Here is a 57671-nt window from a genome sequence, read left to right as displayed (position 1 = left end):
AGTGGAGCGATTCGACCAGCAGCCGATAAACCAATGATTTTTCGCGGCAAATACACGAATGTCGATCAGGGTATGTGCGGAGGTAGATGGGGGGCCACGTAGTTGCTAGTACATATTCCCTAGACTAATATCCTCCTCGCATCGGTCGGTTTAGTCAGTTTAAATCGGACGACCGTGATGCAACGCGTGCCAATCCGTTGTTTTGGTTTTGTAAGGAAATGAATCGCCCATGGCCGAGAAGAGCCTCGGAGGCGCCGTCGACGGTTTGATGCATCGTGCCGACGTGGCAGGCGATCTGCTGCATCTGCGGCCTGCGCAGGAAAGCGACCGTGCATTCCTGCGCACCGTATTCGAAAGCACGCGGATCGACGAGTTCGTGCAGGCCGGGTTGAGCGCGGATCGCATCGCGGCATTGCTGGTCGAGCAGTTTTCGATGCAGGACAGGTATTACCGAGCGCACTATCCGCATTGCCGGTTCGATGTGGTCATGCTCGGAGAGCATGCGATCGGTCGCCTCTATCACGATTGGCGGGGCGGTGAAGTGCGCGTGATCGATATCGCGCTGCTGCCCGCGCATCGCGGGGCCGGGGTCGGCACGCGGCTCGTGCACGCGATCGTATCGCTGGCAGCCGCCTGCGCAATGCCGGTCGTGCTCTATGTGGAAATGAACAACCCGGTGCGGGCTCTGTATCGGCGGTGCGGATTCGAGCAGACCGGCGAGAACGGGATCTACCTGCAGATGACGCGCCCCGCCGTGCCGTTCGACCGGGCGAACGTGAGGCCCCTGCCAGGCCTCGCGATCGAAGGCGCGCAGGCCGCGAGCAGTACGGACATCAGGCAGTAGCAACGAAAGACCGCGACCGGCCGTGCCGGCTACCGGTACAACGAACAAACAACGATCGGGGGCGTGCGTGCTGTCCATCCCTACCCATGCCGAATTGCTCGATGCGATCGGGCAACGGTTCACGTTTGGCGCCAGCGGCGGCGAGCCGGTCGACGCTGTACTCCTCGATGCACCGCCCGGCCTCCCGATGAACGACCAGTTCGTCTGCTACTCGGCAACGTTCGCGTTGCCCAGCGGTGTGCATCGTCCGCAGGACGTTTATCGCATCGTATCTCCGGCCGGCCATGCGTGGGCGCTGCTCGCGACACCGACGCGGCCCACCGAGAACGGATGCTCGACACTCACCGTCGTCGTGCACTGTCGTACCGATCAACTTGCCGGGGCCGCCGGCCCGCGCAGCGACGCGTAGGGTTTTTCTTCTTTTCCCGCAAGAGAGGAGGCGTGTGATGAGTGATCCGTATCTGGGTGAAATCCGCATGGTGGGGTTCAACTTTGCTCCCTACGGATGGGCATTGTGCCAGGGCGAGGTGTTGGCGATTTCCCAAAACCAGGCGCTGTTCTCGTTGCTTGGCACGTACTACGGCGGTAACGGCACGACGACGTTTCAGTTGCCGGATTTGCGCAGCCGCACGCCAGTTGGTGTTGGACAGGGACTGGGATTGTCCGCGGTCGAGATAGGCCAGATCGGCGGCACCGAAGGCGCATCGCTGACGACGCAGAACATGCCGCTCCATACGCACGTCGCGACGGTGTCGACCCCCGGCGCCGCGCAGGGATCGATCTCGATCCCCGCGTCGACTTCGACGGACACGAGCACGCAAAGCGCGGTGCCCGGCAATACGTCGGTGCTGGGAACGGTCAGCGTGTCGAATCGCCAGGGCGACCTCTACAGCACGGTGGCCGCCGATACGACGCTGAAGCCGTTCGACGTGACCTTGCCGGTTACGGCGCCGACGATCCAGAACGGCCCGGCTGGCGGCAGTACGCCGTTCTCGCTGCGTAACCCGTACGTCGGCATCAATTTCATCATTGCACTGACCGGTGTATTCCCGTCGCGGGGGTAATCGGTAAAGTGCGCGTGCCGCATGAGCGGCACGCAATCAAGGACATCGAGCGATGAAATTCGCCGGCAGCCTCCTGAAGCTTTTCGCCGCGATGCGTGCGTCCGATCCGCGCCCGCGTAATCGGACTGCCGCGCTGCCGGCGCCACTCATCGTCGCGCTCGAGCCGCGCATCGTCTACGACGGGTCGGTTGCCGCGATGGGCGCCGTTGCCGTTGCGGCCGCGCATCCGGCCGGCGCCGACGCGCACGCCGCCAATGCGTCGCCCGACGCGGCATCGGCGGCCGGTGCACAAGGCGGCGCTCGCGCCGCCGACAGCGCGGCTCCATCGCACGCGGCGCACGGCGACACGCCGGCCGCGGCGGCCGGCACGGGCGCCATCCACACGACCGAGTCGGCCGCGATGCGCGCGGTGCACGGGCTTGCGGAAGTCGGGGGGCAGCCGACGGACCATCAGGTGGTGTTCGTCAACTCGAACGTCACCGACTATCAAACGCTCGTCGCGGGGCTGCCGCCGGGCACGCAAGTCGTCGTGCTCGATGCGACGAAGGACGGGCTCGCGCAAATCGAGCAGTATCTGCAGGCGCACCCCGGCATGAGCGCGATCCATCTCGTCTCGCACGGGTCGGATGGCGAAGTGCAGATCGGCAGCACCTGGCTCGACCAGGCCGATCTGTCGGCCTACGGTGCGCAGTTCGCGCAAATCGGCGCGGCGATGAAGCCGGGCGGCGACTTTCTGATTTACGGATGCGACGTGGCGCAGAATGCGGACGGCAAGGCATTCGTGCAGCAGATCGCCACGTTGACCGGATTGAACGTGGCGGCGTCGACCGACGTTACGGGTGCGGCGTCGCTTGGTGGCAACTGGACACTCGAGTACGACGTCGGCGAGGTGCATACCGGTGTGGTCTTCTCGACATCGGCGGAGCAGAACTTCGATCACGTGTTATCCGTCTTTGACGAGACGTATGACAGTCAGGTCGGATTCGACACCGGCGCGACGGCTGTCGCGTCCACCACGCTCGATGGTCTCGTCTATACGGGCGACCAGTCGGTCGAGTATTCCGTCGTCAATGGGTCGCTTCCCGCTAGCGGCTCTGGCGGCGAGTTCATCGTGAACGTGCAGGGCACGCAGATGTCGTCGCTGACGATCCAGCGGCAAGACGGCGCATTGATGGCGGTACAGAGCTTCGACATCGATGTCTTCCTGAGCTCGAAAGTGACGGTCCAAGCACTCGACTCGTCCGGCAACATTCTCGGCAGCGTCGTGCTCGATATTGGCAACAATGGCAACAACTCCGTGTTTCACGTCGACTTGTCCGGAAATGCGGCGTTCTCCCAGGTCAAGAGCATCAAGCTGGTGGAGTCGAGCAACGACGGCGGTTTCCTGTCGCCGACGCTCGACAACTTCGCTTACCTCGCGCCGTCGTCACCGCCGACGCTTTCCGCCACGGGCGGCGCCACGTCGTTCGTGGCCGGCGACAACACGGCGTCGACGCCGGTGGCCGTCGACACGGGGATCACGCTGACCGACGGTAATTCGACTACGGCGGTGAGCGCTACCGTGGCGATCACGGGGAACCTGCACACCACCGAAGACACACTTGGCTTCACGAATACGAGCGCTGCCACGTACGGCAACATTTCGTCGACGTACAACGCGCTCACCGGCGTGCTGACGCTGACTTCGTCGGGCGGCACGGCGAGCATTGCGCAATGGCAGGCCGCGCTGCGCGCGGTCACGTACACCGATACGGCCGTGACGCCCAATGCCGCCACGCGAACCGTCAGCTTCGAGATCACGAGCGACGGCCATACGTCGGGCAACACCGTGACGAAGGCGATTTCGGTGACCGACACCGACCAGACACCAATCGTTGCATCGACCGGCGGCACGGCGACCTATCGCTCGGGCACCGCGGCCGTGACGATCGATGGCGGTATTTCGGTGAGCGACCGCGACAACACGACGCAAGCGTCGGGCACGGTATCGGTATCGGGTGGCTTCCACAGTGGCGACACGCTCGGCTTCACGAACACCGACTCGGCACTGTTCGGCAATATCGTTGCATCGTACAACGCAGCGACGGGCGTCATGACGCTCACGTCGGCAGGTGCTACCGCCACCGATACGCAGTGGGCCAACGCGTTGTCGGCGGTCACGTTCTCGAGTACGAGCACGACGCTCGGCAATCGCACGATCTCGTTCGCGACAAGCGACGGCTCGAAAACGGGCGTCGCCGCGACTGACACGGTCAGCGTCGTGAGTTCGGCGCAAGTCACGACAGATTCTGGATCGGCGGCATTCGTCGCTGGGGACAACGTGCTGTCGACGCCGGTGCCGATCGATTCGGGCCTGACGGTGACCGACGCCGCTACCGGCACGCTCGCGTCCGCGACGGTGGCCATCACGGGAGGATTCCACAGCGGCGAGGACGTTCTGTCTTTCGTCAATGACGGTGCGACGATGGGCAACATCACCGCGTCGTATAACGCGGCTACGGGTGTACTGACGCTGACATCCGCGAGTGCGTCGGCGACGCTCGCCCAATGGCAGGCCGCGCTGCGGTCGGTCACGTATACCGACACGCTGGTGACGCCGGACGCGACGACACGCACGGTCAGCTTTACCGTGGTCGACAGCGCGAGCAACACGAGCAATACGGCCACGCGCACCGTGACGGTGACGGACACGGACCAGACGCCGATCGTCACGACGACGGGCGGTACGACGAGCTACGTGGGCAACGCGCCGGCCGTAACGATCGACGGCGGCATTTCGGTCAGCGATCTCGACAACACGACGCAATCGTTCGGAACCGTGTCGGTGACGGCCGGATTCCACAGCGGGGACGTGCTGAGCTTCGTGAACACGAGCTCGGCGCTGTTCGGCAATATCGGTGCGTCGTACAACTCGGCGACGGGCGTGATGACGCTCGTTTCCTCGGGCGCGACGGCCACCGACGTGCAGTGGGAGAACGCACTGTCGGCGGTGGCGTTTTCGAGCACGAGCACGACGTATGGCAACCGGACGATTTCATTCTCGACGAACGACGGCGTGAAGACGAGCACCGTGGCGACCGATACGATCACGATGACCGCGCCGCCGACGATCACGACTGATGCGGGCTCGGCTTCGTTCGTGGCCGGAGACAACACGGCATCGATACCGGTGGCGGTCGATTCGGGCCTGTCGGTGACCGACGGCAGTGCTACCACGCTGGCGTCGGCAACGGTTGCGATCACCGGCAACTTCCACAGCGGCGAAGACGTGCTGGCGTTCGCCAACGATGGCTCGACGATGGGCAACATCACCGCGTCGTACAACGCATCGACGGGTGTGTTGACGCTATCCTCGGCCGGCGCGACGGCGACGCTCGCCCAGTGGCAGGCCGCGCTGCAATCGGTAACGTACACCGATACTGCCGTCACGCCGAACCCCGCAACGCGCACGGTCAGCTTCACGGCGCTCGACGGTGCAGGCAATGCGAGCGCCACGGCCGCGCGCACGATCACGGTCACGGACACCGACCAGACGCCAATCGTTACGTCGACGAGCGGCACGACGAACTACGTCGGCGGGACGTTGGCCGTGACGATCAACGGCGGCATGTCGGTCAGCGATCTCGACAACACGACGCAATCGTTCGGAACCGTGTCGGTGACGGCTGGCTTCCACAGCGGCGACACGCTGACGTTCATTAACTCGAACTCGACGACCTACGGCAACATCGTCGGTTCGTACAACGCCGCGACCGGCGTGCTGACCCTCTCGTCGTCCGGCGACACCGCCTCTGATGCGCAATGGGCCAATGCACTGAGTGCGGTGACGTTCTCGGCGAGCTCGAGCGCGCCGCCGGGCAACCGCACGATTGCGTTCACGACCAACGACGGCATCAAGACGAGCGCGGCGGCGCTGGATACCGTAAGCGTGCTCGGCCCGCCGACGATTACCGCCGATTCCGGCTCGGCATCGTTCGTGGAGGCCGACAACACGGTGTCGACGCCGGTGGCGGTCGACCCGGGCATCGGGCTGAGCGACGGGGTCTCGGCGACACTGGCATCGGCCACGGTCGCGATCACGGGCAGCTTCCACAGCGCGGAGGACGTGCTCGCGTTCGTCAATACGAACTCGACGACGTACGGGAACATCACCGCGTCCTACAACGCGGCAACCGGCGTGCTGACGCTGAGTTCGGCCGGCGCAACGGCCACGCTCGCACAATGGCAGAGCGCGCTTCAGTCCGTGACATACACGGATACCGCGGTCACGCCGAACACGGCGACGCGCACGATCAGCTTCACGGCAGTCGACACGGGCAGCTATACGAGCAATACGGCGGTGCGTACGGTCACGGTCACCGCAACGGATCAATCGCCGGTGCTGGCGACCACGGGCGGGACCAGCTACGTGGGCGGGACGTCTGCCGTGACGATCGACGGCGGGATGTCGGTGAGCGACCTCGACAATTCGACGCAGTCGGCGGGGACGGTATCGATCTCCGGAGGCTTCCACAGCGGCGACACGCTCGGTTTCACGAACACGAGCGCGACGCTGTTCGGCAACATCGTCGCATCGTATGACGCGGCGACGGGCGTGCTGACGATGACGTCCGCCGGGGCAGTCGCTTCGAACGCGCAGTGGTCGCGTGCGCTATCTGCCGTGACTTACTCGAGTACGAGCACGGTGTACGGCAATCGCACGATTGCGATTGCGGTGAGCGACGGTACCAAGACCAGCGCCGCGGCAACCGATACGGTGGCCATGACGGCGCCGCCGCAGATCACGACCGATGCGGGCTCGGCCGCGTTCGTTGAAGGGGACAATACGGCGTCCACGCCGGTGGCGATCGATCCGGGCCTGACGCTGAGCGACGGGAGCAGCGCCACGCTGGCGTCGGCAACGGTTGCGATCACCGGCAGCTTCCACAGTGGCGAAGACGTGCTGGCGTTCGTCAACGACGGTTCGACGATGGGCAACATCGTGGGCGCGTACAACGCGACGACGGGCGTACTGACGCTGAGTTCGGCCGGCGCGACAGCCACGCTCGCACAATGGCAGAGCGCGCTGCAGGCGGTCGCGTACACCGACACGGCTGTCATCCCGAACACGGCGACGCGTACCGTCGGCTTCACCGTTATCGACGGCGGCGGCAATACCAGCGCCACGGCGACGCGCACGGTGACGGTGACGGCGACCGACCAGACGCCGATCGTGACGTCGACAGGCGGCACGACGAATTACGTCGGCGGGACGTCTGCCGTGACGATCGACGGCGGCATGTCGGTCAGCGACCTCGACAACACGACGCAATCGTTCGGAACCGTGTCCGTGACGGCAGGTTTCCACAGCGGCGATACGCTGACGTTCGTCAATACGAATTCGTCCACCTACGGCAACATCGTCGGTTCTTATAACTCGGCGACGGGCGTGCTCACACTCACATCGTCGGGCGCGACTGCAACCGATGCGCAATGGGCGAGTGCCTTGAGTGCCGTGACGTTTTCGACGAGCGCCAGCGCCGTACCGGGTAACCGCACGATCGCCTTCACCACCAGCGACGGCACGAAGACGAGCGTCGCCGCGACCGATACCGTCGCCGTGATCGGGCCGCCGCACATCACGACCGATCCCGGCTCGGCCTCGTTCGTCGCGGGAGACAACACGGCATCGACGCCCGTGACGATCGATCCGGGGCTGGTCCTGACGGACTCCGGGGCACCGACGCTGGCGTCGGCCACCGTCGCGATCACCGGCAACTTCCATGCCGGTGAAGACGTGCTGTCGTTCACGAACGACAGCACGACGATGGGTAACATCAGTGCATCCTACGATGCGGCGACGGGCGTGCTGACGCTGACGTCGGCGGGATCGACGGCGACGCTCGCGCAGTGGCAGAGTGCATTGGCCTCGGTGACGTACACCGACACCGTGGTCACGCCGAACGCCGCGACGCGCACGATTGCCTTCACGGCCGTCGATACTGGCGCCATCGCGAGCAATACGGCAACGCGCACGGTGACCGTGACCGATACCGATCAGACGCCGATCGTGACGATGCCCGGCGGCACTGCGTCGTACGTGGCCGGTGCGTCGGCGACGATCGTGAATTCGGGCGTGAGCGTGACCGATCTCGACAATTCGACGCAGTCGTCCGCCACGGTCGCGATTACGGGTGGTTTCCGTTCGGGCGAGGACGTGCTGGCGTTGACGAACGGCGACGCAGGCGTGTTCGGCAACATTTCCGCGTCGTACGACGCGGCCACTGGTGTGTTGACTCTTTCCTCCGCAGGCGCGACGGCGACCGACGCGCAGTGGGCACGCGCATTGTCGAACGTGACGTTCGCGACCAGCGGCACGCACTTCGGAGATCGTACGATCGCGTTCCAGACGAACGACGGTACGAAGACGAGTGCATCGGCAAGTACCACCGTTACCGTGATGGACCGGCCACACGTCGACACCGGCGCGGGTTCCGCTTCCTTCGTCGCCGGCGACAATGCTCCGTCGGTGCCCGTCGCGGTGTCTCCCGGCCTTGCGTTGAGCGACGGCAGCAGCGCGGTGCTGAGCTCGGCGACGGTAGCGCTCACGGGCGGCTTTCATCCGGGCGAAGACGTGCTCGCATTCCGCAACGACGGTGCGACGATGGGCAACATTACGGCCAGCTATGACGCGGGCACGGGCGTACTGACGCTGACGTCCGCCGGCAGTACGGCGACGCTCGCGCAGTGGCAGGCGGCGCTCGCATCGGTCACCTATACCGACACGGCGGTTACGCCGGACGCCACGACACGCGTCGTCAGCTTCACGGTGACCGACGGCAACGGCACGGCCAGCGATGTACAAACGCGCAGCGTGACGGTGGCCGATACCGATCAGACACCGCGCCTGAGCGTCGACGGCAATGCGACCTATGTCGCGCAGGCATTCAATCCGGTGCCGGTGGCGGTCGCGCCACAGGTCGCGCTGAGCGATCGCGACGACACCACGCTGGCGTCGGCCCAGGTATCGATTGGCAGTGGTTTCGATGCGGCGCACGATACGCTGTCGTTTACCGCCAGCGCGGCGACGGGAGATATCGGCGCGCGCTACGACGCGGCCACCGGGGTGCTGACGCTCACCTCCGCCAGCGGCAAGGCGACGCTCGCGCAATGGACCACCGCGCTGCAATCGGTCAAGTATGCGGATTCCGCGCTCAACGCGGCGGGCAGCCGCACGGTCACGTTCACTGTGAGTGACGGCATGAAGACCAGCGCCCCCGCTTCGACCACGGTGACGATCGTCACGGGGCCGTCGGGCGGTGTACCAAACGTGCGCGAGCAGCCGACGATCATCGCGTCGCCCGGCCCGGCATCGCCTGCCGCGTTCGCGGGTTCGGACAACACCGCGCCGCCGGACGTGCTGCAGGAGCTTGAAGAGCCGCCCCGGATCGGATCGGTGCCGGTGGTACCGACCATCACGTTCCAGGATCCGGCGGCGCCGCGAGACGCGTACCTGATCAATCGCACCACGGTGTCGCGCTTCGATTTCGCAGCGCTCGACGCGGCCCTTGCCGCGACGCCGCTTGACGCACCGCTGCCGTTGCCCGACATGTCGTTCTCGATCGCGACGGACGAACCGTTCTCGATCGACGTGGCGACGCTGCTGCCGCTGTCGGAGGCGATGCACGGCGGCGCGCAAGTCACGGTACGGCTCGCAGACGGTCGTTCGCTGCCGGGCTGGATCCGCTACGACGCAGCCAATGGCGTGTTGCGCGGCAAGTTGCCGCCCGGCACGCAGGAGGTGCACGTTTTTATCCAGACGCGCGACGCGTCCGGCCATGCGACCCGCCGCGAGATCGTGCTGGCTCCCCATGCGCACAGTGACGCGCATCGCGCCGCTCACCCGGCCGGGCCCGGACATGCTGCCGGGGAGATGGCCGGGCCGACGACCGCTGTGGCACGGCCGGCCGGCAAGCTGTCGCTCGATCAGCAGTTTGCGCAGGCGCGTGCCGCGTTGCATGTGCCGCATCCCGGCGACGCGGTGCGTCGCCTATGAATTCCCGTCATGCGCCGATAACCATGAGATCACAAACGTCCGTTGCCGAAGCGATGCCGTTGTCCGTCCTTGCTTCGCGTGCCGTGCCCGGCCGCCGTTCGACGCGCCTGCCGCGCTTGTCGCTGATCGCCGTCTCGGCAGCCGTGGCCTGGCTGTCGGGCTGCGCGGTTCACCCGACACCGTTTACGGACGCGGAGCGCGTGCAGACCGTGCGTGAGGACCGCGCCGCGATGTTCGCGAATCAGCCGCCGCTGGCCGGCCCCGTCACGCTGCAGGAGGCCTTGGCGCGCGCGATCCGCTACAACCTCGACCATCGGCTGAAAATGATGGAAGAGGCGCTCGCGGAAAAGCAGCTCGATCTCGCGAACTTCGAGATGTTGCCGCGCCTGACCGCCCAGGCCGGCTACACGACGCGCAATCATCCGCTCGCATCGTCGTCGCAGGGGCTCTTCACGAACACGCAGGTCGTGCCGCCGTCGTACTCGACGGACAAGAACGATCGCACGGCCGATCTGTCGTTCTCGTGGAACCTGCTCGATTTCGGCGTCAGCTACTTCGAGGCGAAAGAGCAGGCCGATCGCGTACTCGTCGTCGAGCAACGCCGGCGCAAGGTGGTGCAACTGATGATGCAGCAGGTGCGCGAGGCGTACTGGCAGGCCGTTGGCGCGCAGCGTATGGCGTCGCGCGTCGGCCCGCTGCTTGCACAGGCCGGACAGGCGCTCGACGCGTCGCGCCAGTCGCAGCTCGAAGGCTTGCGCTCGCCGCTCGATACGCTCGCCTATCAGCATGCGCTGCTCGACATCATGCGCCAGCTCGAAGCCGTGCGCGACCAGCTCGACGAAGCCAAGCCGCGCCTCGCGTCGCTGATGAACATCGCGCCCGGTACCGATTTCCTGCTCGCGCCGCCCGGAAGTTTCACGGTGCCGAGCTTTGACATGCCGATGGCGCGCATGGAAGAGACGGCGCTCGAACGGCGTCCGGAACTCGTCGAGGCAAGCTACAACGAACGCATCAGCGTCAACGAGACGCACAAGGCGATCGCCAAGCTGCTGCCGGGCATCGAGCTGCAACTGGGTGCGCATTACGACAGCAACAGCTTCCTCGTCTATCACGCGTGGCGCGCGGCCGGCATCAACGTGAGCTGGAACCTGCTGAACGTGCTCAATGCGAAGAACATTCGCGGTGCGGCCAAGGCGCAGCTCGACGTCGCACATGCGCAGCGCCTCGCACTGTCGATGGCCGTGCTGACGCAAGTGCACGTCGCGCGCGCGGAGCTGAGCGCGAGACAGCGCCAGTTCGATCTGTTCAAGCAGATCAACGACGTGGACGACCAGATTCTGCAGCACACGCACAATGCGACGATCGCGAACGCGCAAGGCAGGCTCGAGGAGATTCGCGCCGCGACCTCCGCGATGATGTCGGAACTGCGGCTGTATCAGAGCTACGGCGAACTCGAAAGCGCATACGGCCAGCTGCTTGCGACGCTCGGGCTCGATCCCGTGCCGTCCTTTGCGCGCGATGCGGATTTGAAATCGATCGAGCAATCGATCGATACCGAGCAAGCGCGTTGGGCGCAATTCGGCCACGCGGACGGAGTAACGACGCAATGAATCGATGGTGCAGGGCAGGGCTATGCAGTGCCATCCTGATGGTGGCCGCTCATGGCGCTTGGGCGGCCGGGGCGCCGGGCGGTGCGGGTGCGCAGCGTGCCGTGGCAGCACCGGGCGCACTCCACGGTGTGCCGGCGGTGGTGCCATCCGTGGCGCACGCCGACGACGACGGCCGGATTCGCGTTCAGCTCGTCGCACGCGATCAGGTCGATATCTCGAGCGAGATCAGTGCGAAGATCGCATCGCTGCCGTTTCGCGACGGCGATGCATTCCGCGCGGGGCAGACGCTCGTCTCGCTCGATTGCGCTCTCTACGCGGCGCAACTGCGCAAGGCGCAAGCAGAGGCGGAAGCAGCGGGGCAACTGAAGCGCGTCAACGACCGGCTGCTGGAGCTGCATTCGATCGGGGCGGTCGACGTCGAGCAGGCCAACGCGAAGGCGAAAGCCGGGGCGGCCGAGGTCGCGTACATGCGGGCAACGGTGGGCAAGTGCAGGATCACCGCGCCGTTCGACGGACGGGTGGTCAAGCGCAGCGCGTCGGCTCAGCAGTTCGCCGAGCCCGGCAAGCCGATTCTCACCATCGTCGACACCGGCCATCTGGAACTCAAGATGATCGTGCCGTCGAGATGGCTCGCGTGGCTCAAGCCGGACCATCCGTTGAGTGTCTCCGTCGACGAGGTCGGCAAGACGTATCCGGCCACGGTCGCCCGAATCGGCGCGCGCGTCGATCCCGTCACGCAGACGGTCGATGTAACGGCCGCGCTGTCCGGCCGCCCGCCCGAGCTGCTGCCGGGCATGAGTGGCTGGGCGCGGTTCGCCGGCGCTGCCCGCTAGTCGCACGATGAACGCCCCGCTGCAGGTCGATGCGAATGCGATCGCCGTTCTCTGGCAGTTGTCCGCCCGCGCGCGCGAGGCGCCGAGCGAGGAGACGCTCGGCTTCGTCATGGTCAATGAATCGCTGTCGCTGGTGCCGTATCGCCAGGCGGCCTGGTGGCGGGCGCCGGGGCCCGTGCCGGGTGCGGTCGCGGCGGTGTCGGGCTTGCCGCAAAGCGATCCAGGCACGCCGTACGTGCAATGGCTCGGTGAAGTCTGTCGCGTGCTTGAACGCCAGTCGCGGCAAGCGGGGGCGCCGGCGCACCCTCCGAGCTCGGCTGTCATCGGCGGAGAGGCCGGTGCGTCTGCGTTGCCGCATGCATTCGACGCAAGCAGCCTGCCGGCGACGCTCGCGGCCGACTGGGCCGCCTGGTGGCCGTCGCACGCACTGTGGGTGCCGCTCGTCGATCGGGCCGGCCGTTCGTTGGGCGGTGTCGTGCTTGCGCGCGAGCAGCCATGGACGCCGATCGAGCAAGCGCTGCTCGCGGAACTTGCCCGTGTCTGGGTCCATGCGCTTGCTGCGTTTTCGCCGAGCGCATCATGGCTCGAACGCGCGCAACTCGCGCTGCGCGCCGGCAAGCATCGGCGCCGCGCGCTCGCGGCTGTCGCCGTCGCGCTGGTCGTGCCGGTTCCGTTGACGGTCCTTGCACCTGCCGAAGTCACGCCGAAGGATCCGTTCGTCGTGCGTGCCCCGCTGGACGGCGTCATCGATCATCTGTTTGCGCAGCCGAATCAACGGGTCGCCGCAGGGGCGCCATTGTTCGCGCTCGATTCGACGGCGCTCGCATCGCGTTATGCGCTCGCGAACAAGAACTACGCGACGGCGCAGGAGGAGTACCGCCAGACCGCCCAGCTCGCGGTGACCGATGACAAGGACCGGCTCGACATGGCATTGCGCAAGGGCAAACTGGACCAGAGCGCGGTCGAGCTCGACTACACGGCGCGCGAACTCGCGCGCGTGAGCGTGACTGCGGCGCGCGCCGGCGTGGCAGTGTTCTCGGATCCGAACGACTGGAACGGGAAGGCGGTGTCGATCGGCGAAAAAGTGATGTTGCTCGCCGATCCCGCGCACGTCGAACTCACTGCGTATGTGCCCGTCGCCGACAACGTCGATGTTGTGCCGGGCGCGACCGTGACCCTTTATCCGAAGAGTTCGCCGCTCGATGCGTACGATGCGCGCATCGATACCGTGGCCTACCGCGCCGAGCCGACGCCGGATGGCGTCGTCGCCTACCGTGTGAAGGCGACGTTCGCGGGTACGGCGAAGCCGCCGCTCGGCATGATGGGCACTGCGCGCATTCATGGTCGCTGGGTGCCGCTTGCCTATTACCTGCTGCGCCGGCCGCTCGCGACGGCGCGGCAGTGGCTCGGCTGGTAGTCCGCGCATGGCCGCCGCTTTCACCGGACCTGGCGCATCGACGTCACGTCTCCCGCCTCTTCGCCAGGAGCTGACCCTGACGCACGGCGCCCCCACGCCGGGCGGCGCGCCGACCTGGATGCTGCACGACCCGGCGGCCAACCGGTTCTTTCAGATCGGCTGGCCGGCGTTCGAAATGCTCTCACGTTGGCCGCTGGGCGACCCGATGGCGATCGTCGCGTCGGTCAACGCGGAAACGACGCTGCGCGTGACGATGGACGATTTCGAATCGCTCGTGCGCACGCTGCATCATCAGCACCTGTTCGTCGCCACGAGCGCGGCCGATACGGGCCGGCTTGCGGGCGCGGCGGCCGCGAGCCGGCTGTCGCATGCGATGTGGCTGCTCAAGCATTACCTGATGATCCGTGTACCGCTGTGGCGGCCGATGCCGTTCCTGCGGCGCTTCGCCCGCCATGCGGACATCGCGTACCGGCCGGCGTTCTGGGGCGTGGTCGCGCTCGTGGCGCTCACTGGCCTGTTGCTGGTGTCGCGCCGCTGGGACGAGTTCGTTCATACGTTCCACGGCTACGCCGACCTGCGCGGACTCGTCGCGATCGGAATCACGATCGGCTGTGCCAAGGTTCTGCACGAGTTCGGGCATGCGTTTACCGCCTATCGCTACGGCTGCCGCGTGCCGACGATGGGGATCGCGTTGCTCGTGATGGTGCCGGTGCTCTACACCGATACGACCGAAGCGTGGAAAGTACCGGGCCGCGCCGAGCGATTGCGAATCGGCGCGGCCGGCATGCTGACCGAACTGGTGCTCGCCGCGTTCGCGACGCTGGCCTGGAGCGTGCTGCCCGACGGGCCGCTGCGCGCAGGCGCGTTTCTGCTGGCGACGACGACCTGGATCGGCACGCTGACGATCAACGCCAGCCCGTTCATGCGCTTCGATGGCTATTTCCTGCTCTCGGACTGGCTCGACATGCCGAACCTGCACGATCGCGCGTTCGCGTTCGGTCGCTGGTGGATGCGCGAGCGGCTGTTCGGTTTCGGCGATCCGCAGCCCGAGCCGTGTGCGCCGCGCCGCCGCCGGTTCCTGATCGCGTTCGCGTTTGCGACGTGGCTTTACCGGCTCGTCGTGTTTTTCTCGATCGCGCTCGTCGTCTATCACACGTTCTTCAAAGCGCTCGGGTTGGTCCTGTTCGGTGTCGAGTTTGGCTGGTTCATCGCGCGGCCGATCGTACGCGAAGGCGTTGCTTGCTGGCGCCGTCGTTCGGCGCTCCGGTGGTGCCGAGCGACCCGGCGCGCCGCCGCCGTCGGTGCGGCGGTGCTCGGGCTGCTGGTGCTGCCGTGGTACGGCGGGATCGGCGCCCCCGCCGTGGTCGGCCCGCTGCGCGCGCAGGGACTCTACGTACCCGAGGCCGCCTATGTGACGGCCGATGCGCCGATTGCCCGCGATGGCCAGCACGTGCGCGCGGGCGACGTACTGGCCGTGTTTGCGTCGCCCGACCTTGTGCATCGGCTGCAGGCGGCACGGGTTGCCGATGCACTGCTGCGCTGGCAGCTCGAGCAGCAGCCGTTCGACTCGCGGCTGCTCGAACAGGGCGTCGCGTTAAAGCGCCGCTCGGACGCGGCGCATGAAACCGTTGCCGGGCTCGCGGCACAAGTTGCGCAATTGACGCTGCGCGCGCCGTTCGACGGCGTCGTGCAAACCGACGACACACTTGCGCCGGGCACCTGGCTGCCGCGCGGCGAGCATGCGTTCGACGTCGTCGGACCGGCCGGCGTGAAGGGCGAAGCATTCGTCAGCGAAGAGGATGCGGCGCGGATCTCGGCCGGCGATCGCGTCAGCTTCGTCGCATCGTTACCCGAGTTCGGCGCGCTGGACTGCCGGGTCAGTGCGATCGATCGCGTCAATGTCGCCACGCTCGACGCGCCGGCACTTGCGAGCGTCTACGGTGGTCCGCTGCCCGTGCAGCTTCAGCCGGGCACGCATCAGCTCGTGCCGCTCGCGGCGACCTATCGCGTGCGGATTGGCGATTGTCCGGCAAACGTAGCGTGGCCGCGCGAGATCGTCGGCACAGCGACGATCGGCGGCGCGCGGCAAAGCTTCGCATGGCGCATGCTCGCGTGGCTGACGTCGGTGTTTGTGCGCGAGAGCGGCGCATAGGCATTGCGACGCCGGGAGTCGCGCGGTACCCCGGGGCGGCAGAGACTACCGGCATCGCGTCGGCTGTCGCAGTCGATCGATGTGCTCCATTCGCTCTTCGTACTCCCAATCCTTCCTTGCCTTCCTTGCGGCCGGTCGACGGTTCAGCCTGTCATGTGTTCCCCCACCCCACGCCCCCGGCGTGCCGATTCGCGACATTGGCGCCGGAACGATCTTTTCCTGCCCGCGCAATGCTCCGGTGACCGTGCAGGGCATCGAAATGAAAACGTAATATTTTAGAATAAGTGCCGTGACCGGATACCGAATGAATAACAATCGACCGAATTGTTGCCAAAGTTGCCGAGATTGCCTTGTTATATTGTTGATGTTCAAGGATGGATGCATTGTATTGGTTGTATAAGTTATTGATTTTTATAAGATAACTGCGTTTTTGTGCGGCTGCTTAATATTAATGTAAATGCAAGAAAATCACCTGCTGCCAATTGCCTTGAGCGATTGGAGAATTATCTTGTCGATCTCGCAAACGTATCCTATTGTCTTCAATGCAGAGAAAATAACGGCGTTTATTTCATAAACAAACGAAACGGAGCGAAGAGACCATGTCGACCAACAAGGCCACCCCCAGTCAGGCACTTCTCACCCTCGCGAAGAGTTTCAAGCTGGATGTCGAGAGACTTTCGCGTGGAGAAACCGTTGCGGCGACGATCGTCGTTTCCACGCCGCAGGAAATGAAAAAACTTCTCGCAATTCCGACGACGCCGGACACGTACGATCTGGTCGCAAAGACAATGGCGTTAAATGGAGAGGCACCCGATTCGTACGAAGCGGGACTGAAGCATTTCTCTGCCTATGCGTGTGGCGTGTCGAATCTCGATACGTCGATCGGGAGTGCCTTTTTCAAGAAAAGATTCCCGATGGAAATCCGGATGGTGGCGTCGTCGCAAATCGAACTGACGAGCGACTACGTCGTGAACCCAGGCTCGCCGCCGGTCTACATCGCGTGCGACGAATTGATTTTCAACGGCGGATCGTACGTGATACAGAGCACGAACTTTACGCTCTGGGTCACTTCACAGTTGACGATCGAGTCGTCGGGCTCAAGGCCGTATCACATTGGTATCCTCGGCTCGCCCGGCGGCCCGGGTTCGAACGGGGCGAACGGTGGCACGCAATCGCAGGCGCCTAACGGTCAGAATTCGTCGCCGGCGTCGCCGGGGGTCTGCACCGGATCGGGCAGCGGCGGCAACGGTACGGTCGGCAACACCGGGTACAACGGCGGCGCGGGCGGAAACGGAATGAATGGTGTCGCGAGCGTCGTCGCAAACATCAACATTGCGAACTTCGCTTCGCCGCAGGCGCCGCTGGTCGTGTTCGGCATGTCCGGCACCGGTGGCAATGGCGGGAGTGGCGGCAATGGCGGCACGGGCCAGCAGGGCGGCAACGGTGGAAACGGCTGCAATGCCGGATGCGAGGGCACCAACGGTGGCAATGGCGCCAACGGCGGAGCAGGCGGCAATGGCGGAAATGGCGCTAATGGCGGAAACGGCGTCAACGGCGGAGCGATCTATCTGAACCTGAATCCGTCGCAACAGTCCGCGAATTTCTATACGTACATGAGCCAGCAAGCGGCACCCGGACAAGGCGGCGCGGGCGGCGCGGCGGGGCAGGGCGGCGCGGGTGGAACGGGCGGCAGCGGCGGTCACAGCAGTTCCGATGGCACCAACGGCAATACCGGTGCATCGGGCAATACAGGCGCGAACGGTGCGTCCGGCGCCGCATATGGCACGCCGCCGCAACTCATGGTCGCCAGCTACAAGGCCCCGTCGAACAGCGAGCTGCAGATCGAGGTTCGTTCATGACCCCGGAGATCCACGCACAGGAGTTGAGGTATTCGCTGAACGGGAACGGTTATGTTTGCCTCAAGGTCTTCGTCGTCAAGCGGATCTCGACCATCAATCTGAAAACGCAGCCGGTCTATCTGATCAAGACCGTGCTCAAGGTGTCCATCTACAACACTCAGGATTTCAACATCAATCCCGGGCCGGTGACGTCGTACATGAATTACCCGGCCATGTTCAGCTTTACCAAGTCGTTGACGTGCAGCGTATCGTCGCAGTCGGCCAACTTCAAGCTGCTGAACTATTCGCCGATCACCGTGAATTCGTCGATCACGACGTCCCGCAGCGATGTGACGGACAGTACACAGACGAACTCATCGCAACAGTCGGTCGGCTCGAGTGCGTCGCAGACCAACTCGTTCGGCGTCGACGTGCAGGCGGGCTGGATGATGGAGTCGCCGCTGCTGTCGATCGGCTTGAGCTACGACCACGCGTACACGTCGGCGAACAGTCAGGAGCGCACCACTGCGTCGGGCAACAGTGCTTCGCAGCAGAACGGTGTCGCGGATTCGTACAGCATCAAGGACTGGGGAATCTACGCGAATGTCAATCGCGAAAACCTCCAGACGACCTGGGTATGCGCGCAGGAATACCCGTGGGACATCCTCCAGTATCGCAGCGCCGACGGCACCGGCAACATCGGTCTGCCGCAGCCGATCGTCGACCGGATGCTGGTCGGCGAATGCGTGCTGCCGCCGTCGCAGCTTTCGCAGTTCGGCACCGACTTCACGTTCACCGCCGACTGGAGCTTCATGCCATCGGAGTTCAACGTCGACGTCACCACACCTCTGCTGTCGTTCGATATCGATACGGCTTACGTGCTCGGTTCGCATCAACGCACCGGGGATGCACCGCCATACTCGCTCGCGGCATCGCTCGGGCAATCGACCACGAACTCCAATTCGCTGGCGCTTACCTGGTGGCAACTCGAATGTCTCGCGCTGGATGCGATCGTGCCGGGCCGTAACGACGCGAGCGCGAATTTCGACAAACTGCCGGCATCGCGCTTTCCCGCGGACGGTTCGGTGCCGCTGGTCGTGATGTCGCCGACCAATACGCTGCTGTGTGTCGCGCCCAGTTTCAGCCCCGGAATGATCGTCGACGTCGCGAAGAACGACGCGACGTACACGCTGGCGTTCAAGGTCGTCGAAACGGTCGGTGAAATCACCCTCTATCTGAAACACTGGAAGCTGGACTCGACCGGCCTGGTGGTGAATATTGCCGTCAACGGTGCCGTGCTGCCGGTGCAGTACGTCGACGCGGTGCAGGGCGCGGGCGGGATGGCAAACCGTACGGACATCACGCTGCGGTCGACCGATTACATGGCGGAGGATTTCAGCGACTATCTGGTGGTCGGGCTGAATACCGTGGTGGTGACCGTATCGGCGAGCGACGCGGGACCGCCGGCGGACACGGCGCGTTATTGCCTCGCGGCCGTCGTCGTGTCCTGAACGTGCCGCACTCCTATGGAAAATCGCTGAAGCGGTATTCCGCCAAGGAGCGCGTCGCAAAGACGGCTCTGGCGATTCGTACCGTTCGTTCGGCAATCAAGAAACCGGGCAGCGGCAGCATCCTGTCAAAGACACGTGTGCTGAAGGCGCACGATCCGAAGCGCAAGATCGCCAAGCTCGAGGACTATATGAAGGCGGGAATGAAAAAGACCTTTCCCGTCGTCTACCGAGGCATCTGGGACGCGCAGGATGAAATCGTTCGCACGTCGTTGATTACAGACCTGCTGGTCGGACTCGAAAAGGCGGGACTGAGCAAAGGGGAAATGGCGCGGCTCAAAACGGCAATCGACGGGTTTTCCAGCATCCGGCTTCCGACGCGCTGGTCCGGCTTCAGGCTGAAGGGCGGTGATACGGTGCTGGGATTCAGTGAAATGCAGCATCCGACGTCTGCCGGCAAGGGCATATGGATACCGTCGAAGTCCAGCTTCTCGAAGGCGCATACCGCGCTTGACGAAGCGCGTGTGAAGGCGGCACTCGACGCGATCAACACCTTCGTCGTGAAGGATAAGAACGGTGCCGTCACGCTGGCGTCGGGGGTCGCGATCGAGGACATCGTGAAGGCCGCGCTCATCGCGGCCGGCACATTTACGTTGAACTACTTTACAGCGCCCGCGCTCGCGAGCAACGTCGACGCCACCGCTTCCGGGAAAGTGAAGAAAGCGCAGACTCAAGCCCGTGAATTCATGAAGGATCAACTCGAGAGCATCGGTGCGAAGCGCGCTACCGGGTCGACCAGTATCGTGATTCCGAAGCTGAACCTTCCGACACGCGAGTGGAAGCCAGATGCACTGAACCCCGGAGAGGTCAGTCCGCGACGAGGATCTCCGATCAGTCTGTCGGTGGCAGAGCTCAGTTGGGCGGTCGAATAGTAACCGCGCCGAGGCACACGTGCACGGTACTTCCCGACCGGCTTGAACAACCTATGTATGCACCCGGATCTGGATGCGAACCATGGAACGCGTAGTCATCACCGGCATTGGACTCGTCTCTTGCCTCGGGCAAGACCTGGATACCGTCGCCACGGCATTGCGCGAAGGGCGCAGTGGCGTGGTGCGCGACCCGGAGCGCGAGGCGCTCGGTTTTCAGTGCGCGCTCACGGGGGCAATCACGGGGTTCGATCCGGCAGAGAGGCTGAGCCGCAAGGATCGACGGGGGATGGCAGAGCCCGCGCTGTACGGTGCGGTAGCCGCGCTGCGGGCGCTCGACGATGCGGCACTATCGCGCGACGCGCTGCGTCGACCGGAAGCCGGTGTAATCGTCGGAAACGACTCCAGTGCGGATGCGGTGCGCCGCGCGTGCGATGACACGCGCAGCGTGGGCACGACACGTCTGCTCGGCTCGTCGGCGGTGGTCGAGGCGATGAACTCGTCCGCGAGCATGTGTCTGTCGGTTCTGCTCGGTACCGGGGGCGCGTGCTGGACCGTGTCCGGTGCGTGCGCATCCGGTGCTCATGCAATCGGCCAGGCCAGCATGTTGATCGAAAGCGGCCGACAGGACATCGTCGTGGTCGGTGGCGTGCAGGAACTGAACTGGGCCGGGATGTGCGCATTCGACGGACTGGGTGCATTTTCAACATGGAGCGGCGAGCCGGCACAGGCATCGCGGCCGTTTTCCGCGAATCGCGACGGGCTCGTGCCGAGCGGCGGCGGTGCGATGTTGGTGCTGGAGTCGTTGCGACATGCGCAGGCACGCTCGGCCCGCGTGCGCGCGATGCTGCGTTCGTACGCGTTCTCGTCCGATGGCCGGCATCTGACGCTGCCGGACGGAGAGGGCGCGCGGCGCTGCATGCGCGACGCGCTGAGATACGCGAACTTCGCACCGGCAGACATCGACTACGTGAATGCGCATGCAACTTCGACGCCGTCCGGAGACGTTGCCGAAGCCGCGGCGATTCTCGACGTGTTCGGCGACGCGCGGCCGCCGGTATCGTCGACGAAGGGAATGACCGGGCATGAGTGCTGGATGGCCGGTGCATCGGAGGTCGCATATAGCCTGCTGATGGCTGAGCACGGATTCATCGCCGCGAACGCGAATCTCGGCGAACCGGATCCTGCGTGCGCGGAACTCGATCTCGTACGGCACGCACGCGATGCACGCGTGCGGACGATCATGTCGAACTCGTTCGGATTCGGCGGGACGAATGCAAGTCTTATTCTGGAGACCAAATCATGGTGACGAATCCCGTCGAAATTCAGGCCATCATTCAACGCGTCCTGGTCGATGTGTTCGAGTTGAACGTGGACGTGATCGTGCCGGAAGCTCGCCTGAAAGAAGATCTCGATCTCGACAGCCTGGATGCCATCGATCTCGGCGTGGCAATCGAGGAAGGGCTGGGCGTTAAACTCAATCAGTCCGCTTTGGCGCCATTGCGCACGGTCGGAGAAATTCAGGCGTATTTGATTCGTTCATTGACCTGACGCTTGCCGTGGCGCGCGGTGATCGAACGTGAGGCGCCGCACGCGTCGCCGAGCGAGTGGGCCACGCGCAAACGAGACCGTTACGGGATGTTGCATGAAGTTCGCTGTCAGCTTTATGTCTGAGGCGAGGTCATGTTCGCCAAGGCCTACCGATTCGATCGGGATTTTTGATGATGTTGTCCATCGGCCGCCTTGATCGACCTCGACATACGCGCTGCCCGTCCGGAGCAGCAGCGCGTCGGCGAGCGCAGCGACACGAGGGCGATTGAATTCGCGTCGTGCCGCCCGATAAGGCGGCATTCTTTGCGCGCGAGGACCTGCACATTTTCGAAACGCATGACCCGGCGAGAATCGGGGCATTGTTCGCTGCCCCTTACTCCGGGCTCTGAACGCTCCACACCAATAACGCCCGCTCTCCGCTACCGAGGATCCGTGGCATACGAGCAGGCTGCTGCTCAATTTTACGACCACCGCGGGCGTGTTCACACTCGCCGTAACGGGTCAGACGCAGGAGGGCGGCTCCGACTCGCCGCGCATCCTGACCGATGAGCAGATTGATATCTGCCACGAGAATCTCGAGGGCATCGCGATGTACGTTGCCGTGCGACGCTCGAGGCTCGGCCTCAACCTGAAGTTGCAAAGCGCGTATGTGTCCGGTCAAGTATTACGCTTACTGCATGGGACCGGCCGGGCGAGGTAACCCTTTCCGGTTACAAGCCGGTGGGTTAACCATACCGAACGTCATGCGCGGGCGTGCTCCATCGCTCAGAACGTGTCGCGTCTGCTTTTTAGTGTTCGGACTGCGGTAGGGGAAGTTTCGTTTTAGGGGCCGCATCGGAAAGCCTTGCGGGCATTGGCTCAGGTCACAGGCACAATTCAAAGTTAAATGAAATGTGACCCCTGCCCGCCGCAAAATTTTGCACAATGGCGACAACGCGGCGTTGCTGCCGCCATTCGCCTCCCCGGCAACCCGGCCTTCCGGCCCGCAGGGGCGGCCAGATCGAACCTTCGAAACCGACCCGAGCCCCTACCGACGTGCCGCCGCCGACCGCCATGGACCACCCGAAACGCATCCTGATCGTCGAAGACGACGCCGACATCGCCGACGTGTTGAGCCTGCACCTGCGCGACGAGCGTTACGAAGTCGTGCACAGCGCCGACGGCACGGAAGGACTGCGCCTGCTCGAACAGGGCAACTGGGACGCGCTGATCCTCGACCTGATGCTGCCCGGCGTCGACGGCCTGGAAATCTGCCGGCGCGCACGCGCGATGGCGCGCTACACGCCGATCATCATCACGAGCGCGCGTTCGAGCGAGGTGCACCGGATCCTCGGCCTCGAACTCGGCGCCGACGACTACCTGGCGAAACCGTTCTCGGTGCTCGAACTTGTCGCGCGGGTCAAGGCGCTGCTGCGGCGCGTCGACGCGCTCGCGCGCGATTCGCGGATCGACGCGGGCACGCTCGACGTCGCCGGGCTGTCGATCGACCCGATCGCGCGGGAAGCTACCGTCGACGGCACGCGCATCGACCTCACGCCGCGCGAGTTCGACCTGCTGTATTTCTTCGCGCGGCATCCGGGCAAGGTGTTCTCGCGGATGGACCTGCTGAACGCCGTGTGGGGCTACCGCCACGAAGGCTACGAGCACACGGTGAACACCCACATCAACCGGCTGCGCGCGAAGATCGAGGCCGATCCGGCCGAGCCCGTGCGGATTCTCACCGTGTGGGGACGCGGCTACAAGCTCGCCGCGCCAGACCAGCGGGCCACCTGATGAAACTGACCCTCACCCAGCGGCTGTCGTGCGTGTTCGCGGTGCTGCTGCTCGCGTGCTCGGGCGCGTCGGCGTGGCTGCAGATCCGTGCGAACGATATGCGCGAGAAGGAAGTCGTGCAGGGGCTGTCGCGCGATCTCGCCGCGCACATCGCGAGCAGCGCGCCGCTGATGGACGCGAACGGGTTGCGTCCGGATGCCGTGCGCACGCTGTTCGGCCAGCTGATGGGCGTGAACCCGAGCGTCGAGGTATATCTGCTCGACAACGCGGGGCGGATCAAGGGCGACGACGCGCCGCCCGGCCACGTGAAGCGCGACCGCGTCGACCTTGCGCCGGTGCAGCGCTTCATCGCGGGCGAGCCGCTGCCGATCCTCGGCGACGATCCGCGCAGCCCCGACGCGCGCAAGGTGTTCAGCGCGGCGCCGCTGCAGCTCGCCGGGCAGCCGCCGTCGGGCTACATCTACGTGGTGCTGCTCGGCGAAGCGCACGACCGGCTCGCCGCGCGCGTCGACGCCGGCAACGTGCTGCGCACGACGCTGTGGTCGATGGCGGTGGTCGCGCTGCTGGGCCTGCTCGCGGGCCTGACCGCGTTCAGCTTCATCACGCGCCCGCTGCGCCGGCTGACCGACGCGATGCGCCGCTTCGACGCGAACGGCGCGCCGGACACGCAGCCGCCGGTGCCGCGCTCGCCGCCCGGGCGGCGCGGCGACGACATCGCGGTGCTCGAATCCGCGTTCGCGCAGATGGCCGACCGGATCGGCGACCAGTGGCGCGCGCTGACGCGCCAGGACCAGCAGCGGCGCGAACTGATCACGAACATCTCGCACGACCTGCGCACGCCGCTGACGTCGCTGCACGGCTATCTGGAAACGCTGTCGCTGAAGTCCGATACGCTCGCCGAGACCGAGCGCCGCCGCTACCTGTCGATCGCACTCGCGCAGAGCACGAAGGTCGGCCGGCTCGCGCAGGCGCTGTTCGAACTCGCGCGGCTCGAATCGGGCGGCGTGCAGGCCGAGCGCGAGCCGTTCTCGCTCGTCGATCTCGTGCAGGACATCTTCCAGAAGTTCGAGCTGGCCGCGCAGTCGCGCGGCATCGCGCTGCATGCGCGGATCCCGCCGCGCGTGCCGGTCGTGTCGGCCGATCTCGGGATGATCGAGCGCGTGCTGACCAATCTCCTCGACAACGCATTGCGGCACACGCCGCAGCACGGCGAAGTCGAAGTGGCGCTGACGCCGCAGGACGATCGCGTGGTGGTGACCGTGTCGGATACCGGCGAAGGGATTCCGCCAGCGCGGCGCGAAGGGCTGTTCCAGCGGCCGCAGCGGCCGATGAGCGGCGGCGCGGCGACGAGCGGCGGGCTCGGGCTGCTGATCGTGCACCGGATGCTGGCGCTCAACGGCAGCGCAATCCGGCTCGTCGATCGGGACGGGCGCGGTGCGGTGTTCGAGTTTGCGCTGCCGGTCGCGCATCCGGCGCCCGGCGAAACGCGCTGAAACCGGCGACGAAGCGCTGGCGCGCGCTTACCCGCCGCGCTTGCGCCGCACGTCGCTCGGTGTCGTGCCGGTCCAGCGCTTGAACGCGTGGCGGAACCCGACCGCATCGCTGAAGCCGAGCGTCAGCGCGATGTCCTCGGTGCTGAGCGTCGTGGTGCTCAGGTAATCGATCGCGAGCGCCTTGCGCACGCTCGTCAGCAACTCGCTGTACGACGTGCCTTCGGCGTCGAGCTTGCGGCGCAGCGTACGCGACGTCATGCACAGCGTGTCGGCGATCGCGTCGATGTCCGGAAACTGCCCGGGCGTGCGCGTGAGTTCCTGGTATACGCGCCGCGTGACGCCGGCCTGGCTGCGCAATTCGTCGAGCAGGCGCGCGCAGTGCGACGACACCTGCGCGGCGGTGATCGGGTTCGCGAGTTGCGGCGCGCGCGTGAGCCACGCGGCCGGGTAGCTCAGCATATGGTGCGGCTGGTCGAACGCGATCGGGCATTCGAGCGCGTCGGCGAGCTGCGCCGCGTGCGCCGGCTGAGGCTGCGCGAACTGCGCGCGGGCCGGCACGCACCATGCACCCATCACGTCCTTGATGATCGTCACGTGCAGCGCGAACTGCATGTCGATCAGGAAGCGATACAGCGGCAGGTCCGGCTCGGGCAGCGCGGCTTCGTGCGGATCCGGGAACAGCCACGACGCGGTGTCGCCCTGTTCGACCCAGCGGATCGCGAGCATGCCGTTCGCGAGCTGATGATATTTGACGGCCGAATCGAACGCACGCGCGAGCGATTCCGAGCACAGCATCGCGTAGCCGTACATCCCGTAGCTCGACGCGTGCAGCCGACGGCCGACGCGCACGCCGAGATCGGTGCCGTCGTAGCGGTCGATCGCATTGCGCGCGGCGGTCAGGAACTGCAGCGACGACGTGAGCGTGAACGGATCGGCGACGGCGTCCGGCGACAGGCCGGTGCCGTCGAGCACGGCGGCCGGGTCGAGGCCGAGTTCCTGGGTGACGCTGACGAGCACGGCCAGCTTGGCCGGCGAGAAGCGCTTCTCGCGCGACGCGTGGGCGGGCAGGGCGTCCGGCAGCGAGGCGGTGCCGGTGGCCGTCGGTTTCAAGAGCGCACTGCGCGGCATGGCGGGTTCTGCGTCCGATTCGATATCGTTCCGGTGCGCGATTCTGCGCCGGAACGCGCTGCGGCGCCATAGGGTTCACCCTGATGAGCATGAGTATGCACGGCCCGACACGGCGGGACCGATGCATGGACGGAAGCGGCGTCAGGCGGCCCGCTGCGCGCCGGCGTGTCCGTTTCGATCATCTTTTCGACCGTCCGGATCATTTTCAAAGCCTGTCCGGCGGGCGATAGTCGTCGGTCAGGCGGCGGCCTGCGCCCATCCGGTGCGCGGGCCGCCGTGCGAACGGCGCTGCCCGGCGCCGTCCCCCGAGGAGCAGGACATGACGAAGAGACACTGGATCGGGTCGTACGGCTCGATCCCCGCCGAGATCGATGCCGATCGCCATCCTTCCGTAACCGCGCTGCTGGACGACACGATGCGCCGCTTCGCCGAGCGTCCCGCGTTCCGCGCGTTCGGCCGCACGCTCACCTACGCCGACGTCGACCGCCTGTCGAGCGCGCTGGCCGCCTACCTGCAGCAGGTCGTGGGCGTGCGCAAGGGCGACCGCGTGGCCGTGATGCTGCCCAACGTGCTCGCGTTTCCGGTGGTGTTCGTCGCGCTCGCGCGGATCGGTGCGATCCAGGTCAACGTGAACCCGTTCTACACCGCGCACGAGCTCGAGCATCAGCTCAACGACGCGGGCGTCGAAGTGGCCGTGGTGTGCGGCGGCTCGATGGGCACGTTCGCCGACGTGGTCGGCAAGACGCGCATGCGGACCGTGCTGAGCGTGGGCCGCGGCGATCTCGGTATCGTCGATGCGCCGGCCGGCGCGTGCGACGCGCTGCCGCCCGGCTCGATCGCGCTCGCGGATGCGCTTGCCGCGGGCGAAGCGCTCGCCTTCGAGCCGGTCGCGCTCCGCGGCGACGATCTGTTGCTGCTGCAGTACACGGGCGGCACGACGGGGCTGTCGAAGGGCGCTGCGCTGTCGCACCGCAACCTGGTCGCGAACATCGAGCAGTTCGGCGCAATCGTGCCGGCCGCGCGGCGGCCGGGCGAGGAGGTCGTCGTCACGGCGATCCCGCTGTATCACATCTTCGCGCTGACGGTGAACTTCCTGTCCTACTTCGCGATCGGCGCGGAGAACTGGCTGGTCGCGAATCCGCGCGACATGGACGGCTTCATCGACGTGCTGAAGGACGCGCGGCCGTCGGTGTTCGTCGGCGTCAATACGCTGTATGCGGGGCTCGCCGGCCATCCGCGGCTGAAGGAGGTCGACTGGTCGCGGCTCAAGCTGTCGGCCGGCGGCGGCGCGGCGGTGATCGACGTGATCTCAGCGCGCTGGAAGGCGGTGACGGGCAACTTCATTCGCGAAGGGTACGGGCTGTCGGAAACGTCGCCGGTGGTCACGTTCAATCCGCAGTCGATCGACGCGTTCACGGGCACGACGGGCCTGCCGCTGCCGTCGACCGACGTGAAGCTGCTGGACGACCAGGATCGCGAGGTGGCGATCGGCGAAGCGGGCGAGATCTGCGTGCAGGGGCCGCAAGTGATGGGCGGCTACTGGCAGAAGCCGGAGGCGAATGCGACCGCCTTCACCGCGGACGGCTACTTCCGCACCGGCGACATCGGCGTGTTCGACGCGGCCGGCTTCCTGAAGATCGTCGACCGCAAGAAGGACATGATCATCGTGTCGGGCTTCAACGTCTATCCGAACGAGGTGGAAGCGGTCGCGACCGCACTGCCGGGCGTCGCCGAATGCGCATGCATCGGCGTGCCCGACGGGCGCACCGGCGAGGCCGTCAAGCTGTTCGTGGTGCTCGCTGCGGATGCGGCCGTGACCGAAGCGGAGATCGTCGCGCATTGCCGTGCCAACCTCGCGGCCTACAAGGTGCCGAAGCTGATCCGCCTGGTCGACCGGCTGCCGAAGTCGACGGTCGGCAAGATCCTGCGCCGGGAACTCAGCCGCGCCGACTGATGGTGCCGAAGCGCCGCGCGCCCGGCGGCGCGCGGGCCGGTGCGCCGCATGCCGCGCATGTCCCGAAAGCCCGGTCCGGGCCGCTCCAGTACAATGCGAGCGGTTCGACCGATGGGGACGCGATGACCGGTTCAGACTCACCTTCCGCCCGGCCCGGGCGTGCGCTGCCGTCGCCGAGCGCGACGGTGCCGATCTCGCTCGTCAACGGTTTTCTGGCCAGCGCGGGCGCGCAGCGCGACGTGGTCGAGCGCTACCTGCGCGGCGCCGGCATTCCGCTCGAGCTGCTTGGCGAGCCGCATGCGCGCGTGACGGAAGAGCAGTTCTCGACGCTGTACCGCACGCTCGCGATCGACCTCGACGACGAGATGCCGGGCATCTTCTCGCGCCCGCTGCGCGGCGGCACGCTGAAGTACCTGTGCCTGAGCCTGCTCGATGCGCGCAACCTCGAAACGGCGCTGCATCGCTTCGGCCAGTTCTTCCATATCCTGCTCGACGACTTCTTCGTCGAATCGAAGCGCGACGGCCTGGTCGCGCAGGTGCTGCTGCGGCCGAACCCGGCCGTCGGCCCGATCGGCGCGCTCGGCCAGGAGCTGATGCTCAAGCTCGTGCACGGCGTGTGTTCCTGGCTGATCGGGCAGAAGATCCCGCTGCTGAAGATCGAGTTCGCGTGCCCGCGGCCGCGCCATGCGGTCGAGCATCTTTATTTCTTCTCCGGCTCCGTGCAGTTCGATTGCGAACGCACGCTGATGCGCTTCAGCGCCGACTACCTCGATGCGCCGATCCGGCAAAGCAAGCGCAACCTGCGCAAGTTCCTCGCGCGCGCGCCCGGCGACTGGATCTTCGAATCGTTCAGCGAACAGCTCGTGTGCCATCGCGTGCGGCAATACCTGTCGGCGGCGCTGCCCGACCTGCCGGTGATCGATCAGGCAGCCGAGCATCTGCATTGCTCGGTGCGCACGCTGAGCCGCCATCTGGCCGCCGAAGGCACGACGTTCCAGGCGCTCAAGGATGAACTGCGGCGCGACATCGCGATCCAGCGGCTCACCGACACGCTCGACACGATCGCGGCGATCGGCGCCGATATCGGCTTCGACGATCCGAGCGCGTTTCATCGCGCATTCCGCCACTGGACGGGGAGTACGCCGGGGACTTACCGGCGGCGCGCATAGCACGGGTTTTTCAAGCGCGCTCCCATAACCGGCATCCTTCGTGCGATCCCATGGATGGCTCCCCGTCGTTCCGGTACCGCGGATGTGCGTCGGCCCGTCACGCACTGCCGATGCGTGACGGGCCGACGGGTCATTGGGTCCACGCGCTGCTGAAACGGGCCGGTTGCCCGCTCCGCGCGCGTGGCCGCACTCAGGCTTTCAGTGCGCCGAAGATTTCATTGAGCATCGACTTCGCATCGCCGAACAACATGCGGTTGTTGTCCTTGTAGAACAGCGGATTGTCGACGCCCGCATAGCCGGACGCCATGCTGCGCTTCATCACGATCGACGTCTTCGCCTTCCACACTTCCAGCACCGGCATGCCGGCGATCGGGCTCGCCGGGTCGTCCTGCGCGGCCGGGTTCACGATGTCGTTCGCGCCGATCACCATCGACACGTCGGCCTCGGGGAAGTCGCCGTTGATCTCGTCCATTTCGAGCACGATGTCATACGGCACCTTCGCCTCGGCCAGCAGCACGTTCATGTGGCCCGGCATGCGGCCCGCGACCGGGTGAATCGCGAAACGCACGTCGACGCCCTTCTCGCGCAGCAGCTTCGTCAGTTCGAACACCGTGTGCTGGGCTTGCGCCACGGCCATCCCGTAGCCCGGCACGATGATCACGCGCTTCGCCTCGCGCAGCAGCTCGGCCGTTTCCGCCGCGCTCACCGCGACCGCTTCGCCGGCCGGCTGCGCAGCGCCGCCGGCTGCCGCCGGTGCGCCCGCGCCGCTGCCGAAGCCGCCCGCGATCACGCTGATGAAGTTGCGGTTCATCGCGCGGCACATGATGTACGACAGGATCGCACCGGACGAGCCGACCAGCGCGCCGATCACGATCAGCAGGTCGTTGCCGAGCATGAAGCCGGTGGCCGCCGCCGCCCACCCCGAGTAGCTGTTGAGCATCGACACCACGACGGGCATGTCCGCGCCGCCGATCGCCATCACCATGTGCACGCCGAACAGCAGCGAGATCACGGTCATCACGGCGAGCGGCAGCATGCCGTCCTGGATGCTTTCCGCATGCAGGAACGCGCGGCCGTAGTAGATCACGATCAGCAGCGCGGCCAGGTTCAGCCAGTGCCGCGCCGGGAGCAGCAGTGGCTTGCCGCCGATCTTGCCCGACAGCTTGCCGAACGCGATCACCGAGCCCGCGAAGGTGATCGCGCCGATCAGGATGCCGACGTAGATTTCCACTTCATGGATGGCCTTCTCGGCGCCGGTGAGCTGCAGCGACGTGTCGATATAGCTCGCGAAGCCCACCAGGCAGGCCGCGAAACCGACCAGGCTGTGCATCAGCGCGACCAGTTCCGGCATCTGCGTCATCTGCACCTTCTTCGCGGCGTACAGGCCGACCGCACCGCCGACGACCAGCGCGGCGATCACGTACGGAATGCCCGCGGCCGACACGCGCGGACCGGCCACGGTGGCCAGCACGGCGATCAGCATGCCGATCATGCCGAGCAGGTTGCCGCGGCGCGCGGTCTCGGGATTGGCCAGCCCGCCGAGGCTGAGAATGAACAGGATCGCGGCGCCGATATAGGAGACGGTAGTCAGGTTGGAAGTCATTATTGTTGTCCCCTTATTTACGGAACATCGCCAGCATGCGCCGCGTGACCGCGAAGCCGCCGAACATGTTGACGGCCGTGAGCGTGAGCGCGCCCACCGCGAGACCGAGGATCAGCCCGGACGGACGATCGCCGGCGTTGGCCAGCTCGCCCAGCGGCGGTGCGACCTGCACGAGCGCGCCGATCGCGATGATCGACGAGATCGCGTTGGTCACGCTCATCAGCGGCGTGTGCAGCGACGGCGTGACGTTCCAGATCACCATGTAGCCGACGAAGCACGCGAGCACGAACACCGTGAAGTGCGACAGGAAGCTGGCCGGCGCGAACTGGCCGACCAGCAGGAACGCCAGCGCGCCGATCGCGAACACGATCGCGAGCGCCTTGGCCGACATCGGCTCGCCGCTGTGACCGTGGCCCTTGGACTTCGCCGGCGCGGCCGCGGCGGGGGCCGCCGCCGGGGGCTTGGGTGCGACGGCCGCCTGCTTGATCGGCGGCGGTGGCCACGTGACGTTGCCTTCCTTGATGACCGTGAGGCCGCGGATCGCGTCGTCGTCGAAGTCGACGTTGATCGTGCCGTCCTTGGTCTTGCACAGCTCCTCGACCACGCGCAGCAGGTTGGTCCCGTACAGCGTGGACGACTGCCGCGACAGGCGCGACGCGAGATCGGTATAGCCGACGATGGTCACGCCGTGGCGCACGACCGCCTCGCCGGGCACCGTGAGTTCGCAGTTGCCGCCTTGTTCGGCGGCCATGTCGACGATCACGCTGCCGGGCTTCATCGACCGCACCATCTCGGCGGTGATCAGCTTCGGCGCCGGCTTGCCGGGGATCAGCGCGGTGGTGATGATGATGTCGGCATCCTTGGCCTGCTGCGCATACATCGCGCGCTGGGCCTGCTGGAAGCCTTCGCTCATCACCTTCGCGTAACCGCCGCCGCCCGAGCCTTCCTCTTCGTAGTCGACCTTGACGAACTCGCCGCCCAGTGACTTGACCTGATCGGCCACCTCGGCGCGCGTGTCGTTCGCGCGCACGATCGCACCGAGGCTCGCGGCCGTGCCGATCGCGGCGAGGCCCGCGACGCCGGCACCGGCGATGAAGACCTTGGCCGGCGGAATCTTGCCGGCCGCCGTGACCTGGCCGTTCAGGAAGCGGCCGAACGCGTGGGCGGCCTCGATCACCGCGCGGTAGCCGCTGATGCCGGCCATCGACGTGAGCGCGTCCATCTTCTGCGCGCGCGACAGCGTGCGCGGCAGCGAATCGATCGCCAGCACCGTGGCGCGCTTCGCGGCCAGCTGCTGCATCAGTTCGGGGTTCTGTGCCGGCCACACGAAGCCGATCAGCGTGCCGCCTTCGCGCATCAGCGCGACTTCGTCGGCACTCGGCGGGCGCACCTTGAACACGATGTCGCTGCCGGACCAGAGCTCGGCCGCCGTGGCGGCGATGCTCGCACCGGCTGCGCGGTACGTATCGTCGTCAAAATTCGCGCCGGCACCGGCGCCGCTTTGGACGGCCACCGAAAACCCCAGCTTGATCAGTTTCTCGACCACTTCCGGTACGGTCGCAACGCGCCGTTCGCCGGTGGCTGTCTCCAGAGGAATCCCAATCTGTAATGTCATAGTATGAAAGATGGGTGATGGCCGTCGCGATGCGCTCGGGCCGGTGCGTCAAGGTACCAGAATCGTGTGTGTGTTTAGTGGATCACGCGAGAGTTTGCGTCAAGAAATGAAACGATCGTTCGCTGGGTGCGAACAGAGTATGCCTTATAACGACGGCACTATCGAGGATGCGAGCGCATCGAGTGCGTCGGGCGCCTCTGCAGTTGTACTGTTGCGTTTTATCCACGCGCGGGCCGTATCGCATCGGCCGAACGGATGTCGACGAGGTGCGCAGACTGCCGCTGTCGTGGTGCGACGTCGTTGCGTGACCCGGCAGGCGCGTGGCGGCACCGCACGAGTTTCCCATAGCCGGCTTCCTTTGAGGGTTCCCATGGCCGGCTTCCGTCGGCGGTCCTGGCGTTGAATCGGATCACGCACACCGGGCACGATCCGGCTGATCTCGACACGCAGGCGCGTCATTCGTCAGCGGCCTGAAGCCATCCCGACCGACCGGTAGGCCAATGCCCGGCTGCTGACGACGGACCGCTGACCACCGACCGCAGGCGGCCTGCCAGCCTGTCGCGTCGATTACCCGATCAATTGAGCAGACACCAGATCGCGAGGAACGGCGCGTCGCCCGAACGCATCGCATGCAGTGCACCACGCGCGTTGTGGATGCCGCCGCCGATCCCGGGATCGAACCATGCGCCGTTTTGCTGCCGGAATTCACCGGCGGTCATGAGCACGTACGCTTCCTCCGGTGCGTGGCCATGATCCGGATATCGGACGTTGGGCATCATCAGCGAGAAGCCGAGCTGGATGTCGTCGCGGCTTTCCGCGCCGCCGGGCCCGCAGATCATCCCGTTCACGTGCCCGTCGATGTAGTTCGGACTGCCGTCCTTTCCCGACGTGCGACGCGACCAACCCACCTCGGGCTCGAGCGACTTGATCAGTTGCGCGACGGTGGCGAACGTCGGGTCGACGCGCGCGACCGACTCGAGCGCGCGGTCGAGCCAGTCGCATGCGGGGTAGCGCACCGCGAGCCGTGTTCCGTTGTCCGACGGCGTCTGCAGCCGGGCGAATACTTGCGGCGCGAACGTGCGCGCGGCGGGTGGCAGCTTGTCCGACTGGAACAGCTCGCCGGCGATCCGGACGAAATCCGCGATGTTCTTCGGGCGTTCACTCATGCTGGTCTCTGCTCCTGCGGCCACTTGGCTTGATGAAACGAAAGTCTACGCAGAAACGCGCGGGTCCTGAAAGCGAAAAAGGGCGTCCGATTTGGCACCGGCCGCCATGCATGCGCCGCTGTTGACGTCCGGCCCGCGGCCCGCATCGCCTTCTTTACAGCCAGTCGGTTTCGAATGCGCAGTCGGTCAGCGACACGCAGCCGTGCTCGGTCAGCACGACCTGCTGTTCGAGCTTGACGCCCTGGCTGCCGCCTTGCGCGCCGATATAGCTTTCGACGCAGACCGTCATACCGATCTCGAACCGGCCGTCGTAACCCGCGCTGTCCCAGTCGACCTGGTGCGCGATCGACGGATACTCGTCGACCATCCCGATGCCGTGCGCCAGGCAGCAGTAGCGGTTCTCCACGAACGGGTCGGGGATCTTCCACGCCTTTTCCGAGAACTCGCGGAACGTCATGCCGGGCCGCAGCAGATCCATGTTGAAATGCACCTGTGCATACGCGTATTCGTACAGCTTGCGTTGCTCGTCCGACGGGCGGCCGTCGCCGACGAGCCAGGTACGGGAGATGTCGGAGCAATAACCGTTCGGCCCGACCATGTCGGTATCGAACGCGAGCAGGTCGCCCGCCTCGAGCACCCGCGACGAACACTCGTGCATCCACGGATTCGTCCGGTCGCCGGACGCGAGCAGGCGCGTTTCGATCCATTCGCCGCCATGGCGGATGTTCTCGTAATGCAGGTTCGCCCAGATGTCGTTCTCGGTCAGGCCCGGGCGCAGTTCGCGCCGCATCCGCTCGATCCCTTTCTCGGCGGTGCGCAGCGATTCGCCGATCAACACGAGCTCGCCCGACGACTTGATGAGCCGGGCGGTTTCCATCAGCGCCTGGCCGTCCGTCAGCGTGAGTCCGTGCTTCTCCAGATACGCGGTGCCGAACGGGTCGAGGCGATCGACGGCCAGGAAGCGCTCGCCCGGCGCGTGCTTGCGGAACACGTCGACGATTTCGGCACCCCACGTCTCGGCGCGCTGCTCCGCATCGGGGCCGGCATTGAAGTAGGTCCAGCTGACCGCACCGCGCAGTTCCACATCGAGATTCAGGCCGTCCCACACGTGCTCGCTGCTGTGGAATTCCCACGCGACGATGCGCCCGGTGGCGAACACCATCACGTAGCGTGCGGGGTTGCGCCCGGCCCACACCTGCATGTTCGACGTATCGGTCGCGTAGCGAATGTTGACCGGGTCGTACAGCAGGATCGCCGGGATCTTGTGCGCGAGCAGTTGCTCCTGAACCCGGGCCAACCGGTATGCGCGTACGTCGCGCAAGACGGCATCCTTGTCATGCGAATTAATAGCACTGCTTACATCTAGGAGCTGATCGCCCGCCATACTGTGCCTCCTGGGGTTGTTCTGATGGTGCGTTTGCAGGGAATGCGGCGTGAGCGCGTCGGCGTGATCCGGGCTCTTGTGGAAGGGCCCGTGTCCGTGCCGCGCGCGGTTGCCGACGGACTAGAGTTCCAGCACGAGGTCCGACGTCGGGCGGCTGCAGCAGAGCAGCCGGAAGCCTTTCTGGACTTCCCGGTCGCGAATCCCGCCGTTGTGCTGCATGTCCACCGTGCCTTCGAGCACCTTGGTCTTGCACGTGCCGCAGATGCCCTGGCTGCAGGACGACGGAATCGCAAGGCCCGCCTTTCTCGCCGCCGACAGCACGGTGTCGGTGGCGTGCATCGTAAACGTCTTCGACGAACGCGACAGCTTGACCGTGAAGGTTTCCGACGACGCTTCGGATGCCGGTTCGACAGGTGCCGACGCGACGCCGGCGCTGATGTCGAAGCTCTCCTGGTGATAGCGCGCGGGATCGTGACCGCCGCCGCGCAGCAGGTCGCGTACCGCATTCATGTAGCCGGCCGGGCCGCAGGTAAATGCTTCGCGCTCGGCGTAGTCGGGCACCTGTTCGGCAAGCAGCGGCAGGCTGAGCCGGCCGATCGGTCCCGGCCAGTGCGCTTCGTCGCCGGCGCCTTCACAGACGAAGAACGTGCGCAGGCGCGGCGAAAGCGCCTCGAGCCGCCGCAGCTCGTTGCGGAACACGATATCGGCAGGCGTTCTCGCGCTGTGGACGAACACGATGTCCAGGTCGAGCCCGAGGTCGATGCTCGCGCGCGTCATCGACATCAGCGGCGTCACGCCCGAGCCGGCCGACAGGTACAGCAGCTTGGCGGCGGGTGCCGCGGTCGGCGTGAAGCTGCCCGACGGACCGTAGGCCAGCAATCGGTTGCCAGGCTCCATGTTGTCGTGCAGCCAGTTCGACACGACGCCGCCGGGAACCCGCTTCACCGTGATGGACAGCAGATAGGGGCGGGTCGGCGGAGACGAGATCGTGTAGCAGCGCTCGACCGACTGGCCGTGGACGTCCGCCGACACGGTCATGAACTGGCCGGGTTCGAAGCGAACGGGCGAGCCGTCGCCCACGCGGAACTCGAAGCTTTTGACGTCGTGCGTCTCGTCGACGACGCGGCAGCACGTCAGCACCTGCTGTTCGCCGCTCGCCCAGGTTCTTCCAGTGCTGTCCCACGTGCCGGGATGGGAGAGTCGGTCGTGTGCTTCGAGGGCGGGATCGAACATTCTGTCTACGGAGTTCATGGCATTGCTTCCTTGGGGCGCGCGGCACGCTCGACGTGCACGCTGTCATTCGCGAAGGCCGGGCTTCGATGACGGGCCTCTGTCGTGCCGCGTTCCGATGTCTCGCTCCATGCCCGGAGTACCTTCGCTGTGGCCCGAGTATTGGCATGCACTAAAACAGCGTCAATGCGCTTTATTTTCCGGCCGCCATTACATTAGGTTATGCGTGGCGCGCGTCCGCGCGGCCAGTGCCGCGGCGGCAACGATCGGGCGCTTGCCGACGCGGATTTCGTTCGTGATGACGCGATGCGAGCCCGTGGGGGCGGATGATGCTTCGCGCTTGCCGCAGGCAGCGCGCGCCGCAGTCGATATGTCGATGCGTTGCGGTTGGGGACGGATCGCGATGGTCGGTCGCCCGACTTTCCCACCCGGCCATGCCATGCCGGCCGAATCGCGTGTCCCAGCAGCTTGTTCCTCTAACATCCGGGCTGGGAGCGCCTGGATCATCCTCCGGGCGGCCTCGGGAGGGGGAAGTCGCCTGCCGATCGCGGCCCGTCGAGCCGGTCTCGAGGCCGGTACCGATCCTCGCGGGGTAAGCAGTTTCCCGCATTAGACACATTGAAGTCTTGACGAATACAATTTGTATACAGACGATGCATGCAACAGGAGAGCACATGAAGGCGAATCTCGTGGACACCGAACGTGACGATGCGCAGTCGCCGTCGCTGGATCGCAAGGCGGTTCTGGCGCAGACGCTTCGACACCGGATCCTCAGCATGGAGCTCCAGCCCGGGGCGACGCTGGACGAGGTGGCACTCGGCGAGGAGTTCGGGCTGTCCCGTCCGCCGGTGCGCGAATTGATGCGGCAGATGGCGGCCGAGGGCTATATCGAGCTCGAAGCCAATCGCGCCGCGCGCGTCGCGTCGATGAACTACGACTCGTTGCGCAACTATTTCCTGGCCGCGCCGCTGATTTACGTGGCGACGACCAAGCTGGCCGCGATGCATGCGACCCAGGGGGAAATCGACGGGCTGAAGCGTATCCAGGAGCGGTTTCGCGCGGCGGTGGAAAGCGGCGGGGTGGACGAGCGGGTGCTGCAGAACGACGAGTTTCACCTCGCGATCGGCAAGATGGCCCACAACCCGTACCTGCTGCCGAGCCTGTGTCGCCTGCTGATCGATCATGCGCGGCTCGCGAAGACGTTTTATCAACCGCGCGACGAGAAGATGGAAGCGGAGCTCGTCGAAGCGGTTCAGCAGCACGACGCGATCATCGACGCCATCGAGCGCCGCGACGCGCAGGCCGCCGGAGAGATCGTGAGCGCGCACGTCTACCTGGCGCGCAGGAACATGGCGTCGTACGTGGCGCCCGAAGGTGTCGACGTATCGATTGATTTTTAGTACCACGAACCGAGCCGCTGATTCGGTTCCTCATGAAACCCTGTATCGATGAGAGACTGATATGACTGAGTTGCTGTCCAGGAGCGAGTATCAACGTGTCGCTCGCGAGTTGAATCTGCCGCGCAGTGTCGTGATCGACGGCGAGGCCCGCGCGGCGCGGTCGGGTGCCACGTTCGCCACGATCAACCCGGCAACCGGGGGCCGTCTCGCCGACGTGCCGGCGTGCGCGAAGGAAGACGTCGATGTCGCGGTCGCCGCCGCGCGCGCCGCGTTCGACGACGGCCGCTGGTCGAAGCTGCATCCGGCCGCACGCAAGCAGGCGATTCTCCGGCTGGCGGACCTCGTCGAGCAGCATGCGCTCGAGCTTGCGGTGATGGAGAGCCTCGACAGCGGCAAGACGATCTTCGATTGTCAGACGGTCGACATTCCGGAAACGATCAACGTGCTGCGCTGGCATGCGGAAGCGATCGACAAGATCTACGACCAGGTGTCGCCGGCTTCCGACGGTCATATTTCGATGATCGTGCGCGAACCCGTCGGTGTCGTCGGCCTCGTGCTGCCGTGGAATTTCCCGCTGCTGATGCTCGCGTGGAAAATCGGTCCGTCGCTCGCGGCCGGCTGCACACTGGTCGTGAAGCCCGCCGAGGAGACGTCGCTCACGACGATGCGGGTCGCCGAGCTGGCGCTCGCGGCCGGCATTCCGCCCGGCGTATTCAACGTCGTGACCGGCACGGGCCCGGCGGTCGGCGAACCGATCGGCCGCCATCGCGACATCGACATGGTGTCCTTCACCGGGTCCACCGACACCGGCCGGCGCTTCCTGTCGTACTCGGCCGAGAGCAACCTCAAGGAGGTCGTGCTCGAGATGGGCGGGAAAAATCCGTGCGTCGTGATGGCCGATGCGACCGATCTCGATGCCGTCGCGAGTCACATCGTGAACGGCGCGTTCTGGAACATGGGCGAAAACTGCTCGGCGATTTCGCGGCTGATCGTGCATCGTGATATCAAGGCGCCCTTGCTGGAGAAGATCACGAAGCTGGCCGACGAATGGCATGTGGGCGACCCGCTCGATCCGGCCAACCGGATCGGGCCGCTGGTGTCCGCGCAGCATTACGAGAAAGTGCAGTCGTATCTGGGTGGCGACACCACCGTGCTGTACGGCGGGCAGACGAGCGAAGGCCGTTATGTCCATCCGACCATCATCGACGTCGCGAACAACGACGCGAAGCACGCACGCGAGGAAATCTTCGGACCGATCCTGTCCGTCATCACGGTGGACGGCATGCAGGAGGCGATCGACATCGCGAACGATACGGACTACGGCCTTGCGGCGTCGGTATTCGCCGGAAACGGCAAACGCGCGATGCGTGCGGCACGTGCGGTTCGCGCAGGCACGGTGACGGTGAACGCATTCGGCGAAGGCGACATCACGACCCCGTTCGGCGGCTTCAAGCAGTCGGGCTTCGGCGGACGCGACAACTCGCTGCACGCCCATGACCAGTACACGCAGCTCAAGACCCTCTGGGTCGACCTGAACATTAACGAAGCGGACGAGGCATAACGACATGAAAGACTTTGCTTTCCCTGGCATCAACCTGGCAATCAGTACTCCTTTCGATGAGAACGGGAAACCGGATCATGCGCGCCTTGAGCAACTGATCGAGCGCTATCTCGCGGTGGGCATCGAGGGCTTCGTGCTGAGTTCCGGCACCGGCATGCACGTGTATCTGTCGCAGGAGGAATCGAAGGCGCTGGTCGCGTTCGGCGCGAAGGTTATCAACGGGCGCGCGCGCATCATCGCGCAGACGTCCGCGCTGCTCGTCGACGATGTCGTCGAGCGCACGCGTCACGCGGCCGATTGCGGTGCGGGCGGCGTGATGGTGCTGCCGCCGTTCTTCGAGGGGCCGACCGACGATGACGGCGTGTTCGCGTTCTACGCCGCCGTCGCGCGCGCCGGGCTGCCGATCATCGGCTACAACGTGCCGCAGGCGGTCGGGGTCGAGATCACGCCGTCGCTGCTGCACCGGCTGTGCCAGATTCCCGAATTCCTCGCGGTCAAGGACAGTAGCGGCGACCTGGCGAAGCAGGCCGCGCTGGTCCGCACGGGGCTGCCGATGATGAACGGTGCCGATCCGCTCGTGCCGTATGCGATGTATGCCGGCGTCAGCGGCCTGATCTGGGGCGGTGCCAACTTTGCACCGAAGACCTGCCTCGAACTCGTCGCGGCCGCGCAGGAACGTCGCTGGGTCGACGCGCGGGAAATCTGGCGACTGCTGGAGCCCGCGATGTCGCTGATCTGGGAAGGCGACTACGTGCAGTCGGTCTACGCCGCGGCCGAGATGACCGGCTACGGCGCGGGCAATCCGCGTCGCCCGCTGTCGCGCCTGTCCGCCGCGAAGCGCGACGCATTGCAGACCGCCGTCGGCGCGCTGGTCGAGCGCGAACGGCAAGCCGTGTAACGGAGCGGGTGAACCATCATGTTCGTAGCGAGCAAACTCCCGCAGCATCTCGGCAAGTCCGGCTGGGTCGAGATGCTGCCCCCGCGGACGCCGCGCGCGCCGCTCACCGGCACGGTGAACGCCGACATCGCGATCATCGGCGGCGGGTTCGCGGGCCTGTCCGCGGCGCGGCGCCTGTCGCAACTCGATCCGCGCGTCAAGGTCGTCGTGCTGGAGGCCGGCGAAGTCGCCGAAGGTGCGACGGGCCGCAATTCGGGCTTCATCATCGACTTGCCGCACGAAGTATCGTCGGAAGACTATGGCGGCTCGGGCAGCGACGAGCGGCGGCACGACATCCAGGTGCACCGGATGGCGATCGCACTCGCCCGCGATCTGGCGCTCGAGAAGGGCTGGGGCAAGGACATTTTCGACCCGTGCGGGAAGTACAACGTCGCAATGGGGCCGCAGGGCGACAAGCACGTCGCCTCTTATGCGGTCCAGCTCGATAAGGTGAACGAACCATATCGTCTGCTCGATGCAGGAGAGATCGCGACGGTCACCGGCACGACGTCGTTCACGTCGGCGATCTTTACGCCCGGCACCGTGATGATCCAGCCGGCCGCCTACATCCGGGGCCTCGCCGATTCCTTCGGCGACCCGATCAGGCTTTTCGAGAATACGCCCGCGCTGTCGCTCGAGCGGCAGGGCGCATCGTGGCGCATCAAGACCCCGAACGGTGCGGTCAACGCCGGCAAGATCATCTTGGCGAACAACGGGCACGCGCAGAGTTTCGGCCTGTTGCCGGGCGTGCTGCTGCATGTCTACACGTACGCATCGATGACGAAGGCATTCGATCCGTCGCGGCTCGGCGGCGAGCGCGCCTGGGCCGCGACGCCCGCGTTCCCGATGGGGACCACGGTGCGTCGCGTGCGCGGCGACGACGGCGACCGGATCCTGATCCGCTCGCGCTACACGTACAACCCGCGGCTGCAGGTGAGCGAAGGCGCGATCGCACGCGCGGGCCGCGTCCACGACCGCAAGTTCGACGCGCGTTTCCCGATGCTCAGGGGCGTGCCGATGGAGTACCGCTGGGCAGGCGCGATGGCGCTGACGTGGAACGGCGTGCCGGCGTTCGGCGAAATCGAGCCGGGCATCTTCGCGGCGATCGCATGCAATGGCGTCGGCGCGACGAAGGCGACCGCGTCGGGCATCGCGGCCGCCGAGGCGGCGCTGGGAATGGACTCGTGGCTCGTGCAGGTGTTCCGCGGGTTCGCGGCGCCGAAGCGGTTGCCGCCGCAACCGTTTCTGACGATCGGCGCGACGGCCAACCTGAGCGTCAAGGAATGGTCGGCCGGCATCGAATGAAGGACAACCCCCGACACGCCGGCCTATCGGCAGGCCTTCCGGCGGGCATCGGACTGATGGAGAATCAAATGGACTGGATACACACGTTTCCGCACATGCAGGACGACGCGCTTCTGAACATGAAGCGCTCGATCGACGACGGTTTTCGCGCTTTCACCGCCGCGTACGGCGACCCGATCGACGCGGCGTTCCAGCCGCTTCAGCAATTCCTGACGGCGGCCGAGCACTTCATGACGCGCACCCCGTGGCCGATCATCATGCTGCTGGTGCTCGCGGTCGCATGGGTGGCGAGCCGGAACTGGAAGATCGTCGCCGGCTGCTTCGTCACGCTTGCCGCGATCGGCTATCTCGACATGTGGGAGGACACGATGCGAACCGTGTCCATGATTTTCGTCTGCACGTTCCTGTCGATCCTCATCGGCTTGCCGATCGGCATCCTGATGGCGAAGTCGAACCGGATCCGCAAGCTGGTCGACCCGGTGCTCGACGTGATGCAGACCATGCCGAGTTTCGTCTACCTGATTCCGGTCGTGATGCTGCTCGGCATCGGTCGCGTGCCCGGCCTCATCGCGGTCGTGATCTATGCGATCCCGCCGATGATCCGCCTGACCAATCTCGGGATCCGGCTGGTCGACGTGGACATCATCGAAGCCGCCGACGCGTTCGGTTCGTCGGGCTGGCAGCGGCTCGTGAAGGTGCAACTGCCGCTCGCGCTGCCGACCATCATGGCAGGCGTCAACCAGACCATCATGATGGCGCTCGCGATGGTGGTGGTCGCCGCGATGATCGGTGTCCAGGGGCTCGGCCAGCCGGTACTGAAGGCCATCGCCAACCAGTACTTCACGCTCGGTATCTTCAATGGCCTCGCGATCGTCGGCATCGCCGTCATCTTCGACCGCGTCAGCCAGGCCTACGGCAAGCGACTTCAAAAGCACCAGGAGGTGGTCCATGGCTGACATCCAGTCCGGCGGCATCGCGATCCGCAATCTCTACAAGATCTTCGGGCCGAAAGCCGCGTCCCATGTCGATGCCGTCAAGAACGGCTTGTCCAAGGCCGAACTGCTCGCGCAGACCGGCCACGTGCTGGGGCTGAGGAATATCAACCTCGACATTCCCGCCGGTTCCATCCAGGTGATCATGGGCCTGTCCGGCTCGGGCAAGTCGACGCTGATCCGCCACATCAACCGGCTGATCGATCCGACGGCCGGCGAGGTGCTGATCGGCGGCGTCGACGTGTGCCGGATGAAACTGAAGGAGCTGCGCGAATTCCGCCGACGCCAGACGGCGATGGTGTTCCAGAAATTCGCGCTGCTGCCGCATCGAAACGTGCTCGAGAACGTGATCTACGGTCTCGAAGTGTGCGGCGTGGCGCGCGACACGTCGGTCGACACGGCGATGCGATGGCTTGAACGCGTGGGGCTGAAGGGCTTCGAGCAACGCTATCCGAATCAGCTGTCCGGCGGCATGCAGCAGCGCGTGGGCCTCGCTCGCGCGCTGTCGATGGACGCGCCCGTGCTGCTGATGGACGAAGCGTACTCGGCGCTCGACCCGCTGATCCGGATGGACATGCAGACCGTGCTGCTGGATCTGCAGAAGGAAATCCGCAAGACGATCGTCTTCATCACGCACGACCTCGACGAGGCGCTGAGGCTCGGCGACCAGATCGCGATCCTGCGCGACGGCAACATCGTCCAGCAGGGCACGAAGCAGGACATCGTGCTGCGCCCGGCCGACGAGTACGTGACCAACTTCGTCAGGCAGGTGAATCGCGGGCGCGTGGTCTGCGTCGAGGACGTGATGGCGCCGCTGCGCACGGGCGCGTCGGTGGTCGGGGCGCACGTCGCGGCCGGAACGACGCTCGAAAGCGCGTTGTCGATGCTCACGCGCGATCCGGGCATCGATCGCCTGACGGTCGTCGGCGAAGGCAACCATCCGCTCGGCACGGTCGACCTGCGCCAGCTCGCCTGCGCGCTGGCGACGCCGGAGGACGCGACCGACCTGCCGCACGTGCAGCCGGACGCGCGTGCGCGCGTGGAGGCCTCCGTCGCGGCGGTCCGCGGGTGAGCGCACCCGTGACGCTCGCGCAAGACCACTGACCCACATCTCGCCATCAGGCCGGCGATTCGAACGATCGCATGTGCCCGCAGTAATGCGCTCGACCGTGTCCGGTTCGGACCGAACACGGAAGGGCGTACAGACCAACGCATACCGGGGAAGGTCCGGCAACTTTGAGGAAACGGCAATGAAACTGACATCTCTTCGCGCACTCGCCGCAGTTGGCGTTTTGTTCGGCGGCTCGCACGCCTACGCTGCCGGTTGCGGAAACGTGACGATCGCCAACATGAACTGGCAAAGTGCCGAGCTGGAAGCGGCCGTCGACAAGGCGATCCTCGGCGAAGGCTACGGCTGCCAGGTCAACACCGTGATCGGCGATACCGTGCCGACGATTACGTCGATGGTCGACAAGGGCAAGCCGGACATCGTGTCGGAAGGGGCCATTGCATTGCTGCCGGCGATCGTGCAGCGCGGGATCGACGAGAAGAAAATCGTGATGGGCGCGAAGACCATTCAGGAAGGCGCAGTCTACGGCTGGTATATCCCGAAGTACGTCGCGGATGCGCATCCCGACATCAAGACGATTCCGGATGCGCTGAAGCACCCCGAACTGTTCGCCGACCCGGAGAATCCCGGCAAGGGCGCGATCTACAACGGCCCGCAAGGCTGGGGGATCACGACCAATACGACGCAACTATATAAGGCGTACAAGGCGCAGCAGGCCGGGTTCCGGCTGATCGATACGGGGTCGGCGGCGGGGCTCGACGGATCGATTGCGAAGGCCTACGAGCGCAAGAAGCCCTGGCTCGGCGTCTACTGGGCACCGACGTCCCTGCTCGGCAAGTATCAGATGGTGAAGCTCGACGCCGGCGTGCCGGTCGATCAGGCGGAATGGAAGCGCTGCACGACGGTCGCGAACTGCCCCGATCCGAAGCCGACGGGCTGGCCGGTCGGTGAGTTGTATACGCTGGTGTCCAAGTCGTTCGCGGACAAGGCCAATCCGGACGTGATGAAGTATCTGAACACGCGCAGCTTCAAGACCGCGGACCTGCAACAGGTGATGCTCTGGATGACGACCAACCAGGCCACCGGCGACGACGGCGCGAAGCGCTTCCTGAAGGAAAAGCAGGACGTGTGGACGAAGTGGGTGACGCCGGCTGCGGCCGAGAAAATCAAGGCGTCGCTGTAAGGCGAAACCGAAGCTCGGGATCGTCACGCCTGCCAAGCGGTTCAAACACCGACGGGCGCGCGGCACGGATTGCCGCCCGCTCGTCGGTGACTGTATACGAAGCTGGTCACTCATACTCAACCAACAGGTTCACGGTGAAGCGGGCATGGACGGTGCAAAAGGTTATCGGCGACTCATTCCTTCGTTGACGGCGCTGGTGGAGTTCGAGGCCGTCGCCCGGCTGCGCAGCTTCACGCAGGCCGCCGCCGAACTGGGTGTCACGCAGGCTGCGGTCAGCCGGCAGATCCGTCTGCTGGAGGAATTGCTCGGCGTGCGCCTGCTGGACCGCCTGCATCGCGCGACGACGCTGACGGCCGAAGGCGCGGCGCTTTACGCGGTCGTGGCCGAGGCGATGGGCAAGATCGCCGGCGTGTTCGACCGGCTGTCGACCGGCATCGAAGACGAGGAGCTCGTGCTCGCCACGACCGCGGCGTTCTCGCATTTCCGGCTGATGCCGAGTCTCGCGCGGCTCAAGGAACTGCACCCGAACCTGCGTATCCGTCTCACGACGACGATGTTTACCGCCGATCTGCGCCACACCGAAGTCGATGCGGTGGTTCGCTGGGGCGACGGCAAGTGGCGCGACGGCACCGCGCATCTGCTGTTCGACGAGCAGGTGTTTCCAGTCTGTTCGCCCGCTTGGCGAGACCGGTACGGTACGCCGGATTCGCTGGACGAGCTCGCGAACATGACCTTCATCGAGGAAGACTCGACGTCTGAAGGCTGGCTGAGCTGGGACAAGTGGTTCCGGGCCGTCGGCGCGCGTCCGGCCAAGCTCAGGTACGGCGTGCGCACGTGCCTGTATCCGGACGCGGTTCAGGCGGCGTTGCTCGGGCAAGGTGTCGCGCTCGGCTGGAGCCGGCTGCTCCACGAGCATCTGGCGTCGGGTGATCTGGTGCGCCTGATGGACGTGTCGCTGCCGTTGAGCGACGCGTATTACGTGGTGGTGCCGCACGGGCGCTCGGTCACGCCGTCGATTCAGAAGCTGATCGACCTGTTGAAGGACGACGCCGGTGTCGCATGATGTGCGCGGGCGGAAGGAATCCGCGTGCGTTCCTGCGCGGTTCAATTAATTAATCATCCTCATCACTGACCCGGTTTCGCCGCCTGGGCGAACTGCCTTGTCCCGCGTCCCGCGAACTTCGAGCGAACTTGCCCGATGGCGCGGGATTTTTTTTGCGCGCAAGCCGCACCGAAGTCGCCCTGAAAGACCGGGTCCAGCCCTCACCGCCGACCCATAATCCAATGTAATGAAGCGGGGAAAATAAAGCGCATTGACGCGTTTTTCCGGCAATCCAATACTGCGGCTAACGCGGGACCGATCCAGGTCCCGCTTCCCCATCAACGTTGGAGAAGACGATGTCAGACGTTCAATTGAAGCCCCTTGGCGAACTCGTGCGCAGCCGTGAGCCCGGCTGCGGAATGCCTGGGGAAGTGTTCAGCCGGCCCGATGTATTCGAGACGGACGTCGACATCTTCTTCCACAAGCACTGGATCGTGGTCGGCGTGACCGCCGACGTTCCGGAGCCGGGTGACGTGTCGGTCGTCGACATCGGCAACGCGTCGGTCATGATCGTGCGCGACGACGACGAAGCCATCCGCGCATATCGCAACGTGTGCCGCCACCGCGGCGCGCGTCTGAAGGAAGAAGGGAAGTCGACGGTCGGCATGCTCGTGTGTCCGTACCACCAGTGGACCTACGACCTCGACGGCAGCCTGCGTCACACCAAGCACATGGGGAAGGACTTCGACAGCACCTGCCGCAATCTCCTGCCCGTGCATGTGAAGGTGGTCGGCACGCACGTGCTCGTGTGTTTTGCCGACGAGCCGCCGGCCGACATTGCACACCTCGAGGGGACGATGGGGCCGCGCTTCGCGCCATACGAGCTGCAGAACACGAAGATCGCGTTCGAGTCGGAGATCGTCGAGGACGGCAACTGGAAGCTCGTGATGGAGAACAACCGCGAGTGCTACCACTGCGAGGCCGGGCACCCGGAGCTGACGCAGTCGTTCCTGCCCGAGTCGACTGGTTCGAGTGCGGACGACATGGACGAGGCGTCGCTGAAGGCCCAGCAAGCCTACGAGAAGCTCAATGCCGACACGCAGCGCAACTGGGAAAACGAAGGGTGGCTGTGCAAGGCGGTCGAAGCGCTGTCCGGCGACGTCGCGACGCATTTCCGCACCGAGCGGCTGCTGATCGCCGGTCACGGCGAGTCGCAGACGATGGACACCAAGGTGGCCTCGCAGAAGCTGCTGGGCAAGCTCACGCGCCGCGACCTCGGCGACACGCACATGTGGACGCACAACTCGTGGACGCACGTGATGAGCGACCACGCGATGATCAGCTACATCATCCCGCTCACGCCGGAAAAGACGCTGGTCCGCACGAAGTGGCTCGTGCATGCGGACGCGGTGGAGGGCGTGGACTACGACCTGACGAAGCTGACCGAGGTCTGGGTCGCGACGAATGCGCAGGACGCGAGCCTGGTGGCGATCAACCATCGCGGCGCGAAAGACCCGGGCTACATTCCGGGCCCGTACTCGCCGTCCACCGAAAACTACGTCGACCAGTTCGTCGACTGGTATGCGGGGCGCCTCGACGCACACGGGATCTGATGTGCGGCGCGTCGCGCGAACGCGCGTGGCCGGAGCCCGTGCACGACTGTCCTTACGTGCACTGCTCCGCCGGCACGGACGCGGCGGCGCGCGGCGCCCGCTTGCGCGTCGCGAGCCAGCACAGCACCGAGCCGCCGCACACGCAGAACGCGCCGCTCCAGAAGCCGGACGACAGCGACGCATCCAGCAGCAGCGCGGCGAGGCCGGCCGAGATGACCGGAATGAAGTACGACACGCCGGCGAGGAGCGCGACGTTGCCGCGCATGATGCCGATATTCCACGCCGAATAGCCGAAACCCATCGCCGCCGATGCGAGCACGAAGCTGGCGAGCGCATTGAAGCCGAACACGATCGTGTGCTCACCGTCGAGCAGGTATTTGATCCACAGCGACAGCGCGACGAGGATGAAGAACAGCGTGATGCCGTTCTTGCCATTCGCAATCCTGATCGTCACGGTGCAATAGGCGGCCCAGATCAGCGAGCCGGCGAAGGCAAGCCCGTAGCTGAGCGGGTTGTCGACGACATTGGCCACCATGCCGGCCGTATCGAAGCCGTGCTCGCCGCCGAGCACCCAGCCGACGCCGGCCATCGCGAGGATCACGCCCGGCACGATCAGCAGGTTCGCGCGCTGGCGGAGAAAGAGGATCGCGAACACCATCGTGAAGGTCGGCCACAGATAATTGACCATGCCGACCTCGATCGCCTGGCGCGCCGTGTGCGCGTTGCCGATCGACAGCGACAGGCACCATTCGTACGCGACGAACAGCACGCTGCCCCACAGCAGGTAGCGGCGCGGGAAATCGCCGAGCCGCGGCAGCCCGGTCGTCACGAGCAGCAGTGCCGCCGCCCCCGTGTAGATCATTGCGGCGCCGCCGGTTGCGCCGAAGCTGTCGCTGACACCGCGAATCAGCCCTACCACCGAACTCCATAAAACGATTGCGACGAATCCGATCAGCGTCGCCCTGTTCCTGCTGTTCATGCCTGTTTCCTGCCAATACCGGGTGAATACGTTGTGCCGGGCCGATTGCCCGGCAGATGTGACAAACCGGCCGCGATCGCTCGTGGCGACCGCGGCCGGCTACGGGTGCTGCGTGTCGATGAGATTATGCGCTGCGGGCCGGTACGTCGATCCAGATGGTTTTGATCTCGGTGTACTGGTCGTGCGCCCAGATCGACTTGTCGCGGCCGCCGAAGCCGGAAGCCTTGTAGCCGCCGAACGGGGTCGTGATGTCGCCTTCGCCGAAGCAGTTCACCGTCACCACGCCGGCCTGGATCGAGCGCGACAGGTGAATCGCGTCGTTCAGGTTGCTGGTATAGACTGATGCCGCGAGCCCGTAGACCGAATCGTTCGCGAGCGCGATCGCCTCGTCGGTGTCCGTGAAGGTCGTGACGGCCAGCACGGGCCCGAACACTTCCTCCTGGAACAGCGTGTGGTCGCGGCTCACGCCGTCCACCACGGTCGGCTCGACGAAGATGCCTTGCTCGGTCGAACCGCCGAACACCACGTCGAGCTTGTCCGCACCGGCCTGGTCGAGGTACGTGCGGACCTTGTCGAAGTGCGCCTTGCTGATCAGCGAACCGACGCGGTGCTCGGGATCGAGCGGGTCGCCCATCTTCCATTCGCGCATCTGCACGCCGATGCGCTCGAGCAGCGCCGACTTGATGTCGGCATGCACGATCAGGCGCGACGACGCCGAGCAGTTCTCGCCCATGTTCCAGAACGCGCCGTTCACGACATGCTGCGCGACCGCGTCGAGATCCGCGACGTCGCGCATCACGACGGCCGGGTTCTTGCCGCCGCATTCGAGCACGATCCGCTTCAGGTTCGATTCCGCCGCGTAGTGCAGGAAGCGCCGGCCGGTCGCGGTCGAGCCGGTGAAGCTGACCATCGCGACGTCCGGGTGGCGGCCCAGCGGCTCGCCGACTTCCTTGCCGCCGCCCGGCACCACGTTGAACACGCCGGCCGGCACGCCGGCCTCGTGCGCGAGTTCGGCCACGCGCAGCGCGGTCAGCGTGGTTTCCGTCGCCGGCTTCACGACGATCGAGCAGCCTGCCGCCAGCGACGGGCCGATCTTCCACGCCAGCATCAGCAGCGGGAAGTTCCACGGCAGCACCAGGCCGACCACGCCGATCGGCTCGCGCACCACCAGCGCGAGCGCGTTCGAGCCGACCGGCGCGGTGTTGTCGTAGATCTTGTCGATCAGCTCGGCGTGCCAGCGGATCGTATGGATCGTCTCCGGCACGTCGATGTTCTGGCATTCGCGGATCGGCTTGCCGCTGTCGAGGCTTTCCATCGTCGCGAGTTCGTGCGCGTGCTGTTCGAGCAGGTCCGCGAACTTCAGCAGGATGGACTTGCGCTGCGACGGCGGCAGCTGCCGCCAGCGGCCGTCGGCGAACGCCGCCTTCGCGCGTGCGACTGCATCGTCCACGTCGCTGGCGTCGCACGCGGCGACATGCGCGAGCACCTGATCGGTGGCCGGGTTGACCGTCGCGAACGTCTTGCCGGCGTTGGCGGGGCGAAATGCCCCGTCGACGAAGGCCTGCGTCGGCAGTTTCAGTTCGGCCGCGAGGGCCGCGTATTGCGATGCGCTGAGCATTTCCGCCATCAGGCCTGGCCTCCGACGACCGCCGCGATCTCGCGCTTCACGTCGGCGACGATCTGCTTGAGGGTCGCCTTGTTCGCTTCGTCGAGCGGCTGGAGCGGGGCGCGCACGCCGCCGCTGCGCAGGCCGACGAGTTCGCTGCCGTACTTGATCGACTGCACGAACTTGCCCGCGTCCTCGAGGAAATCCATCAGCGGCATCATCGCCGACATGATGCGGCGGCCTTTGCGGAAGTCGTTCTCGACCACGCAGGCCTGGTGCAGCGCGACGTGTTCCGCCGGCAGGAAGTTCGAGCCCGCGCAGACCCAGCTGCTCGCGCCCCACGCGAAGAATTCGAGCGCCTGGTCGTCCCAGCCGCACGACACGCTGATGTTCGGGAATTCGCGCGCGAGCATGTGCAGCTGGCCGGTGCTGCCGGAGCTTTCCTTGATCGCGACGAAGTTCTTCGATGCGGCGGTGACGGTGCGGAAGAACGCGCGGCCCATCGACACGCCCATGCGCGCCGGGTAGTTGTAGAGCATCACCGGCAGGTCGGCGGCGCGGTCCACCGCGATCGCGTGCGCGGCGTTTTCCTGCTCGGTCGGCAGCGCATACGGCGGCGAGCCGACCAGGATCGCATCGGCCTTGATCTCTTTCGCCGACTTCGCGTATTCGACCGAATCCTCGGTGCGGATCGCGCCGGTGCCGATCACGAGCGGCACGCGCGTGCCGATCACCTGCTTCGCGTACGCGCCGAGCTCGATGCGCTCCTGCATCGTGTGGGCGTAGTACTCGCCGGTCGAGCCGCCGATGATGATGCCGTGCACGCCGGCGCCGATCAGGTATTCGAGGACCTCGGCGAACGCCGCCTTGTCGATGCCGCCTTCGGCGGTCAGGGGCGTGATGGCCGGCGTGTAGATGCCGTTGAAGTTCATGATGTGCTCCCGCTGGAATGAAAGTAAGCGTTGCGTGGGAAATGCCGACGCCGCGACGGTCGCGGCGTGCGTGAAATACGGGTCAATGACTGAGCGAAGCGGCCTCCTGCAGCGACAGCGATGCCGTTTCGGGCGCGAGCGCGACCGAGGCCAGCAGGCCGACGAACGACACGGCCGCCGCCGCGTACATCGTGTTGCCGATGCCGATGTTCTGCAGCGCGATCGGGACGAGCCAGGTGCCGACCGCCGCGCCGATGCGCGACAGCGACGCGCCCATGCCGACCGCGAACGCGCGGATGTCGGTCGGGAAGATTTCGTTCGGATAGACGAGCTGCAGCACCTGCGCGCCGCCGATCAGCAACGCGTATGCGCCGAACAGCACCAGGATCAGCAGGGCCGAGCCGTTCGAGCACGCGCCGAGCGCCAGCAGCGCGAGCGCCGACCACAGGAAGCTGTGGATCACCAGCGCGCGGCGGCCGAGCGTGTTGATCACGCGCGTGGCGAGCGCGCAGCCGACCACGAACAGCAGCGTGATGGCGACCGAGCCGTACGCTTCCCAATCGCCTTCGAGGTGCAGCGCCTGTAGCACGCGCGGCGCGAACGAGTAGACCGCGAACACCGGGATCACCGAGCAGGTCCAGAACAGCACCACGAACAGCATGCGCTTGCCGTAGCCCGAGTGCAGCAGCGCGCCGAGCGAGATCTTCCGGTCGACCGGCTCTTCCGGCAGGTTGCGGATCGAGAACGACGGCCCGTACACCTTGCGGATCACCGCGTCGGCTTCCGCCTTGCGGCCCTTGTTGAGCAGCCAGCGCGGCGATTCCGGCGTGCCGATGCGCACCAGGAACAACGCGACGCCGATCACGGCCGGGCTCGCGAGCACCCAGCGCCACGCGTCGGGGCCGGCCTGCGCGAGCAGGATGTTGCCGACGATGTACGCGAGCGCCGCGCCGAAGAACCAGATGATGGTCAGCATCGCGAGGCGCGGGCCGCGGTACTTGCGCGGCATGAATTCGGTCAGCAGCGAGCCGGCCACCGGGTACTCGATGCCGACGCCGATGCCGGTGATGAAGCGCAGGACGAACAGCGCCTCGCCCGATTGCACCCACAGCTGCGCGATCGAGCAGACGATGAACAGCACGGGGCCGAAGAAGTAGGGCCGGCGGCGGCCCATCAGGTCGGTCAGCCAGCCGCCGAGGAAGCCGCCGACGAAGATGCCGAGCAGCGCCGACGCCGCGATCATGCCTTCCCAGAAGCTGGTCAGGTGCAGCGCGGCCGAGAATTGCACCATGGCCACGCCGATGATGCTGAGCACGTAGCCGTCCATGAGCCAGCCGCCGCCCGAGCGTATCGTGAGCAGCTGGTGAAATCCGTTGAGCGGTACGTCTTCGATGGATACCGTCGTTTTTGCCATTGGCGGTCGTCTCCTTCCTTCCTGATGAATGGGGCGATCTCCGTGGGGCGCGCGGAGTCCGCGCGGCGCCCGATCGCTGAATCGTGGATTCGGTGGGTGGTCGTTCGGTGCGGCCGGTTCAGCTCTCCAGGCCCGCCTTGCGCTGGCCCCACCAGAGCGTCGCGTTGACGCCGGCCGACAGGAACGGCTCCGGCGGGTTGCGGTTCGGGCCGGACGTCGCGAGCAGGAAGTCGGTCAGCGCGTCGCGCTTGCCGGCCAGCCAGTCGGCGAGCAGCGTGCCCGTCACCGTGCCGCGCGTGATGCCGAGGCCGTTGCAGCAGAGCGCGCCATAGACATTCGGCGCGAGTTGACCGAAGAAGCCCTTGTGGTTCTGCGACAGCGCCAGCGAGCCGCTCCACGTGTAATCGAACTCGACCTCCGGCAGCATCGGGAAGCGGCGCTCGAACGAGAGCCGGTGGCGCGCGAGCGCGCGCTCGCGATGGCGGTCGTTCGGGCGGCCGTTCGGATTGAAGCTGAAGCTGTTGCGGATCAGGATGCGGTTGTCGTGGGTGCGGCGCACCGTGCTGCCGAACGGATCGGCCGGAATCACGCCCCAGAACGGCTGGCCGCCCAGCCGCGCCTGTTCGGCGCCGGTCAGCGGCCGCGTGAGGCTCGCGTACAGGAACACCGGCAGCATCGTGCCGGTGAGGAAGCCGAAGCGCATGCCGAACGCGTTGTTCGAGAGCACCAGCTTGTCGACGACGATGCGGCCGCCGGCATGCCCGAGCACGATCTTCTCGCCGTATTCGACGTCGGTGATCGGCGTGTGCTCGTGCAGCGTGACGTTCGGCGGCAGGCTGTCGGCCAGGCCCTTCACCAGCGCCGACGGCTGCAGCAGCATCGTGCCGGGCGTGAACAGCCCCTTCCGGTAGAAGCCGGTGCCGATATGCGCGGGCAGATCCTTGCCTTCGATCACTTCGTACGGCTGGCCGAGCTTGTCGAGACCGCGCCGGTACGCGTCGAGCACCGCGACGCCGCGCGGCTCGACCGCCGCCTGGTACTTGCCGGACGCGCGCAGATGGCAATCGATCCCGTGTTCGTCGACCAGCGCGCGCAGGATCGACTGGCCGAGCAGGTTCAGTTGCAGGGTCGTCTTCGCGGTATCGATGTCGCCGATGTAGTCGTCCGCGCCGATGTCGTGTGGCAGGTCGATCGCGAAGCCCGCGTTGCGCCCCGACGTGCCGAAGCCGACTTCCTGCGCGTCGACCAGCACGACTTCGTCGTCCGGGAAGTTCAGCGCGAGCTGGCGCGCCGCGGCGAGCCCGGTGAAGCCGGCGCCGATCACGCCCCAGCGCGCCTTCGTGGTGCCCGTGTGACACGGCCGCGGCACGCGCGGCGGGCTGGTGTGGTACCAGCCGCACGCGTGGTCGTCGGCAGGCAGCGCGCCGACCCTGACCTTGCGCGCATCGCGTTGAGGCTGCGCAGCCTCTTCTACCGTCGGCGAAGTAACCCTAAGCATTCCTGAATCCAGCGTCTCGTTGAGTGAAATGACACGCGCGTGCGGATGCGCCCATGTCCTTGTTGGTGATGTCGGCCCTGGCGGTTCGCGTGGTCGGGGCGGTCGCGTCGGGCTATCGGCGTGGTGTCCCGAGGCGCGAAACGCCTGACCGGAAAGAAAATTCTGTCGTGCGGCTAATAAACTATACTTAGTAGACAAACTATAGTCTAACAATCGTATTGCGGGAATCGAGGGTTAACCCTCGGCTCGTGGGGTAGTTCGACTGGCGATGGTGAGGGCGGAGACGGCCGAAACGGCCGAAACGGCCGAAACGGTGGAAACGGTGGAAACGGTGGAAACGGTGGAAACGGTGGAAACGGTGGAAACGGCGGAAACGGCGGAAACGGCGGAAACGGCGGAAACGGCGGAAACGGCGGAAACGGCGGAAACGGCGGAAACGGCGGAAGCGGCGGAAGCGGCGGAAGCGGCGGAAGCGGCGGTGCGAAGGGGCGCATGCCGTCGTGGCAGGTTTTCGTGACGGGAAAGGAGGGGGCGGCGGCGTCTGTATCGGCGCATGTCGTCGGGACAGGGGACGGCGCTAGCCATGGCCCGGGACGGGGCCTTATAGTACGCGCTTCAAAGTGACGAGGGCGTTATGAAAGGAACGGGTGGGGAGTCGGCACCGGCGGATGTGGCACAAACGGTCGATCGCAAGTCGGCCCTGGGCGAGGCATTGCGACGCCGGATCGTGAACATGGAGCTGGCGCCGGGCGCACTGATCGACGAAGCGGCGCTGGCCGACGAGTTCGGCATGTCGCGGCCGCCGATTCGCGAGCTGATCCGGCAGATGGCCGCGGAAGGCTATATCGAGCTCGAGACGAATCGGGCGCCGCGCGTCACGTCGATGAATTTCCAGTCGCTGCGCAGCTTCTTCATCGCCGCGCCGGTGATCTATATCGCGACGACCCAGCTGGCGGCGCTGAACGCGACACCCGACGACATCGCGCGGCTGCGGACGATCCAGGCGCATTTTCGGGCCGCGATCGAAAGCGGCAACGTCGCGAACCGTGTGTTCTACAACGACGAATTCCACCTCGAAATCGGCCGGATCGCGCAGAACGATTACCTGATGCCGAGCCTGCGCCGCCTGCTGATCGATCACGCGCGGCTCGGGAAGATGTTCTACCGCTATCCGGCCACGGACACGATGCAGCACACGCTCGAAAGCGCCGTCGTCCAGCATGACCAGATCATCGATGCGCTCGCGAGGCAGGACGCAGATGAGGCGGGGCAGCTGGTCCGCGATCACTTCGAATTGTCGCGCCGACGGATGACCGAGTACGCGGCGCCGCAGGGCATGGCAGTCTCCGTGAACCTCGGCGATCCGGTGCTGACGCAGGACAAGCGATAGCGGAGGGCGGCCGGCGCGCCATGGTCATGGATGCAGCAAGCAATCCAGGCCGGGTCGTCGGCCCGGGACTGTAGTCGTCCACCATCCGCCGCCGGTTTTTTCCGTCGCCCGCTGGTTTCATCGAGTACGGGGCGCCATCCCATAACCCGCTCCCTTCGCCGGCTCCCATGGCCGGCTTCCTTCGGCGACTCCCGTGATCGGCGCCGCGTCGCCGGCCTTGCCACCCCGTTCACGGCGCCGTGGCGCGCCGTCGCTTCGACCCCATCACTGTATACATCCGGCCGGCACGCCGATTGCGCGTTGTCGTGCGCCGAAACCCGCATCCGGGAAACCCCGCCCCGACGCCCGCTTCCGACATTGCCTCGCGCATCGCGTGGCCGGTTTTGTCACCATGTGGGCCGGATATGACAATGGAAATCCGCCGGTGCGGCATTACGATGGGTCACGACGTCGCCTGGCGCTGGCCGGTTTTGCCGCAGCCGCCCGGGTCGCGCGCCTCATTCACCGCCTGATTGGAACATCGACCATGAGCTATAACGCCCCTGTCAAGGACATGCTGTTCGTGCTGAAGGAACTCGCGGGCATCGACACCGTTGCGCAGTTGCCGGGCTTCGAGGAAGCCGGCTACGACACGGCGCAGGCCGTGCTCGACGAATCCGCGAAATTCTGCGGTGAAGTGCTGGCGCCGCTGAACGTCGAGGGCGACCGCAACCCGAGCAGCTGGAAGGACGGTGTCGTGACGGCAACGCCCGGCTTCGGCGCCGCGTTCCGCCAGTTCGTCGAAGGCGGCTGGCAGGGCCTGCAGCATCCGGCCGAGTACGACGGCCAGGGGCTGCCGAAGCTGATCGCGACGCCGTGCATCGAGATGCTGAACGCATCGAACCTGTCGTTCGCGTTGTGTCCGCTGCTCACCGACGGCGCGATCGAGGCGCTGCTGACGGCCGGCACCGACGAACAGAAGCAACGCTACGTGCCGAAGCTGATCTCGGGCGAATGGACGGGCACGATGAACCTGACCGAGCCGCAGGCCGGTTCGGACCTGGCGCTGGTACGCTCGCGCGCCGAGCCGCAGGGCGACGGCACGTACAAGGTATTCGGCACGAAGATCTTCATCACGTGGGGCGAGCACGACATGGCGGACAACATCGTCCACCTGGTGCTCGCGCGCACGCCGAACGCGCCGGAAGGCGTGAAGGGCATCTCGCTGTTCATCGTGCCGAAGTTCATGGTCAACGAGGACGGCTCGCTCGGTGCGCGCAACGACGTGCACTGCGTGTCGATCGAGCACAAGCTCGGGATCAAGGCGAGCCCGACCGCGGTGCTGCAGTACGGCGACCACGGCGGTGCGATCGGCTACCTGGTCGGCGAGGAGAATCGCGGCCTCGAATACATGTTCATCATGATGAACGCGGCGCGCTTCGGCGTCGGGATGCAGGGGATCGGCGTGGCCGACCGTGCGTACCAGAAGGCCGCGGAATTCGCGAAGGAGCGCGTGCAGAGCCGCCCGGTGGACGGTTCGGCCAAGCAGTCGGTGACGATCATCCATCATCCGGACGTGCGCCGCATGCTCGGCACGATGCGCGCGCTCACCGAAGGCGCTCGCTCGCTGGCCTACGTAGCAGCCGCGCACAGCGACATTGCCCACCGTCATTCGGACGAGGCGACGCGTGCACGTCATCAGGCAATCTACGAATATCTGGTGCCGGTCGTGAAGGGCTGGAGCACGGAGATGGTGAACGACGTGGCGAGCCTGGGCGTGCAGGTGCACGGCGGGATGGGCTTCATCGAGGAAACCGGGGCGGCGCAGTACTACCGCGATGCGCGGATCCTGGCGATCTACGAAGGCACGACCGCGATCCAGGCGAACGACCTCGTCGGCCGCAAGACGCTGCGCGATGGCGGCGCGGTGGCCAAGGCGCTGATCGCGGAGATCGACGACACCGTCGCGGCGCTCGGCAAGCTGGAGGGCGCCGCGGCCGCGTCGATGAAGACGCAGCTGGAGAAGGGCGCGCGCGCGCTGTCGTCGGCGGTGGACTACGTGCTCGCGAACGCGAAGCAGGATCCGAATGCGGTGTTCGCGGGCAGTGTGCCGTACCTGAAGCTGGCCGGCGTGGTGCTGTGCGGATGGCAGATGGCGCGCGCGTTGCTGGCGGCGCATGCGAACCGCGCGAACGACACGGCGTTCTACGATGCGAAGATCGCGATCGCACAATGCTATGCGGAACACGTCCTCGTGCAGGCCGGCGCGTTCGAAGCGTCGATCGTCGGCGCGAAGGGCAACGAGAGCGTGCTCGCGTTGACGGAAGACCAGTTCTGACCTGACGGTCGGGGCGCAGGAGGAGACAGGATTTTGACCACACAGGACTTGCTCGCGCAGTACGGCCCGCGCGAATCGATGGAATACGACGTCGTGATCGTCGGCGGCGGCCCCGCCGGGCTGTCGGCGGCGATCCG

General features: G+C 65.8%; 40 protein-coding genes. 29 read left to right on the top strand and 11 right to left on the bottom strand.

The window, feature by feature from the left end; all coding sequences use genetic code 11:
- The first annotated feature begins 229 nt into the window (after positions 1–229).
- From DIE15_RS23655 to DIE15_RS23580, 15 genes are all read left to right on the top strand, one after another.
- Entirely contained in the window at positions 230–844 is a 615-nt protein-coding gene (locus DIE15_RS23655; protein ID WP_124834488.1) for a GNAT family N-acetyltransferase, read from the top strand.
- Positions 845–911: 67 nt separating this feature from the next.
- Positions 912–1253, top strand: a complete 342-nt coding sequence (locus DIE15_RS23650; RefSeq protein WP_063791554.1) for a DUF6916 family protein — start codon at positions 912–914, stop codon at positions 1251–1253.
- Positions 1254–1290: 37 nt separating this feature from the next.
- Positions 1291–1908: a phage tail protein gene (locus DIE15_RS23645; protein ID WP_057927677.1), complete on the top strand. Its 618-nt coding sequence runs from the start codon at positions 1291–1293 to the stop codon at positions 1906–1908.
- A gap of 52 nt (positions 1909–1960) precedes the next feature.
- Positions 1961–9943, top strand: coding sequence for a DUF4347 domain-containing protein (locus DIE15_RS23640; RefSeq protein WP_124834487.1), 7983 nt, complete (start codon positions 1961–1963; stop codon positions 9941–9943).
- 53 nt (positions 9944–9996) lie between these two features.
- The gene (locus DIE15_RS23635; RefSeq protein WP_124834526.1) at positions 9997–11553 is read left to right on the top strand and encodes a TolC family protein; all 1557 of its coding nucleotides are present in this window, start codon (positions 9997–9999) and stop codon (positions 11551–11553) included.
- 149 nt (positions 11554–11702) lie between these two features.
- Positions 11703–12386 (top strand): efflux RND transporter periplasmic adaptor subunit, encoded by a 684-nt coding sequence (locus tag DIE15_RS23630; RefSeq protein ID WP_311771983.1) that lies wholly within the window; start codon positions 11703–11705, stop codon positions 12384–12386.
- Between the two features lie 7 nt (positions 12387–12393).
- Entirely contained in the window at positions 12394–13803 is a 1410-nt protein-coding gene (locus DIE15_RS23625; protein ID WP_124834485.1) for an efflux RND transporter periplasmic adaptor subunit, read from the top strand.
- 7 nt (positions 13804–13810) lie between these two features.
- On the top strand, positions 13811–15955 hold the full coding sequence (locus DIE15_RS23620; protein ID WP_124834484.1) for an HlyD family efflux transporter periplasmic adaptor subunit: 2145 nt from the start codon (positions 13811–13813) through the stop codon (positions 15953–15955).
- Positions 15956–16554: 599 nt separating this feature from the next.
- Entirely contained in the window at positions 16555–17814 is a 1260-nt protein-coding gene (locus DIE15_RS23615; protein ID WP_124834483.1) for a hypothetical protein, read from the top strand.
- Entirely contained in the window at positions 17811–19304 is a 1494-nt protein-coding gene (locus DIE15_RS23610; RefSeq protein ID WP_124834482.1) for a hypothetical protein, read from the top strand. Before DIE15_RS23615 ends, DIE15_RS23610 begins: the two co-directional genes overlap by 4 nt.
- A gap of 2 nt (positions 19305–19306) precedes the next feature.
- The gene (locus DIE15_RS23605; protein WP_124834481.1) at positions 19307–20233 is read left to right on the top strand and encodes a hypothetical protein; all 927 of its coding nucleotides are present in this window, start codon (positions 19307–19309) and stop codon (positions 20231–20233) included.
- 82 nt (positions 20234–20315) lie between these two features.
- Complete coding sequence (locus tag DIE15_RS23600; RefSeq protein WP_063791555.1) at positions 20316–21539, top strand: beta-ketoacyl synthase; 1224 nt, start codon at positions 20316–20318, stop codon at positions 21537–21539.
- The gene (locus DIE15_RS23595; RefSeq protein WP_057927685.1) at positions 21533–21781 is read left to right on the top strand and encodes an acyl carrier protein; all 249 of its coding nucleotides are present in this window, start codon (positions 21533–21535) and stop codon (positions 21779–21781) included. The genes DIE15_RS23600 and DIE15_RS23595 overlap by 7 nt, the downstream gene beginning before the upstream one ends.
- A gap of 1053 nt (positions 21782–22834) precedes the next feature.
- The gene (locus tag DIE15_RS23585) at positions 22835–23554 is read left to right on the top strand and encodes a response regulator transcription factor (protein WP_124834479.1); all 720 of its coding nucleotides are present in this window, start codon (positions 22835–22837) and stop codon (positions 23552–23554) included.
- Entirely contained in the window at positions 23554–25047 is a 1494-nt protein-coding gene (locus DIE15_RS23580) for a HAMP domain-containing sensor histidine kinase (protein WP_124834478.1), read from the top strand. Before DIE15_RS23585 ends, DIE15_RS23580 begins: the two co-directional genes overlap by 1 nt.
- 27 nt (positions 25048–25074) lie before the next feature.
- Here DIE15_RS23580 and DIE15_RS23575 read toward each other — a convergent pair whose 3' ends face one another.
- Entirely contained in the window at positions 25075–26175 is a 1101-nt protein-coding gene (locus DIE15_RS23575; protein ID WP_124834477.1) for an AraC family transcriptional regulator, read from the bottom strand.
- Between the two features lie 319 nt (positions 26176–26494).
- Here DIE15_RS23575 and DIE15_RS23570 point away from each other — a divergent pair, with 319 nt between their 5' ends.
- A complete protein-coding gene (locus DIE15_RS23570) occupies positions 26495–28129 on the top strand; it encodes an AMP-binding protein (protein ID WP_124834476.1) in 1635 nt (544 codons plus the stop codon).
- Positions 28129–29298 carry an AraC family transcriptional regulator gene (locus DIE15_RS23565; protein WP_124834475.1) on the top strand — a complete coding sequence of 390 codons (1170 nt, stop codon included), beginning with the start codon at positions 28129–28131 and terminating at the stop codon, positions 29296–29298. Before DIE15_RS23570 ends, DIE15_RS23565 begins: the two co-directional genes overlap by 1 nt.
- A 190-nt stretch (positions 29299–29488) precedes the next feature.
- Here the strand turns inward: DIE15_RS23565 and pntB are convergent, their stop codons facing one another.
- The 5 genes from pntB to DIE15_RS23540 all read right to left on the bottom strand — a co-directional run bounded on the left by pntB (position 29489) and on the right by DIE15_RS23540 (position 36317).
- Entirely contained in the window at positions 29489–30901 is a 1413-nt protein-coding gene (pntB, locus tag DIE15_RS23560) for a Re/Si-specific NAD(P)(+) transhydrogenase subunit beta (RefSeq protein ID WP_057927691.1), read from the bottom strand.
- Between the two features lie 13 nt (positions 30902–30914).
- Positions 30915–32516: a Re/Si-specific NAD(P)(+) transhydrogenase subunit alpha gene (locus DIE15_RS23555; RefSeq protein ID WP_057927692.1), complete on the bottom strand. Its 1602-nt coding sequence runs from the start codon at positions 32514–32516 to the stop codon at positions 30915–30917.
- Between the two features lie 575 nt (positions 32517–33091).
- Positions 33092–33682 (bottom strand): dimethylsulfoniopropionate lyase, encoded by a 591-nt coding sequence (locus tag DIE15_RS23550; RefSeq protein WP_124834474.1) that lies wholly within the window; start codon positions 33680–33682, stop codon positions 33092–33094.
- 154 nt (positions 33683–33836) lie between these two features.
- Positions 33837–35066 carry a Xaa-Pro peptidase family protein gene (locus DIE15_RS23545; protein ID WP_124834473.1) on the bottom strand — a complete coding sequence of 410 codons (1230 nt, stop codon included), beginning with the start codon at positions 35064–35066 and terminating at the stop codon, positions 33837–33839.
- 120 nt (positions 35067–35186) lie between these two features.
- Positions 35187–36317 carry a hybrid-cluster NAD(P)-dependent oxidoreductase gene (locus tag DIE15_RS23540; RefSeq protein WP_124834472.1) on the bottom strand — a complete coding sequence of 377 codons (1131 nt, stop codon included), beginning with the start codon at positions 36315–36317 and terminating at the stop codon, positions 35187–35189.
- Positions 36318–36970: 653 nt separating this feature from the next.
- On the opposite strand from DIE15_RS23540, the gene DIE15_RS23535 reads away from it, so the two are divergent.
- The 9 genes from DIE15_RS23535 to DIE15_RS23495 all read left to right on the top strand — a co-directional run bounded on the left by DIE15_RS23535 (position 36971) and on the right by DIE15_RS23495 (position 47398).
- Complete coding sequence (locus DIE15_RS23535; protein ID WP_057927697.1) at positions 36971–37696, top strand: GntR family transcriptional regulator; 726 nt, start codon at positions 36971–36973, stop codon at positions 37694–37696.
- Between the two features lie 61 nt (positions 37697–37757).
- Positions 37758–39257, top strand: a complete 1500-nt coding sequence (locus tag DIE15_RS23530; RefSeq protein ID WP_124834471.1) for an aldehyde dehydrogenase family protein — start codon at positions 37758–37760, stop codon at positions 39255–39257.
- Between the two features lie 4 nt (positions 39258–39261).
- A complete protein-coding gene (locus tag DIE15_RS23525) occupies positions 39262–40155 on the top strand; it encodes a dihydrodipicolinate synthase family protein (protein WP_124834470.1) in 894 nt (297 codons plus the stop codon).
- An 18-nt stretch (positions 40156–40173) separates the two neighbouring features.
- The gene (locus DIE15_RS23520) at positions 40174–41499 is read left to right on the top strand and encodes an FAD-binding oxidoreductase (protein WP_124834469.1); all 1326 of its coding nucleotides are present in this window, start codon (positions 40174–40176) and stop codon (positions 41497–41499) included.
- A 68-nt stretch (positions 41500–41567) separates the two neighbouring features.
- Entirely contained in the window at positions 41568–42455 is an 888-nt protein-coding gene (locus DIE15_RS23515; RefSeq protein WP_069227432.1) for a proline/glycine betaine ABC transporter permease, read from the top strand.
- On the top strand, positions 42448–43563 hold the full coding sequence (locus DIE15_RS23510) for a glycine betaine/L-proline ABC transporter ATP-binding protein (protein WP_124834468.1): 1116 nt from the start codon (positions 42448–42450) through the stop codon (positions 43561–43563). The genes DIE15_RS23515 and DIE15_RS23510 overlap by 8 nt, the downstream gene beginning before the upstream one ends.
- A gap of 178 nt (positions 43564–43741) precedes the next feature.
- The gene (locus DIE15_RS23505) at positions 43742–44743 is read left to right on the top strand and encodes a glycine betaine ABC transporter substrate-binding protein (protein ID WP_057927703.1); all 1002 of its coding nucleotides are present in this window, start codon (positions 43742–43744) and stop codon (positions 44741–44743) included.
- Between the two features lie 145 nt (positions 44744–44888).
- Entirely contained in the window at positions 44889–45806 is a 918-nt protein-coding gene (locus tag DIE15_RS23500) for a LysR substrate-binding domain-containing protein (protein WP_057927704.1), read from the top strand.
- Between the two features lie 335 nt (positions 45807–46141).
- Positions 46142–47398, top strand: coding sequence for an SRPBCC family protein (locus DIE15_RS23495; protein WP_124834467.1), 1257 nt, complete (start codon positions 46142–46144; stop codon positions 47396–47398).
- Positions 47399–47450: 52 nt separating this feature from the next.
- Here the strand turns inward: DIE15_RS23495 and yddG are convergent, their stop codons facing one another.
- From yddG to DIE15_RS23470, 5 genes are all read right to left on the bottom strand, one after another.
- Complete coding sequence (yddG, locus tag DIE15_RS23490) at positions 47451–48377, bottom strand: aromatic amino acid DMT transporter YddG (RefSeq protein ID WP_124834466.1); 927 nt, start codon at positions 48375–48377, stop codon at positions 47451–47453.
- Positions 48378–48501: 124 nt separating this feature from the next.
- A complete protein-coding gene (locus tag DIE15_RS23485; RefSeq protein WP_124834465.1) occupies positions 48502–50004 on the bottom strand; it encodes an aldehyde dehydrogenase in 1503 nt (500 codons plus the stop codon).
- Entirely contained in the window at positions 50004–50915 is a 912-nt protein-coding gene (locus tag DIE15_RS23480; RefSeq protein ID WP_057927706.1) for a dihydrodipicolinate synthase family protein, read from the bottom strand. Before DIE15_RS23480 ends, DIE15_RS23485 begins: the two co-directional genes overlap by 1 nt.
- Positions 50916–50997: 82 nt before the next feature.
- Positions 50998–52329, bottom strand: coding sequence for an MFS transporter (locus DIE15_RS23475; protein WP_124834464.1), 1332 nt, complete (start codon positions 52327–52329; stop codon positions 50998–51000).
- Between the two features lie 118 nt (positions 52330–52447).
- The gene (locus DIE15_RS23470) at positions 52448–53650 is read right to left on the bottom strand and encodes an FAD-binding oxidoreductase (RefSeq protein ID WP_260428321.1); all 1203 of its coding nucleotides are present in this window, start codon (positions 53648–53650) and stop codon (positions 52448–52450) included.
- Between the two features lie 490 nt (positions 53651–54140).
- On the opposite strand from DIE15_RS23470, the gene DIE15_RS37130 reads away from it, so the two are divergent.
- The 3 genes from DIE15_RS37130 to DIE15_RS23455 all read left to right on the top strand — a co-directional run bounded on the left by DIE15_RS37130 (position 54141) and on the right by DIE15_RS23455 (position 57534).
- Positions 54141–54344: a hypothetical protein gene (locus DIE15_RS37130; protein ID WP_185734536.1), complete on the top strand. Its 204-nt coding sequence runs from the start codon at positions 54141–54143 to the stop codon at positions 54342–54344.
- A 117-nt stretch (positions 54345–54461) separates the two neighbouring features.
- Positions 54462–55217 carry a GntR family transcriptional regulator gene (locus tag DIE15_RS23460; RefSeq protein WP_057927709.1) on the top strand — a complete coding sequence of 252 codons (756 nt, stop codon included), beginning with the start codon at positions 54462–54464 and terminating at the stop codon, positions 55215–55217.
- Between the two features lie 526 nt (positions 55218–55743).
- Positions 55744–57534: an acyl-CoA dehydrogenase gene (locus tag DIE15_RS23455; RefSeq protein ID WP_124834462.1), complete on the top strand. Its 1791-nt coding sequence runs from the start codon at positions 55744–55746 to the stop codon at positions 57532–57534.
- The last annotated feature ends 137 nt before the right edge of the window (positions 57535–57671 follow it).

The organism is Burkholderia sp. Bp9031 (genome assembly GCF_003857965.1).
Taxonomy (GTDB): domain Bacteria; phylum Pseudomonadota; class Gammaproteobacteria; order Burkholderiales; family Burkholderiaceae; genus Burkholderia; species Burkholderia ambifaria_A.
Note: the sequence above shows the minus strand (reverse complement) of the source record. Positions and strands in the feature narration are given on the sequence as shown.

Excerpts from the sequence above, each read along its gene's own strand:
- DIE15_RS23520 (WP_124834469.1), top strand. The coding sequence starts at position 40,174 with ATGTTCGTAGCGAGCAAACTCCCGCAGCATCTCGGCAAGTCCGGCTGG.
- DIE15_RS23600 (WP_063791555.1), top strand. The coding sequence starts at position 20,316 with ATGGAACGCGTAGTCATCACCGGCATTGGACTCGTCTCTTGCCTCGGG.
- DIE15_RS23625 (WP_124834485.1), top strand. The coding sequence starts at position 12,394 with ATGAACGCCCCGCTGCAGGTCGATGCGAATGCGATCGCCGTTCTCTGG.
- DIE15_RS23655 (WP_124834488.1), top strand. The coding sequence starts at position 230 with ATGGCCGAGAAGAGCCTCGGAGGCGCCGTCGACGGTTTGATGCATCGT.
- DIE15_RS23480 (WP_057927706.1), bottom strand. The coding sequence starts at position 50,915 with ATGAACTTCAACGGCATCTACACGCCGGCCATCACGCCCCTGACCGCC.
- pntB (WP_057927691.1), bottom strand. The coding sequence starts at position 30,901 with ATGACTTCCAACCTGACTACCGTCTCCTATATCGGCGCCGCGATCCTG.
- DIE15_RS23570 (WP_124834476.1), top strand. The coding sequence starts at position 26,495 with ATGACGAAGAGACACTGGATCGGGTCGTACGGCTCGATCCCCGCCGAG.
- DIE15_RS23460 (WP_057927709.1), top strand. The coding sequence starts at position 54,462 with ATGAAAGGAACGGGTGGGGAGTCGGCACCGGCGGATGTGGCACAAACG.
- DIE15_RS23635 (WP_124834526.1), top strand. The coding sequence starts at position 9,997 with ATGCCGTTGTCCGTCCTTGCTTCGCGTGCCGTGCCCGGCCGCCGTTCG.
- DIE15_RS23475 (WP_124834464.1), bottom strand. The coding sequence starts at position 52,329 with ATGGCAAAAACGACGGTATCCATCGAAGACGTACCGCTCAACGGATTT.
- DIE15_RS23545 (WP_124834473.1), bottom strand. The coding sequence starts at position 35,066 with ATGGCGGGCGATCAGCTCCTAGATGTAAGCAGTGCTATTAATTCGCAT.
- yddG (WP_124834466.1), bottom strand. The coding sequence starts at position 48,377 with ATGAACAGCAGGAACAGGGCGACGCTGATCGGATTCGTCGCAATCGTT.
- DIE15_RS23615 (WP_124834483.1), top strand. The coding sequence starts at position 16,555 with ATGTCGACCAACAAGGCCACCCCCAGTCAGGCACTTCTCACCCTCGCG.
- DIE15_RS23645 (WP_057927677.1), top strand. The coding sequence starts at position 1,291 with ATGAGTGATCCGTATCTGGGTGAAATCCGCATGGTGGGGTTCAACTTT.
- DIE15_RS23485 (WP_124834465.1), bottom strand. The coding sequence starts at position 50,004 with ATGGCGGAAATGCTCAGCGCATCGCAATACGCGGCCCTCGCGGCCGAA.
- DIE15_RS23580 (WP_124834478.1), top strand. The coding sequence starts at position 23,554 with ATGAAACTGACCCTCACCCAGCGGCTGTCGTGCGTGTTCGCGGTGCTG.
- DIE15_RS23610 (WP_124834482.1), top strand. The coding sequence starts at position 17,811 with ATGACCCCGGAGATCCACGCACAGGAGTTGAGGTATTCGCTGAACGGG.
- DIE15_RS23500 (WP_057927704.1), top strand. The coding sequence starts at position 44,889 with ATGGACGGTGCAAAAGGTTATCGGCGACTCATTCCTTCGTTGACGGCG.
- DIE15_RS23595 (WP_057927685.1), top strand. The coding sequence starts at position 21,533 with ATGGTGACGAATCCCGTCGAAATTCAGGCCATCATTCAACGCGTCCTG.
- DIE15_RS23575 (WP_124834477.1), bottom strand. The coding sequence starts at position 26,175 with ATGCCGCGCAGTGCGCTCTTGAAACCGACGGCCACCGGCACCGCCTCG.
- DIE15_RS23525 (WP_124834470.1), top strand. The coding sequence starts at position 39,262 with ATGAAAGACTTTGCTTTCCCTGGCATCAACCTGGCAATCAGTACTCCT.
- DIE15_RS23515 (WP_069227432.1), top strand. The coding sequence starts at position 41,568 with ATGGACTGGATACACACGTTTCCGCACATGCAGGACGACGCGCTTCTG.
- DIE15_RS23640 (WP_124834487.1), top strand. The coding sequence starts at position 1,961 with ATGAAATTCGCCGGCAGCCTCCTGAAGCTTTTCGCCGCGATGCGTGCG.
- DIE15_RS23555 (WP_057927692.1), bottom strand. The coding sequence starts at position 32,516 with ATGACATTACAGATTGGGATTCCTCTGGAGACAGCCACCGGCGAACGG.
- DIE15_RS23540 (WP_124834472.1), bottom strand. The coding sequence starts at position 36,317 with ATGAACTCCGTAGACAGAATGTTCGATCCCGCCCTCGAAGCACACGAC.
- DIE15_RS23620 (WP_124834484.1), top strand. The coding sequence starts at position 13,811 with ATGGCCGCCGCTTTCACCGGACCTGGCGCATCGACGTCACGTCTCCCG.
- DIE15_RS23535 (WP_057927697.1), top strand. The coding sequence starts at position 36,971 with ATGAAGGCGAATCTCGTGGACACCGAACGTGACGATGCGCAGTCGCCG.
- DIE15_RS23510 (WP_124834468.1), top strand. The coding sequence starts at position 42,448 with ATGGCTGACATCCAGTCCGGCGGCATCGCGATCCGCAATCTCTACAAG.
- DIE15_RS23565 (WP_124834475.1), top strand. The coding sequence starts at position 28,129 with ATGGTGCCGAAGCGCCGCGCGCCCGGCGGCGCGCGGGCCGGTGCGCCG.
- DIE15_RS23455 (WP_124834462.1), top strand. The coding sequence starts at position 55,744 with ATGAGCTATAACGCCCCTGTCAAGGACATGCTGTTCGTGCTGAAGGAA.
- DIE15_RS23495 (WP_124834467.1), top strand. The coding sequence starts at position 46,142 with ATGTCAGACGTTCAATTGAAGCCCCTTGGCGAACTCGTGCGCAGCCGT.
- DIE15_RS23530 (WP_124834471.1), top strand. The coding sequence starts at position 37,758 with ATGACTGAGTTGCTGTCCAGGAGCGAGTATCAACGTGTCGCTCGCGAG.
- DIE15_RS23505 (WP_057927703.1), top strand. The coding sequence starts at position 43,742 with ATGAAACTGACATCTCTTCGCGCACTCGCCGCAGTTGGCGTTTTGTTC.
- DIE15_RS23550 (WP_124834474.1), bottom strand. The coding sequence starts at position 33,682 with ATGAGTGAACGCCCGAAGAACATCGCGGATTTCGTCCGGATCGCCGGC.
- DIE15_RS23585 (WP_124834479.1), top strand. The coding sequence starts at position 22,835 with ATGGACCACCCGAAACGCATCCTGATCGTCGAAGACGACGCCGACATC.